Below are 57,671 nucleotides of genomic sequence, written 5' to 3' on the forward strand. Positions count from 1 at the left end.
GGTATTTTGAAGAAAAATTATTCGATAGGCTAGTAATAGCAAGCATTACAGGGTTATGACTAAAAACGGACAATCAATTGATTTTTTATAGGTACCATCAACAATACTTTTTTGAGTAGAAAATTGATAGGTTCCTTCACTTGAAAGAATTCCATTTGTGTAATATAAATATTTACCATCACCTGTGAATTTTAAATCTATATTTTTTCCTGTTGTGGCTGGCGTATCGTTTATGTGAAATGCAAATCCTCCAGAAGTAGAAACCCAACTCCAAGTGCCAATTAAATTTTTTTCGGCTGCAATGTTAGTATTTTCTTCCGAGCAAGAAGCCATTATTGTTGTTAAAAATAGTAATCCAAGTCCTTTAAGTAAACTTATTGCTTTCATATGAGTTTTATTTATCTAAGCATAAAGCTGCTGAAATTTTTTAATTAATCAGCAATTACCTCTCCCTTTATTTTTAAAGGAATTCTTCCACCTTCATAATTCACAGCATTCGATTCGACCGTAATGGTTTTTCGAATTGGACCAAGAATCATGCTGTATTTCACCTCAATTTTTCCTGTTTTTCCAGGCATAATTGGTGCGTTAGGTTTTGTGGGAACTGTACATCCACAAGTCGAAAGTACATTGGTAATTATCAATGGTGCATCACCAGTGTTGGTAAATTCAAAAGAACGAACACCGTTATCATTCTTTTTAGTGGTAGTTCCATAATCGATAGTGTTGTCTTCTGCTTTGAACTCAATTTTAGGGCCATTTTGAGCAAAACCAAAACTACACATTAATACGATTGCAATTAAAGTAGTTATATTTTTCATTTTCTTTTTGTTTGAATTCTGTTTAGTAAAATTACTTTTTTTAATTAAGCGGACAATTATTTATTTCGCTTTTTATACTGTACTTAATTATTTACTTTTGTGCTCTATTTAAATTACAAAAATCAGACCAGAGCTAAATTTTGGTTGTAACAATTGCTTTTTATGACAATTCCTGCACAATTCGACTCCAAAACCATTGAGAATAAGTGGTATGACTACTGGATGAAAAATAATTATTTTCACTCAGAACCAGACCATAGAACTCCATATACCATTGTAATTCCTCCTCCAAATGTAACTGGGGTTTTGCATATGGGGCATATGTTGAATAATACTATTCAAGATGTTTTGATTCGTAGAGCACGTCTAAAAGGATTCAACGCTTGTTGGGTTCCAGGAACAGATCACGCTTCGATAGCTACAGAAGCTAAAGTGGTTGCCAAATTAAAATCCGAAGGAATCAATAAATCGGATTTGAGTCGTGAAGAATTTTTGAAACACGCTTACGATTGGACGGATAAATACGGAGGAACAATTTTAGAGCAATTGAAACAATTGGGTTGTTCTTGTGATTGGGACAGAACAAAATTCACTATGGATCCTGATATGTCAGCTTCTGTAATTAAATCATTCGTGGATTTATATAACAAAGGTTTGATTTATCGTGGTTACCGAATGGTAAACTGGGATCCGGAAGCCAAAACCACTTTGTCCGACGAAGAAGTTATTTACGAAGAACAACAAGGTAAATTGTATTTCCTTAACTATAAAATCGAAGGTTCGGAAGATTTTTTGACTGTAGCTACTACGCGTCCTGAAACTATTTTTGGTGATACTGCCATTTGCATCAATCCAAATGACGAGCGTTTTGCTCATTTAAAAGGGAAGAAAGCGATTGTGCCTATTTGCGGTCGAGTAATTCCAATTATTGAAGATGAATATGTTGATATCGAATTTGGAACGGGTTGCTTGAAAGTGACTCCCGCTCACGATATGAACGATAAAACTTTGGGTGAAAAACACAACCTAGAAATAGTTGATATTTTCAATGAAGATGCCACACTAAATAGTTTTGGTATGCATTATCAAGGGAAAGACCGTTTTGTAGTTCGTGATGAAATAGCCAAAGAATTAGAAGCCAACGGCGCATTAGCAAAAACCGAAATCCATTTGAATAAAGTGGGAACTTCTGAAAGAACAAAAGCCGTAATCGAACCTCGTTTGTCCGATCAATGGTTCTTGAAAATGGAAGATTTGGTAAAACCAGCTATTCAATCTGTTTTGGTTGATGGTGCTGTAAAATTGCATCCTGCTCGTTTTAACAATACCTATGCTCATTGGTTGAATAACATTCGCGATTGGAATATTTCGCGTCAATTGTGGTGGGGACAACAAATTCCGGCTTATTTCTATGGTGACGGAAAAGAAGATTTCGTGGTAGCTGAATCAATCGAAGAGGCATTAAAACTAGCTCAGACTAAAACTTCTAACTTCTCACTTCTAACCTCTGATCTTAGGCAGGATGTTGACGCACTCGATACTTGGTTTTCGTCTTGGCTGTGGCCAATGTCAGTTTTTGGGGGAATTATGGATCCTGAAAACGAAGATTTTAAATATTATTATCCAACAAATGATTTGGTTACTGGGCCAGATATTTTGTTTTTCTGGGTAGCGCGAATGATTATTGCAGGATACGAATACACAGGCAAAAAACCATTTACGAATGTGTATTTGACTGGTTTGGTGCGTGATAAACAAAGACGTAAAATGTCTAAATCCTTAGGGAATTCACCAGAACCATTAGAGTTAATCGAAAAATTTGGTGCCGATGGAGTTCGTGTGGGATTGCTTTTGAGCGCTTCTGCAGGAAACGATATTATGTTTGACGAAGAATTATGCAACCAAGGAAAAGGCTTTACCAATAAAATCTGGAATGCTTTCAAATTGATAAAAGGTTGGGAAGTTTCGGATTCGATTCCGCAACCAGAATCATCTAAAGTGGCGATTGAATGGTACGAAGCCAAGTTGCAACAAACACTTTTGGAAATTGAAGACAATTTCGAGAAATACAGAATTTCCGATGCCTTGATGGGGATTTACAAACTCGTTTGGGATGATTTCTGTTCTTGGTTCTTAGAAATGATAAAACCAGCGTACCAACAACCCATTGACAGTTTGACTTTGGCGAAAGCCATAGAAATGTTAGAAAACAACATGAAATTGTTGCATCCGTTTATGCCGTTTTTGACAGAGGAAATTTGGCAAATATTGGCTGAAAGAACCCCAGACGAAGCCTTAATCGTTTCGACTTGGCCAGAAATGAAACCGTTCAATGTACAATTAATTACGGATTTCGAAAATACCATTGAAGTGATTTCTGGAATTAGAACAATTCGTAAAGACAAGAATATTCCGTTTAAAGACCCTATTGAATTGAAAGCATTAAACAATGATAATGCTTCAACTTATTTTGATTCAGTGGTGACCAAATTAGGAAACATCACTTCCTTAGAATATGTTTCGGATAAAGTGGATGGTGCTTTGTCTTTCCGTGTAAAATCGAATGAATATTTTATTCCAATTACCGGAAATATAGATGTAGCAGCCGAAATTGAAAAACTAACTGCTGAGTTAATATACACCCAAGGCTTCTTGAAATCGGTTCAAAACAAACTTTCGAACGAGAAATTTGTCAATGGTGCACCTGAGAAAGTTTTGGCAAATGAAAGACAAAAAGAAGCCGATTCTTTGGCTAAAATTGCTACTTTAGAGCAAAGTATGGCTGGATTGAAATAGTTTTTATAATTATAAGACTGTCAATTTTACTTTTGACAGTCTTTATTTAATATTTATTTATTCGGAGCATATACTAAATTGGTTCTTCGAGTATTTTGTGAATGTTTTTTTTTTATATTTTATAAATTATAATTTTATGAAACGAATGATACAATTAAAATTTATTTTTTGCTGATTTTGTTGTCATATTGCAATAATAAAATCCGTTTTCAACTTTAGGCAACCCGATTCATCCGCTTTCTTATTCATACTATTTTTATTAGAACCTAAATATTTACGAATTTCTACCCAAATATTGTATTTCATAGATAATGTATGAATAACCGTAATTAATTTAACATTTTTATGTTTCCAGATTAGTTTTTTATGTTAAATTTGCAGTATGAATTTATATTTTTACTCGTTAATAATTTAAAAATAAATACTTATGAATGAAATTTTACACAATTTAAGATTAAATTTTGGTCGTCAAATTCGGGTTTTGTTAATCCCGGTATTATTCGCGATGTTTACCAACTTTGCGTCGGCGCAAACTACAGCTATTCCTGATGCAAATTTTGAACAAGCATTAATTACTCTGGGTATCGATACAGATGGGGTTGTTAATGCTGCAGTACTTACTGCAGATATTAGCGTTGTTACAAGTTTAGGAATTAGTGGCCAAAATATTTCAAATCTTACAGGTATTGAAGCATTTAGTAGTTTGCAAACTTTAACTTGCCAAAACAACCCTATTACCGGTAGCTTAAATTTAAGTATGTTAACTAATTTAACATCCATTAGTTTCTTGAACAATCAATTAAGTTCAATAAATGTTACAGGTTTAACAAATTTGACTTATTTAGAATTGTGGTTAAATCAATTGACGAGTATAGATTTAAGCACTAATGTTAATCTAACTTATTTAGATTGCGATCAGAATCAATTTACTTCTTTAGATGTAAGTCTATTAACAGGTTTGCAAACTTTTTATTGTAACACTAACCTTTTAACAAGTATAGATGTTAGAGGATTAACTAGTTTAGCTACAAATGGTGTTGGTATTTTTCAGTGTTCAGTAAATCCTAGGCTAAGCTGCATTCTTATCGACACTGTTGCACCAGCAACTCAATGGTTGAAAGACCCTACAGCTACATATTGCACCTTGACCACCTATAGCGGAGGAGCTTGGAGTCCTGCTACACCAACAGCAAATAATTCAGCAGTAATTGAAGCTAATTATAATGTTGCTGCGGATATTACCGCTTGTTCATTAATCATTAAGAATAATGCTACGGTTACCATTCCTTCAGGAAATGATGTAAATTTGAATGGAGCTTTAACTGTTACAGCTGGAAGCACATTCACCTTGAGCAATAATGCTAATCTAGTTCAGACAAATATTAATTCAACCAATTCAGGCGCCATTAATGTAAACCGCAATAGTAATGATTTATTTCGTCTAGATTATACTTTATGGTCATCACCAGTTACAGGCACTCAAACATTAGCTAATTTTTCGCCTTTGACATCTACTAATCGTTTTTATACTTATTCGCCAAGTGCAAATCAATATAATTTAGTATCATCAGCAATTCCATTTGCACCAGGTACTGGATATTTGATTCGTATGCCAAATGAAGATCCTTCAAATCTAGGTTTAGTCTCGCCTTATTATTTAGGAGCTTCTCCCTTGACATATAATGGAGTGTTTACAGGTACTCCAAATAATGGGGGTGTTAGTGTTATAGGCCTTGCATCTGATACTTATAACGCAGTAGGAAATCCTTATCCTTCTACCATAGGAGCTCAATTATTCTTAGATGTAAATGATACAAATGGAATTTTGTATTTCTGGAGAAAAAAGAATGCTGATTTAGGTTCTTCTTATGCTACTTTTTCTAATGGTGGAGGGACAAGCTCAACGCCCACTAGTGCTGCGCCAGACGGTACAATAGGTGTTGGTCAAGGATTTATCGTAAAAACTGGAGTTGCAGCTACACAATTGAATTTTACCAATTTAATGCGAACTACAAATAACAGCGCACAATTCTTCAAAACAAAAAAATTGGTTGAAAAATCTCGAGTATGGTTAAACTTAACCAATACATCTGGAGTATTTAGCCAAGCTTTAGTAAGTTATGTAGATGGAGCTACACTCGGTTTCGATAAGGGGATTGATGGTAAATACATCAATGACAGCCCAATTGCTTTGACCTCTAATATCAATAATGAAGAATATACGATTCAAGGTCGTCCTGCTTTCGATCCTAGCGATGTGGTAGGTTTAAATTTTAAAACCAATGTAGCTGGTGATTATACTATCGCCATTGATCACGTGGACGGTTTATTTGCCACAAGCCAAGATATTTACCTTTTAGATAGCAAAACAGGAACAGAAACCAACTTGAAAGTTGGAGGGTATAATTTTACTGCAGCTGCAGGAGTGGATAACAGTAGATTTTCTTTGAAATACCAAAAAACTTTGAAAGTTGATTCATCAATGCTAAACGATAATAAAATTCAAGTATATAAAAATAAAGGGACTTTATTTGTAAATGCTGGAGAGAAAGCTATCAAAAGTGTCAAAGTATATGATGTTCAAGGAAGACTTATTGCGGAACAAAATAATGTGAAAGCCAATATGGCTTCCATCAGCAATTTGAAAGCCAATAATCAAGTTTTGATTGTTCGAGTTGCCTGCGAGGACAATAGCGAAGTCACTAAAAAAGTAATGAATTAATAACTTTAAAATCCAACATAAATGAAAAATATTTTTTTTAAATTTTGTATAGCCCTTTTTTTCCTTTGTTCTTCAACTATTATGTTTGCTCAGCCTGGTTCTGGTTCAGATAATGGCGGGGTAGATGACAATGGTTCTGGTGACTCTACGCCGTTGCCAATTGATGATTATGTAGGTATTTTGGCTTTGTTAGGTATTTCCTATGTTTTAATTAAAGTAAAAGCCAATCCAAAAGAGGAAAATCCTTCGTTATAGAAATAATAATAAATTACTATTTCTATATTATACCATCAACCCTGTTCGTAGTCGGACAGGTTTTTTTTTTTGATGTTTTTATTGATTGTTAAACCTATTTACACTAGTCATAAAAATCTAAATTTAATGTGAGGTTAATAATAAGTTGGCAAATTAAAGGATGATATTTTTAGTAATCATATAGGAAAAGTGAATTCAAATCAATATAAAGTAGATTTATGTCTATTACTTTTTTTAGTAGTATTTCCTGCTAATTTTGAAAACTTTCTGCAATAACATATTATTAGTAGGTTGACTAATAAATGATGTTGAATTTATAAAACCCGACAGATTTTTAAAATTTGTCGAGTTTGTTTTAAATATGAAATCTCAATCCTGAAAAAAGCAGTATAGGATTTTTTTGTTTTTAAATTAAAATTTTACCCAAACAAAATCAAAAACAATAAAGGAAAAACTACTCCCGCAACGGCTAATTTCCAACCTCGGTTTTTCCAACTGAATTTTCCGGCTTTAATCATTATGGTTCCAGTTAAAGCAATGATGATTAAACTCAAAGCAAAAATATCAGAATAATAAATCCAGAAATTGGAAGTGTTCTTGTGTAATTTCATCGTTTGACTGATGATTGGAGTTTTGATGAATGAGACGATTTCTCCTTTTCCGGTTCTCATATCGATTTCGACATCGTGGCTTTCAAAAGAGATTTTAAATTCATCTTTTTTGACCATGTGACGTCTCATTTTGTCTTCGATCCCTAATTTTTTTCCTAAATCTTCTGCAAACTTTTCGTTGATTTCACTTTCTTTAGGAAGTTTTACTTCGATGGCTTTGGTTTCGGTGGTGTATTTGTCAGGATGCCAAGCTTCTCGGTGGTTCATTAATAATCCTGAAAAGGCGAAAGAAACAATTAGTCCGATGTAAAAATAGCCCAAATCTCGGTGTAAGTTTCTGAAGTTGATTTTTTTCATAGTTGTGCGTAAAGTTGATTTAAAAATATTTGACAGATTTTTTGATGAAAGGTTTAATTCTAGAATTTATATTTTAAGCTTGTCATAATTTGACGTGGCGCTATTGGATTGACACTGTAGTTTTCGTGTACAGTAGTATAATTCAATTCATTTGTAATGTTCGATAACTTGCACAAGATTGAAAATTTCTTCCAATTATAACCAACAGAAGCATCAATGGTTGTGTAGTCTTCAAGAGGAATTTCTCGGTCCCAAATTCCATTTGGTTTGGTAACATCATACTGATTATTCCAACCGCCAAGACGATCTCCAATATAATTTCCGATGGCTCCAAAAGACATTCCTTTTAGCGCACCCGATTGTAAAGTATAGAAAAAGCTTAAATTAGCTGTATTTTCCGGAGTTCTTACCAAGCGATCTCCCTCAATAAAACTGCCGTTTGCTCCAGTTGTTTTTGAATAACGCATATCGTTATAGCTATACCCTGCAATGATATTCAATCCTTCGATTGGTCTTGCGGTAACATCAATTTCAACACCTTTACTTTTGGTTTCTCCGCTCAATGTTTTGATAGTAGTGTCTATATTTAGTGTAGTTCCGTCCGCTTTGAATTCGGCAGTTTGGGCTAAATTGCTGTTGGTAATTTGATAAACGGTAATGTTGGTACTCAATAATCCTTTCCAGAAATCTTTTTTGATTCCTGCTTCATATTGGTCAATAATAGAAGGTTTTATGGGTTGTAAATCTACTGTCGTTCCCGTATTTGGTGTAAACGAGTTCGAGTAACTTGCAAATAATGACATATCTTTTGTAGGTTGATATACCAATCCCACTTTTGGAGAGAAAGCGTTGTCTAAACGTTTTGCACCTTCTGTAATTGTCTTTTTTACTAAATTATTAGTATCAGCTTGTGATTCTTGCCAAGACCAACGGATTCCTACTAATAGTTTTATTTTTTCTGTGAATGAAATTAAATCTTGTGCATAAATTCCAAAACGGTTGGTGTTGGTAGTAACTATTCGTGTATTGGTGACGTTTTTTGGAATATCTTTTCTTTGTGTCGCCGGGTCGTAAGAAAATAGGTTTATGGTGTCATAATAATTAACAACATATTTACCATCATTATTTATAGAAACTGCTTTTTCTGAAAATGTAAAAGTATACCCTGTTGCTAATGAATTTTCCCAATCGGCTCCTGTAAACAATTGGTGTTTGATGCTTCCGGTTTTAAAACATCCTTGTAAACTCAATTGGTTTCCAAATATTTGTTCTAGATTTTTATTTTTTCCTAATGGTCTATTCGTATCTCCAAAGAGGATTTCATTTTTTTCATCATTTGGTTGAATTCGCTCTGTGCCAAAAGATTGTCTGTCATAGGATTGAAATGAGGAGTTGAAGTTTAGCATCCAGTTTTTGTTAAAATCGTGGTTAACTAGGACAGAAGCACTGGTAGATTTCGTTTGTCCATTAGACCAAAGTGCACCAAAATAACTTTTTCTAGAAACTTTTGCGATTTCTTTTCCAATGGCTCCTGTTCCAAAATCAGGTGTCCAATCGGCGCTCAAATAATCGCCTTGAAGTGTTATTTGGGTTGTATTGGTTACATTAAATAGTAGCGAAGGGTTGATATAAATGCGTTCGTTTTTCACCACATCTCTATAACTTTCTGAATTTTCATAAGAACCATTAATTCTATAGGCAATAAATTTATTCAAAGGACCATAAAAATCAATCGAAGGTTTGTAATAGGAGTAACTTCCTGTTTGCATCGAAATTTCTCCTCCACTTTTGAAAGAAGGTGTTTTGGTTACCAAATTTAATATGCCTCCTGGGGCTACATTTCCAAATAATAAAGCAGAACCACCTTTCAGAAACTCTACTTTTTCAAGACCTGAAACTTCTGGAATGGAACCTGCATTATAACGAAAACCATTTTTGAACATATTGTTTGCCGACATATCGTAACCTCTAGAATAAAAAGATTCTTGTGCTCCACCACGAGCTGAACCTACATAAACACCATTAGCATTTTTTAATACTTCACTTAATCGAATGGCTTGTTGTTGTTCGATAATTTCAGCTCCAACTACCTGAATGCTTTGAGGTACATCCATTGGTTTCAATCCTGAGCGTAATGCGGTTATCGGTTTTGTTGGTTTATTGGTTGTGATAACAATTTCCTTTAAAATTACTTTGTTTTTGTTTTTTATGGTATCATAAAAAGTTTCAAATGTATTCAATGTACTTGTTTTTTCTGGTACACTTGCAGTTTCTTGAGCAAAACTGAATTGAGATAAAAATAATAGTAATGCGGGTAATAAAAGGTGCTTCATAAGTGTTTATTTAGACTGAATAAAAATAATTACGCAAATATATAAACCATTTTCGAATACACAAAGTTTATTTAGACTAAATATAAATAATATTTATTAACAATTTATTAAGAGTAGTTTGTCAGTGATTTAAAACAAAAAAATCCTGCATTTTAGGGCAAGATTTTAGTTTTTAAAAGGGGTAATTCGTGGGTTTAGGCTTTAATAACTTTTTTCTTATTTCGTCCCCACCAAATATAAAATCCAGAAATAGGAAGGCTGGCAATCAATAAACTGATTAAGAAAGCGAATATTTTCCCAGTTAATCCAAATACTGCTCCGGTGTGAAGGTCATAATTCATTCGCATTAACTTGTCCGAAATTGCCGCATTTTCATATTTTCCAAAAATGTGATTAACTTCTTTTTCTTCCAAAGTGTATTGGTCAAAATAGCGGTAATCCGTTTTCCAATAGGTTCCTTCTTCTGGATTAGCATTGGCGGCTATTGAAGTACTGTCGTTTTCGGGAGGATGCACTTCGATGGATTTGGCATTTGGATATTGTTTTTGCATTAACGCCCAAACTTTATCTAATGGTTTTTCTAAAGTTAACTTACTTTTGGTCGAAATTGGATCTTCATAAACTAATGATTTTTCGCCACCAAGAACGGTATAATAAGAACAAGCAAACCATTGAAAACCCCAAACTAAACCCGTAATTGCAAAAATAAGAGCAATTAAACACACATAAAAACCAGTGATGTTATGCAAGTCGTAATTTTTTCTTTTCCACTTAGTTCCTTTTTTCCAGTTAAATTTAAAGCGTTGTTTGGTAGCATTTTTATTTCTGGGATACCAAAGAATGAGTCCTGAAATTAAGAGCACAAGAAATATCAAAGTTGCTGATGCGACTACAATTTGCCCAATATCGTGTGGTAACCAGAGATAGTAATGGCCATCGAGAATGAACCTGAAAAAACCTTCGTCCATATTCTCTTTTTCAAGGACTTCACCTGAATATGGATTGAGGTAAACAATATGATAATAAGTAGGTTCGTAATGAAAAAATATGGCTTCAGCCGATTTTTCGGAACCATTGTATTTTATGGCGTGAAGGGCTTTGTCGGGAAATTCCTTTCGAGCAATTTTTTCCAATTGTGAAGGGAGTAGAAATAGTTTGTCTTGTTTTTCAACAAAACGGTATTCTTCGGTGATGTTTTGAATTTCTTCCTGAAAAGCATACAAACAACCCGTAACTGCAATGATAAAAACGATGATACCCGAGGATAATCCTAGCCATAAATGGATTTTTCCTATTGCTTTTTTGAAATTATTTTTCATTGAAAATAGATAAAACTCCCCACCGAAATGAAGAGCTCAGTTTAAAAAATGAATTAAAAACAGCTAAACTAAAATTTGTAACCAACAGACAAACGTAAGTTGGTACCTGGTTCTGATTGCCAATAATACGTTTCATTATAAGTGTAATATCCACCAGAATACAAGTATTTGTCCAATATATTGTTGACTGTAAGATTAAATGTCATTTTGTTTTTGGTATACGTAACTCCACCATCTAATCGGAAATAATCGGGTAATTGCGTTTCATCGTTAGAAGCAAACCAAGGTTTTCTGTCCACTTGATATTGGTATCCGATAGAAAGTCCTACACCATTCAATGCACCATTGTCTATTTTATAATTCAACCAAGCGTTTTGAACGTGTTTTGATGTTCCTGATATCTGACTGCCTACCATTGCAGGATTGTTCTCGTCTTTGGTAACTTTACCTTCTGTAAAAGCATAATTGATTACTACGTCAAGGTTTTTGAAAATTTCACCTCTAATATCTGCTTCAAATCCTTTTACTTTTTGTTGTCCACTTTGTATGTTGAATTGTTGTGCGCCAGTAGAATGTTCAGGGTCAGGAGTAAGGATGTTGTTGTTTGTTATTTGATAAACGGCAAATACCGAATTCCATTTTCCATTCATCCAGTCTCTTTTGAACCCAAATTCAAGATTAGTTCCTGTTTGAGGATCAAAACTTTTTCCTTGCCAATCGGTTCCATAGTTTTCGTTAAATGATTCATCTCTTAAGAAATAAGCCGATGTGTTTTTGTTGATGGAATAACTCAAACCAAGTCGAGGCGTGAATTTACTGTCTTTGAAATCTCCCGAATATACGTTGGCTGTTTTCAAGGTGGTGTATCTCCCCGCCAATGTCAAACGAAGTTTATTATCCATAAATCCAAGTTCATCTTGAACATAAAAAGCATTGTAACCATTCTTGTATTGTAGTCCTCTTACTTTAATATCGATACTTCTATCAAAAACTGGCATAGCCGATGCCGGAACAGTTCCGTACACAGGATTGTAGATGTCAAGGTCGGTTAGTAAAGCACTTTGAGTCCAATCATAATAATTGATTTTGTCGCTTAGATCAATACCAGCGAGTATTTTATGATTGACAGCACCTGTTTTTTCTTGTCCGTTTACAAAGAATTGTCCTGTTTTTGCTACTGCATAATCTTCTGAAAGATAAACGCGTCTTTTCATAATATTTTCGTCAACACCAGTTATGGCATCCGGCCACATCGACATTCCTACTTGGGTGTAGTTGAAGTAAGAAGCTTGTCCGGTAAATTTCCAATTGTCACTTATTTTGTGATCTAAAATGGCAAGAAAACTTTTGTCATTCATATTCGTTGGAGCAAAATTTGGTTCACCAGTAGTAAAGTCTCTTGGTAAATCGGCATATCCCTTTTTAGAAAAAACATAGTTAGAACCAATAATATTTACTTCAGAGAATTGATGTGTATATTCCAGCGTGATGGCGGTTTTGTCATCTACCAAATATTTTAATACAGGTGCAATAGAGTAGCGGTTGTTGTAATCAAAATCACGGTGACTGCCCTTGGCCTGCCCCATTACATTGATACGATATAGTAATTTACCATCTTTGGTTAGTTTTCCGTCAAAATCAAGGGCAGCTCTGTATAAATCAAAACTTCCCAAGGTAATATTGGCTTCTCCTTTGGTACGACCGCTTGGTTTTTTGGTTACTACATTGTAGAGACCACTCGGATTTCCGTTAGAAAGCATAAATCCTGCAGGCCCTTTTACAAATTCAATGCGTTCCACCATACTCATATCCTCGGTCAATGGTCCCCAAGTTGTGCTCACATTCATTCCGTTTCTAAAAGGAGCAACACGGCTACCTCTCATATTGATGTTGGCATAATTATCCCAATGTTCTACTCTCGTAGCTCCACTCACGTTGCGGGTTACGCCTTCCAGCATATCAAAAATTTGCTGGTCTTGAATTAATTTTCCAGTAATGACCTGAATATTTTGTGGTATTTCGATAATTTTTGAATCCAAACGAAGTGATGATGAAATCCTGTTGGTTTTAAAAGCACTTTTGTTGCTTAAAATAACCACTTGGTTCAATTCTGTATTCGATAAACCCAGTTGGAGATCAATTTGAGATGTTTCTCCAGTTTTCACTTCCACTACTTGTTCTAAATCGGTATAACCAACTAAAGTGACGATTAAAGTTTGTGTTCCTGCTGGAATACTTTTGAGCTCAAATACACCATCATTATTTGCGATAGTGTTTCTGTTTACTGTTTTTACAGAAACCGAAACTCCTTCGGCAGGTTTACCGTCGCTGGTTTTTATGGTTCCATTAATATTTCCTGTGGTGACTTGTTGTGCTAATCCCACAAGAGAAAAGAGTAAGATTGTTGATAGTAAAATGTTTTTCATTTGCATTTATTTAGACTGAATTAAAATAACAATGCAAATATAAAAAGCATTTTCAAATACACAATATTTATTTAGACTAAATATAAATAATATTTTATTTGTTTGAATTTCAAATTAATAAGCAATAAAAACCCTGCTCTAATAGGGCAGGGTATCTGATTTTTAAAATAAATTCGAGATTTTCACTTCGTTTTCTTCAAAGTATAAGTGTCAAAACTTGGTTTTCCTTGTTGAATTCCTGAAATTTCAATTATCAAAACATCATTTGAAAAAGGATTATAACTAATTTTTTTTGGATAATTATTTTTAGGGTTTTCAAAAATTAATTGTTTCGCAATAGTATCTTTTTTAATAAAAGTTACTGGTTTATCATTATTTTGACCTTTTATGTTTGATATATAGAAAAGTTCTTCTCCTTTTTGAACTAATTGAATATGCTCATTATGCAAAGTATCTTTTCCTTTGATAAAATAACTTTGTCCATCATAAACGCTGTCGTTTAATTTCGTCCAATTTTCCAAGAGATTTCCATCTGTAGATTTGTTTTCCCATTTTCCTAACAACCAATCAGTTCCTACTATTTTGGAAATTACTTTTGATTTTTGACAAGAAGTGAAAGTCAGTATTGTGATGAGAAGTAGAATAGCTTTTTTCATAAGAGGTGTAAAATTGTAGTTTAAAAACTTTTCAAAATTAGGGAAAAGATAGCAATTAGATCAAGATGGAAAAGGAAAATCCTTTAAAAAAATTAGTAACTATTCAGGATGTCGATAATTTTGAATTGCCTCCAGCTTTAGCTGGAGGAAAAGGAATTAATATGGAATTGGCTTTAGCCAAAGTATGCTGTTTTGGCTAAAGCCAATACAACTAATCCTAATTTCATTCCTCCAGCTAATGCTGGAGGCAATTTATGTTTTGAAAATAAAATATATTTGATTATAAAAATTATAACGACTATTTTTAAAAGCTTTCTTTCAAAATACTATAAACCAGTTCTTTCGTAGGTTTTTGATCTTTTAGTTTTGCTCGAACTACTTCAAAGGATACTTTGAAATCACAGCCCAATTTGTAGTCACTACAACCAAAAGCTATATTTCCCTTGAGCACAGTTCCTCTTTTGCATTTTGGACAAGACATTGTATTCGAGGTTGCTTTCACTACGGTTTTCTTTTCTTCTAATTTGAGATCAAAGTTTTCGTCAAAGCGCAACAAACCTTCCGCGATTCCAGCTTCGGTCTTGAAATCTTTTAAATTCACTGTCGACCCTTTTTGGAGTAATCGCAAGTATTGATTTTCGGATATTTTTTTATCTCCAAAAGTATAAGGCAACTTAAAATCGCAGCCCGCTTTATAATCACTACAACCATATGCCGATTTTCCTTTGATTAGCGTGGCTTTTTTGCATTTGGGACAGAGTTCGGCCAAAATTCCTGCTGCTTTCTTTTTTTCGACAACTGCTTCTAGTTTTTGAACACTTCCTGCGTGCGAAATGTTGGCACGTCGGGTTTCGCTCCGAACTTCATAGACCAAAGTTTCGACCATTTGCTTCATATTTTTGATAAAAGCGCCAGCCGTAAACGTCCCTTTTTCGATATCTTTCAATTGCTTTTCCCAAGAACCCGTCAATTCTGCCGATTTAACCAAATCATTTTGAATCGTGTCAATCAATTGAATTCCTGTTGGTGTTGGCAAAACCTGTTTCTTGTTTCGAACAATGTATTGACGTCTGAAAAGTGTTTCAATAATATTGGCTCGAGTCGATGGACGACCGATTCCGTTTTCTTTCATCAATTCTCGTAAATCCTCGTCATCCACTTGTTTGCCTGCCGTTTCCATAGCACGCAACAAAGTAGCTTCGGTAAACTGATTGGGTGGTTTGGTTTCCTTTTCCAAGAACGAAGGTTGGTGTGGTCCTTTTTCGCCTACGATAAAACTGGGTAAAATATCGGCTTCTTTTTCTTTAGTATTAGAGTCTTCAAAAACAACACGGAATCCTTTTTTTAAGATTACTTTTCCGGTGGTTTTGAATAGTACTTCGGCAGCTTTTCCCATTACTGTCGTGTTGGCTACTAAACAATCATCATAAAAAACGGCAATAAAACGCCTAGTAATGATATCATAAACCTGTTGCTGATTGTACTGTAGGTTGGCTTGAATCCCCGTTGGAATAATTGCGTGGTGATCGGTTACTTTTTTATCATTAAAAACCTTAGTCGATTTTTTAATCTTTTTTTCCAAAAGAGGTTGCGTCAATGCAGCATAATTGGTCAACTTTTGCAAAATCCCAGCCACTTTAGGATAAATATCGTTGGGTAAAAATGTGGTATCGACTCTAGGATAGGTGACTACTTTTTGTTCGTACAAGGTTTGAACGATTTTAAGCGTTTCATCTGCCGTGAAACCAAACTTGGTATTGCAATAGACTTGCAAACCTGTTAAATCAAAGAGTTTTGGTGCAAATTCATTGCCGTTCTTTTTTTCGACGGAAACAATTTCGAATTCACTTTCTTTTACTTTATTGGCCAAAAGTTCACCATCTTCCTTTTTCAAAAAGCGTCCTTCCTCATAGTTAAAAAGCGTTTCTCTGTACAAGGTTTGCAACTCCCAATAAGGTTGCGGTTTGAAATTTTCGATTTCTTTGAAACGATCCACGACCATTGCCAATGTTGGCGTTTGCACTCTTCCGATAGACAATACTTGTTTGTAACCGCCGTGTTTTACGGTGTACAAACGCGTGGCATTCATACCCAATAACCAGTCGCCAATAGCTCTAGAAAAACCGGCGTAATATAAATTATCGTAGTTGGCAGATGGTTTTAAGTTCTCGAAACCCTCCTTGATCGCTTCGGTGGTTAAGGATGATATCCACAAGCGTTTGACTTCGCCTTTGTACTGGGCTTCATTCATCACCCAGCGCTGAATGAGTTCTCCTTCTTGTCCCGCATCCCCGCAGTTGATGACCAAATCGGCTTTGTCGAACAGGCTTTTTATGATTTTGAATTGCTTCTGAATTCCTGTATTTTCTACTACCTTGGTTTCGAATTTTTCGGGAAGCATTGGCAGGTTGTTCAAATCCCAACTTTTCCAATGGGGTTTGTAATCGTTGGGTTCTTTCAAGGTGCATAAATGCCCAAAGGTGTAAGTTACCTGATAGCCATTGCCTTCATAATAGCCATCGTGTTTGGTATTGGCACCCAAAACGGATGCAATTTCGCGTGCTACACTTGGTTTCTCGGCAATACAGACCTTCATTTTTTAGTTCTCATTTTGAAGCCGCAAAGTAGGAATTTAGAAATTGGTATCGAAATGAAATTTGATGGAGTTATGAACGGCTTGTCAAATCGAAGTTTTTTTAGGAGCAAAACTATTGGCGATTTAAGAATTAATCCTCCTGCTGTCCGCTGTATCTCTTCGCTACTCTACGAGGATGCCGCTTCCATCAGGGCTAAGAATGACTATTCGTTTTTCAAAAGAATCAATGCAAAAAATAGTGCAAGATTGCCATTTCTTTTTCTCTTAAATGTATTTATGTGAGCCGTCGCAAGTAGGCATTTTTTTTGATAATCCACAAACACAATCCTGGAAACCTTTACCCTCCAGAATGCGCGGAATGTATTTTTCAATTCTAGTTTCCCGAGTTTTGGATTGTTTGGAACCCGAAAAATACAAATTATACCCTCGTTGTCGTCCCGGTGTTAGGGCTTCAAAAGCGGTTTTTAAAACAGGATTTTTGTATAAAGCTATTTGTAGCTCATCAACCAATTCAAGTTCGGAATTGCTTTTTAAATTCACTTTCAAACCTGCTTTTTCTACTTCAATAGCTTCATAAATATAGTTTTTTATGATGGCTTGTAAATCCTGAATTTGGTTGAGATTAGTGAATTTAAAGAAACGTACCGACTGACTGTTTTCTCCAGGCGATGATAAAAAATCATTAGCATCTTGAAGCAAAGCCCCTTTGAGAAAACTAAGTGTACAAAACTCTTTGAAACTACCTATAAGGACTACGTTTTTTCCTTGAAAACTGTAACAAGGCGTGCGCCACTTGAATTCTTCTGTAAGTCCGCATTCTAACAGCAGCGTTCTAAATAGGATTAGTTCGGCCTGCCACTTTTTTGCATTACAGATATAGTCATCAACTTTGGTGTTCATTTTTAGTTGTTTAAATTAGGTCTGGCCAGTTGTTGGGTAATTCTCCGCTGAAACCCATTTCAGGAAGAGTATTGATAAGTTCCATATCTTCTGTAGACAATTCAAAATCGAAAAGATTGATGTTTTCTTCAATTCTTTTGGGAGTTGTAGATTTTGGGATCACAATTACATCGTGTTGAATAATCCATCTTAGACAAACTTGTGAAACAGATTTGTTGTGTCTCTTCGCAATTGCCTCTAATACTTCATTTCCAAATATTTTACCTCTTGCTAATGGTGACCAAGACTCAACTGCAATGTTTTGTTTTTTACAATATGCTACCAGTTCCTGTTGCCAATAACCGGGATGAAATTCTATTTGATTGATTGCCGGAATTATAGTAGCTGTTTCAAACAAAGCTTCCAAATGTTCCTGAAAAAAATTACTCACCCCAATAGATTTAATTTTGCCTTCTGCTTGTAATTCTTCCATAGCTCGCCAAGAATCGGCATTGGCTTTTTGCCAATTATCATAATTTTTTGCATTGGCTGGCCAATGTATTAAGTATAAATCAATGTAGTCTACATCAAGTTTTTTTAGGGATTTTTCAAATTCTTTTTTAGTTGATTCATATCCTAAATTCTCCCGCCACAATTTTGTAGTGATGTAAATTTCTTCTCTCGAAACTCCACTGGCTTTGATTCCTTTTCCAACAGCTTTTTCGTTCCCATAAATTGCTGCAGTATCTAGGAGTGAATAGCCATTGGCTATAGCACTTCTGACAGATTCAATTCCCTCTTGCTCGGTGCATTTGTATGTTCCAAAACCGACTAACGGTATTTTTGTGCCATCATTTAAACTTAATTTTTTCATTGTTTTTTAGTCAATTTCCTAATATTGGATTTATTTTCAAATGGTGCTACATTCTCACACCATTGTATTTTTTGTCTCTTTTGAATGCGAATGTTTTGACTAAGCGAAAATACAATAAAAAATAGTATTCCTGTTGAATTTTCAAATGAGTAGAGAGGACTAATTCATTTGCTCTTTGAAGTCTCCCGACCCCATATTTATTGCTATATGCAATTATAACTTTAGCAATTTTTCTTTCTCTACGTTTTTTAATTATTGAAATAGTAACGAATTATGGATACTTTGTTTGATAAAAATGTTTTCAAAGAGTATGTACTTAAATTGTTTTATATTTGAGGATTAACAATTCTGGATTTAGTAAAAAAGGTGTCAGCTCAATTCAGAAAATTCAAACTCAGCAAACCAAGAAATAGCTTTAATTAACAAACACTCATAAAAAAACATGAAAGTATTAAAAAAACAAATTCTGAATTATTTTGCACTAAGTCTTACAATTGCTGTATTTCTAGTATCTTGTTCAAAGGAACAAAACAAATACGATGCGTTAAGAGGTTTAAAAACTGTTGCTGATTTTCCGGTAGGAACAGCAATTCAGATAGAAAAGCTGCTTAATGATCCAAAATTGAAACAACTTGAAGTAGAAAATTTCAATAGTATTACTTCTGATAGAGATATGAAAATGAATAGAATCACCCCATCTGAGGGAGTTTACAACTGGAAAACAATTGATACTATTTTGTATTTTGCACAACAAAACAACCAACGATTGTTTGGACATAATTTAATCTGGCATAGCTCTACTCCAGAATGGGTTGAAACTAAAGGCGCAAAAGACACTGTTTGGCTAGCAAAATTCATGAAAGAATACATTCAAACCTATGTGGGCAGATACAAAGGAAAAGTAGCCGCTTGGGATGTTGTAAATGAAGGTTTTGATACTAAAGGCGGCGAATACAGAAAAACATTTTGGTACAATAACTTGGGCAAAAGTTATATAGAAAAGGCTTTTATCTATGCTCATGAAATCGATCCTAAGGCGATTTTGTTTTACAATGATTTTAACATCGAAAGAGACTCACTGAAATTGAATGCTGTGCTGGCGATGGTAAAAGAATTTCAACAAAAAGGGGTGCCCATTTCAGGCATCGGGTTTCAAATGCATATTCGTATGGATACTCCCGACGCAATTATTGCAAAATCACTAGAGAAAGCGGCGGCAACGGGTTTACAAATACATTTGTCAGAAGTGGATATTATCTTCAACAAACACGACGATTCTAAAAACGGAGGCGTTCAAATCTACAAGGAAATTACCGAAGAGATGAAAAAAGCGCAAGCCGAAAAATATAAAAATTTAGTGATGATGTATCGCAAAATTGTACCCAAAGCGCAACAATTTGGTATTACACTTTGGAACTTTAACGACAGAGATACTTGGATCAATGGCTTTTTTAATCTAACAGATTGGCCAACAATTTTTGATGATAAACTAAGCCCAAAACCAGCTTATTTTGGTTTCAAAGATGCTTTAGAGCAAGAATTGAAATAGTCTAAAAATAATAAGTATAATTACTTTGACCCTAAATTTTTTGATTTAGGGTTTTTTATGTGTTTTATTTCTTGTGTATGGTGCAAAAGAACGAGTTAATTAAGCCGCGTTGCAAACGCTAGATTTTGTTTTTAAGAGTGAGTAGGCACTCGTTGCAAACGAGCGCCAGTGAGATTACAGCTGCTGTGCGAAGTCTTCCGACTTCGTACCCATTGCTATATGCCGTTCTTACTTTAGAAATCTTTTTTCCTGTGTTTGTTGATTGTTGGAATAGCTACGAAGTCGGGAGACTTCGCAGAGCAATCACGATTATATTTTGTAGTTACGATAAAATCATACTTCGCAGAGCTGGACAAAAAAATGAAGTCTTTACGCTGCTGTGGGAAGTCTCCCGACTTCGTACCCATTGCTATTTGCCATTACAACTTTAGTAACTTTTATTTTCCTGTGTTTGTAGATTATTGGAATAGCCACGAAGTCGGGAGACTTCGCAGAGCAATTCCAGTTTTTAAGAACGTTGTTTTTCAAGATAAACTTCGCAGAGCTGGTGAAGCAGTTTATGTATTAGTCTTGAAGGAGTTGTTTTGCCGCTCTCGCTCCGCAAAGTCTCCGACTTTGAGGATGTGTGTACCAGTCTGTGACTGGTGTAAAAGATTTAAAACAGGTCAGTTGAAAACCGAAATCACTACCTCAAAGTCTGGAGACTTTGCGGAGCTGGGGAGCTAGGACTGCTTCATTTCTAGTGAAAACTACACGAAGTGACGGAAAAAAGTCTTGGCATAATTGCATTGCTTCGGTTGTCGGGAAGTAGCAAAATGAGAGCCTTGCAAACTGCAATACTTTTTTGTATTTTTGCACTCCAATAAAAGGATTAAGAATATGTTAGATAGACTTCAAATAGTAAAACAGCGTTTCGACGAGATTTCGGACTTGATTATTCAGCCCGATGTGATCACCGATCAGAAACGTTATGTGCAGTTGAATCAAGAATATAAAGGTTTGAAAGCTTTGGCCGAAAAGCGGGATGAATACATTCTTATAATGGCGAATATTGATGAAGCCAACGAAATTATTGCCGACGGAAGTGATGCGGATATGACCGAAATGGCCAAGATGCAACTCGACGAAGCCAAGGAAAGATTGCCGGAATTGGAGGAAGAAATTAAATTTTTGTTGATTCCGAAAGACGAGGAAGATGCTAAGAATGTAATGGTCGAGATTCGCGCCGGAACGGGTGGGGACGAAGCCAGTATTTTTGCAGGTGATTTGTTTAGAATGTACACCAAATATTGCGAAAACCGTGGTTGGAGAACTTCGGTTGTGGATATGAACGAAGGCACTTCGGGTGGTTTCAAAGAGGTGATTTTTGAAGTTACAGGCGAAGATGTTTACGGAACTTTGAAGTTTGAAGCGGGTGTTCACCGTGTGCAACGCGTGCCTCAAACGGAAACTCAAGGTCGTGTTCACACCTCGGCAGCCACAGTTATGGTGCTTCCGGAAGCGGAAGAATTTGACGTGCAAATTGATATGAACGAGGTTCGTGTGGATTTTTTCTGTTCTTCGGGACCTGGAGGACAATCGGTAAATACAACCAAATCGGCAGTTCGTTTGACGCACATTCCAACAGGATTGGTGGCGCAATGTCAGGATCAGAAATCGCAACATAAGAATAAAGACAAAGCTTTGGGCGTATTGCGTTCTCGTTTGTACGAACAAGAATTGGCCAAAAAACAAGCCGAAGATGCTACGAAACGTACTTCGCAAGTAAGTTCGGGTGACCGTTCGGCAAAAATTAGAACCTACAATTATGCTCAAGGTCGTGTCACAGATCACCGTGTAGGTTTGACTTTGTACGATTTAGGAAATATAATGAATGGCGACATTCAGAAAATTGTCGACGAGTTATCGTTGGTTAACAATATGGAGAAGTTGAAAGAAGCTAGCGAGGTTTTCTAAGGAGACAAATAGATAATAGACTAAGAGATAATAGATGCCATACTGAAATGTTTGGCATTTTTTTTACGAACTATATGGGTAATTCAAAGCTTAATTTATTACAAAAAAAGCAATATAAAAGGGCATATTATGAATTATAAGCAGTCCTAACTCCCCTCTTGAGAGGGGTTGGGTGTGTTTTTTTAAAGATTTTTTTTTAGGATATAAAAAATAGTGTTAATCGTATCTTGTAGAAAGACTTCGTGTCTTTGCGTTTAAAAAACTTTACCCTAACTTTGCCAGACAACAAACTATAAACCACAAACAACAAACTATAAACCACAAACAACAAACTGTTTTGACTACACAGCAACTTATAGACCAAATCCAAATCAAGAAATCCTTCCTTTGCGTAGGATTGGATGTTGATTTGAATAAAATTCCACAACATTTATTGGAACTCGAAGACCCGATTTTCGAATTCAACAAAGCGATTATTGATGCTACGCACGATTTAACTGTTGCTTACAAACCCAACACAGCATTCTATGAAGCATACGGAATAAAAGGTTGGCAGTCATTGCAAAAAACCATCAATTACATCAACGAAAATCATCCTGAAATCTTCACGATTGCCGATGCGAAACGAGGCGATATTGGCAACACTTCGTCGATGTATGCCAAAGCTTTCTTCGAAGACCTGAATTTTGACAGTGTTACCGTGGCGCCTTATATGGGAAAAGATTCGGTGGAGCCTTTCTTGGCTTTCGAAAACAAACACACGATTCTATTGGCTTTGACTTCTAATGAAGGCGCTTTTGATTTTCAAACCTTGAATGTTCCCGAAGTCTCGGGAGGAAAGGAATTGTACAAACAGGTTTTAGAAACCTCAAAAAACTGGAAAAATTCTGAAAATTTGATGTATGTAGTTGGTGCAACCAAAGCGGAATATTTTACCGAGATTCGGAAAATTGTTCCCGATAGTTTCTTGTTGGTACCTGGAGTTGGCGCACAAGGCGGTAGTCTTCAAGAAGTGTGCAAATACGGAATGAATGCGAATGTTGGATTGCTAATTAATTCTTCGAGAGCGATTATTTATGCTTCGAATGGAACTGATTTTGCCGAAAAGGCTAGGGAAGAAGCCTTGAAAATGCAAGAAGAAATGGAAGGAATATTGATTAATCATTAAGATTGCCTTTTTTAAACACATAGAAACATAGTTTTTGTTGATTATTATGAGGCGTTTCACTTCATTAAAGTAAATCATAGCTATGTTAAAGCCAAGACCCGAGCGATAGCGAAAAGGCGAAGCAATTGGTCTATATAATTCTTTTTTTCTATGATTCTATGCGTTTCATTATTTTTAAAATTGTTTCTCAATATCTTATAAAAAAAGCAAAATGATAATTTTAATTCTTGAAATTTGGGGTAGAAATTTATCTACATTGCAACGAATTAAATTTATTAAAAAAATCCGTCCCGATAGCTATCGGTATTATCCGCGTTTTCGCTTTTGCGAATCCGTTTAATCTGCGTTCCATTTAAAAAAATGATAAACTACATCACATATAAAAATGAAAATAGCGATCAGTGGGTGACTTTTGTCCACGGAGCTGGCGGTAGTTCTTCTATTTGGTTCAAGCAAATTCGGGATTTTAAAAAACAGTATAATGTGTTGTTGTTGGACTTGCGCGGTCACGGCAATTCGAATTCCCAAATTAAAAAAGCCTTCAAACAAAAATATACTTTCGAATCTATTGCCAATGATGTTTTGGAAGTAATCGATCATTTGAAGATTGAAAAATCCCATTTCGTTGGTATTTCATTAGGAACAATTTTAATCCGACAATTGGCCGAAATGCATCCGGAACGAGTTCAAAGTATGATTCTGGGTGGTGCTATTCTGAAAATGAATTTTCGCTCTCAAATCTTAATGAAATTGGGAAACACGTTTAAATATGTGTTGCCTTATTTGGTATTGTACAAGTTTTTTGCTTTTGTGATTATGCCAAAAAAAAGTCACAAACAATCGCGATTGCTTTTCATCAATGAAGCCAAAAAATTGTACCAAAAAGAATTTATAAAATGGTTCAAACTCACTGCCGAAATAAATCCAGTACTCAAATGGTTCCGCCAAGTAGAATTGGATATCCCAACGTTTTATGTAATGGGCGAAGAAGATTATATGTTTTTACCTTCGGTAAGATTGGTGGTCGAAAAACATTATAAATCATCCAAATTATTTGTGGTAGAAAAATGTGGTCACGTGGTCAATGTAGAGCAACCCTTGGTTTTTAATACAGAAGTCTTGTCCTTTATTGGTTCTATAAAATAAAAAAAATGTCCCGCAATTTGCGAGACATTCTTTTAACTAACCAAAAACCAAAATAATAAATAACCAGTTTATTACTCTGCAAAGATCAAACACTTTTTGATTTTATGCTGTTAACGATATGTTATTACTTTGTTGGATATAAGTTAAGATTTCTCTTTCTGAAAATAATTCGTTTCAAATTACAGTAATAATTTATTTGTAAAACATTGAAAAACAGATAATAAACATTATTTTACAGCCAATTTATTTTGTTAAAAGACGGGCAGATGCGTTAGTGTTTTTAGTACTAAGAAATTATTTTAGCCATTTTATTTAGATTTAATTAGTGACCAAAAAAAAAGTCCCACAAAATAATTTGCGAGACATTTTTTAACTAACCAAAACCAAAATAATAAATAACCAGTTTATTATTCTACAAAGGTCAGACAATTTTAGACTTGTGGCTGTTAATGATTTGTTATTACTTTGTTGTAATTACGTTAATTTAAGAAAACACAACCGTTTTGTTGTCATACACCATCGTTTTGCGTTCTGCGTGGAGTTTTATGGCTCTTGCCAAAACGATGCGTTCTAAATCCCGCCCTTTCATGATAAAATCATCGATTGAATTTATGTGCGAAACCCGGGTGATATCTTGCTCAATAATAGGGCCTTCGTCAAGTTGCTCTGTCACATAATGACTTGTGGCACCAATAATTTTCACCCCTCTTTTGAAAGCAGAATGATAGGGTTTAGCTCCCGGAAAAGCTGGTAAAAACGAATGATGGATGTTGATGATTTTGTTTTCGTATAGAGAGATTAGATTTGGTGTGATAATTTGCATGTACCGCGCCAAAACAATAAAATCTATTTCGTGTTTTTGTAGTAATTCCATCTGTTGTTTTTCGCCTTCTTCCTTTATGTCTTTAGTAAATGGAATATAGTAAAACGGAATATCAAAACGGTTGGCAACAGCTTTTAAATCTTGGTGATTGCTGACAATTAAGGGGATTTCTATATTAAATTCTCCAGCACTATAACGACCCAAAATATCAAATAGACAATGATCGTATTTCGAGACAAACAGCGCCATTTTGAGTTTTTTTTCTTTAGGTTGAATCTCCCAAGCCATTTTAAAATCTACCGCTATAGATTGCTCAAACACATTTTTTATAGCCGCTAGATTACTGTTTGGATTGGTCAGCTCACATTCTAAACGCATAAAAAAAACATTCTGTTCGAAATCGACATGTTGATCAATATAGATGATGTTTCCTTCCACTCTAACGATAAAATCAGTTACTGCGGCGATAATTCCTTTTTGGTCTTCGCAATGAATGAGAATGATGATTTTTTGCATAATAATTTAATCTCTTTAGGTTTAATTCCTCGAAGTTATGCTTCGATTTTTTTTGTCACAGATTGCTTCGCCTTTTCGCTATTGCTCGAGTCACAGATTAAAAAAGATTTTTTAAAATCTGTGAATCTGTGGCTATTATTTTGCTAATACCTCTGGTGCTCTGCCCTGAGTTAGTTCATTTGTTTTTTGTCTTGCATTGCAAAAACCTTTTGTAGTAAAACGGAAGTTCTTGCATTCAAATTGGTTCTAATATTTTTTTCTTCGACCGCAATCATTTTAAACACACCGTCCATCGCCTGATTAGTGACATAATCAGTCAAATCTGGATTTACTTTTTTTACAAATGGAATCATATTGTATTTATTGATGATATTGGTCCAAACCTTATCAGCACCGACTTTAGTGAACGAACTTTTAATTACAGGATTGAATTTTCCGTATAAAGCGGTAGAAGTGCTGTTTTGTAAATATATGGTCGCTGAATTTTCATTTCCCATCAAAATAGTTTTGGCGTCATAAAAAGACATATTCACTACAGCGTTGACAAATATTGGTGTCGCTTCCTTTACGGCATCTTCGGCTGCACGGTTGAGCGCTTTTATTCCTTCATCGGCCAAGGAACCCAGCCCCATTTTCCTCAAACTGGAATCTACTTTTTTCAATTCGTCTGGCAGTAGTATTTTAACAGCTTCATTTTTGTAAAATCCGTCCGTAGCAGTTAATTTTGTTACTTGTTTTGAGATGCCGTTGTTCAAAGCTTCTTTCAATCCACCCGAAATATCTATACCATACCCTTGCGTTTGCGGAAGTTGGTTCATAACTTGTTGCATTTCGGCACAACTAGAAAGGGAAAACACCAATAATAACAGAATTATATTTTTCATTTTAAATGTTTTATGTGTTAGCCCAGTGAATTCGATAGCACACTCGGGTCAAAAATACTACTTTCAATAACAATACCATAATTTTATTGAGGAACATAAAATGCTAAATGAATACTATTAAAATTGTTTTCTTTTTTCTAATAAATAAATCGGATGCCTGTTGATTCTTAAAAATAATTGTAAATTGCAGTATTAAAATTATCATATTCACAAAAAATGGAAATCGCTAAACCCTATATTCCTGTTCATAAAGTTCGAATAGTCACAGCCGCATCACTTTTTGATGGTCACGACGCTGCTATCAACATAATGCGAAGAATTATTCAATCCACAGGTGTTGAGGTCATTCATTTAGGCCATGACCGTAGTGTTGAAGAAGTCGTGAATACGGCTATTCAGGAAGATGCCAACGCTATTGCCATGACTTCGTACCAAGGCGGTCACAATGAATATTTTAAATATATGCGTGATTTGCTTTGCGAAAAAGGCGCTTCACATATTAAAATTTTTGGCGGTGGAGGTGGTGTCATTCTTCCCTCAGAAATTGCCGATTTGCAAGCATACGGAATTACCAGAATTTATTCGCCAGACGATGGTCGAGCGATGGGTTTGCAAGGCATGATTAACGATTTGGTACAACAATCCGATTTTGCTATTGGAGATGTATTGAGTGACGAAATCAATCATTTGGTAGAGAAAAATCCAAAGGCAATTGCCCGCATTATATCTTCGGCTGAGAATTTTCCTGAAATTGCCGCATCTACATTAGATAAAATACATAAAATAAATACCGATTGCAAAACGCCTGTTCTCGGAATTACAGGAACTGGTGGCGCAGGAAAATCCTCTTTGGTTGATGAATTGGTACGACGTTTTCTTATTGATTTTCCAACCAAAACTATTGGAATAATTTCGGTGGATCCCTCTAAAAGGAAAACGGGTGGCGCATTGCTAGGGGATAGAATTCGGATGAATGCTATCAATAATCCCAGAGTTTATATGCGTTCTTTGGCCACACGGCAGTCTAATTTGGCTTTGTCTAAATACGTTTCCGAAGCGATTCAAGTAATCAAAGCGGCGAAATACGACCTGATTATTCTTGAAACTTCTGGAATAGGTCAATCGGATACTGAAATTACGGAGCATTCCGATGTTTCTCTTTATGTAATGACCCCCGAATTTGGCGCAGCAACCCAATTGGAAAAAATTGATATGCTTGATTTTGCTGATTTGGTAGCGATCAATAAATTCGATAAACGCGGTTCACTCGATGCTTTGCGTGATGTAAAAAAACAATACCAGCGCAACCACAATCTTTGGGATACGGATTTAGATAAATTACCCATTTTCGGAACAATCGCATCGCAGTTCAACGATCCGGGAATGAATACGTTGTACAAAGCGGTTATGGATAAAATTCACGAAAAAACCAATTCTGATTTGAAGTCGACTTTTGAAATTTCGCATGAAATGAGCGAAAAAATATTCGTGATTCCGCCGCACCGAACGCGTTATTTATCTGAAATCGCTGAGAATAATCGAAAATATGATGCCACGGCATTGACTCAAGTAGAAGTTGCCCAAAAATTATATGGTATTTTTAAAACGATTGAATCAGTTTCTAATAATGAGGTTTCTGTAGCAAAAGCAGGAATTGACGATTCTTTTGTCATTCTGACGAAGGAAGAATCTCATCCTTTTTTAAAACTGCTTTTAGCCGAATTTGATCGTGTAAAAATGGATTTGGATCCCTACAATTGGGAAATAATCTTGACTTGGAACGAGAAAGTACAGCAATACAAAGAGCCCTTTTACACTTTTAAAGTCCGAAATAAAGAAATTAAAATAGAAACTCATACCGAATCGCTTTCGCATTCTCAGATTCCAAAAATTGCTATGCCAAGATATCAAGCTTGGGGCGATATTTTACGTTGGAATTTACAGGAAAACGTTCCAGGCGAATTTCCTTTCACGGCCGGATTGTATCCTTTTAAAAGAGAGGGAGAAGATCCGTCGCGAATGTTTGCAGGAGAAGGAGGACCGGAACGAACCAACAAACGTTTTCATTATGTAAGTGCTGGTTTACCTGCAAAACGACTTTCAACCGCTTTTGACAGCGTGACTTTATACGGAAATGATCCACATATTCGCCCTGATATTTACGGAAAAATTGGAAATGCCGGAGTTTCTATTTGTTGTTTGGATGATGCCAAAAAATTATATTCCGGTTTCGATTTGGTCGATGCGATGACTTCGGTGAGTATGACCATTAATGGGCCAGCTCCTATGATGTTGGGCTTTTTTATGAATGCTGCTATTGATCAACGCTGCGAAATTTACATCAAAGCCAATCATCTGGAAAAAGAAATTGAAGAAAAAATAAAAGCTATTTATACCAAAAAAGGAACGGAACGACCAAAATATCAAGGTAATTTGCCAAATGGAAATAATGGATTAGGATTGCTGCTTTTGGGTGTGACCGGAGACGAAGTTTTACCTTTGGAAATTTATAATGAGTTAAAAGCCAAAACACTTTCTAAAGTTCGCGGAACGGTTCAAGCGGATATTCTCAAAGAAGACCAAGCTCAAAATACTTGTATTTTTTCGACCGAATTTGCACTAAGATTGATGGGAGATGTTCAGGAGTATTTCATTATGAAAAAGGTGCAAAACTTTTATTCGGTTTCTATTTCGGGGTATCATATTGCCGAAGCTGGAGCCAATCCGATTTCGCAGTTGGCTTTCACTCTTTCGAATGGTTTTACTTATGTAGAATATTATTTGAGTCGTGGAATGAAAATCAATGATTTCGGTCCAAACTTATCGTTCTTTTTCTCGAACGGAATTGATCCGGAATATGCGGTAATCGGTCGAGTGGCTCGAAAAATTTGGGCGAAAGCAATGAAAAATAAATATGGTGCCGATGAACGAGCGCAAATGTTGAAATACCACATTCAAACTTCGGGTCGTTCGCTTCACGCACAAGAAATTGATTTTAATGATATTCGAACGACTTTGCAGGCTTTGTATGCCATTTATGACAATTGTAATTCCTTGCATACCAATGCTTATGACGAAGCGATTACCACACCAACCGAAGAAAGTGTGCGTCGAGCGATGGCCATTCAGTTGATTATTAATAAAGAATTGGGATTGACCAAAAACGAAAACCCAATTCAGGGCTCTTTCATTATCGAAGAATTAACCGACTTAGTAGAAGAAGCGGTTTTACTAGAATTCGACCGAATTACAGAACGTGGTGGCGTTTTAGGCGCTATGGAAACGATGTACCAAAGAAGTAAAATTCAAGAAGAAAGTTTGTATTATGAAACCTTGAAACACACTGGTGAATTCCCAATTATTGGTGTGAATACGTTCTTGAGTTCTAAAGGTTCTCCAACTATTATTCCTGCCGAAGTGATTCGTGCCACTGAAGAAGAAAAAAAATACCAAATTGCAATGTTGGCTCATCTGCATCAATCCAATCCCGAGAAAGTAAAAGAGCATTTGAATACCTTGCAGGAAGCTGCCATCAAAAATGAAAACTTATTCGAGCATTTAATGGAAGCCACCAAGGTTTGTTCTTTGGGGCAAATTACGGTTGCTTTGTTTGAAGTTGGCGGACAGTATCGAAGAAATATGTAAGAAAATATTAGTTTTACTATTGCCGTTTTTGTTTGAGTGGGGCTTCGTCTGCGTTGCGAATGAAGTGTTTAATTAAAATATTGAATAACAAAGCCATATAAAACAAACCCCCAGCGCCTCTCAATAGGGGAGTTAGAAGTACTTATATTAAACTACGTCATTTCATATTGCTTTTTTTAGAATACAAATTGGACTTCAAAAGGTCTATTCTCCTTGATTTTGTTAAATCTAGATTTTGTCCAATTTCAAATAGCCAATGTGTAAAGTATCTTCTTCAAAAAAGGGAGTTACTTTCGTGATTTTCAAAGAATATTTTTCTTTATAACTGGCGTCCAAAATATCGGCAACATTATAAATATCATCTACATCAATTCCGTATTTGTCATCTATGTGTGAGGTGGCACCCTTGAAACCGCAGTGTTTGTAGAACGTTGTTGTTTTAGCATTTTTGGAAGCAGCACTTAAATTTTCGGCAATGGTGAGCATTTTATAATGGTATTCTTCAAATTCGTTTTCTTTGTACCCACCAAGATTGATGAAAAATAAATTGTCTGAAACAGAATTTTCAATTGCTTTTTTTGCTACAATTTCAATCGAAAAATTATCAACCATAGTCACTTCTCGCCAAGCATCAATGTGAATTCGACCTTTGGCTTCAGACCAAAAAGCATTCATTTGAGGAATCAAATCTTTTAAGTTTTGTCCAATTCCAAAAAAAATATCGTGTTGTTCTGTATATCTGCCTTCGGGCGTGCAGCCCAATAGTATCATATATAATTTAGGATTGTCTTTCATAAGTTGCTGTTTGTTTTTTGTTAGACAAAAAATTTTAAAAATATTTTGCAATGCTCACAGCGCATTTTCACTAGGTTTATTTTGTATTAACAAATATAAATCAATTTATTATTACTAATTTCAGTAAAAAAATTTATTTTGGTTTGATTTTTGGAATAGCCAATTCGAACCCATTAATAAATAAGAAATCATGAAAAAAATAATTACACTTTTTGCCGTTATTGGAATTTTTAGTTTCCAAAGTTGTACAACTACAACAGATTCAAATTATGTGGATAATGATACAATAGCAGAAGCTTTTGAAATTAAAGCAAAAAATTTTTATAACGATCCAAATGATAGTCCAGATGAAGGTTATTTTATTTATGGTAAGTTTACCCCAGCAATTTATTCCTCGGATGTTGTTTTGATTTACCGATTGTCAGGAACTATCGATTCGAATACTCCAATTTGGCAACTAATCCCTAGAACACTATTTCTTGCACAAGGAGAGCTTGATTATGATTTTGATTTTAGTAAAGAGGATTATACTATATATGCGGGCGGGACTTATAATTTAGCGTTAACTCCACAGTATATAAATAATCAAACTTTTAGAATTGTAATTGTTCCTGCTAACCTAGTTCAGGGAGTAGATAAAAATAGTTATCCAGCAGTTATGAATGCTTTAAATATCAAAGAAAATCAAATTCAAAAGATTAATTTTTAATCCAATTAGGCATAAATAGAAAAAAGGAAATCGAGAGATTTCCTTTTTTCTATGAGTTATTTAGAAGAAGTTTTTTCACTCATTTTCAATGAAACAACAATTCCTATGAGGAGTGAAAGTGCAATGAAAACTAAGGAAACCCATTCCGGCAATTCATAAAAATCATGAAGCAACATTTTTAGACCAACAAAGGTCAAAATTGCAATCAAACTGTATTCTAAATAGCTGAATTTTTCGAGCATATTGGCCAAGAAGAAATACATAGAACGCAAACCTAGAATGGCAAAAATATTGGAACTAAATACTAAAAATGGATCTGAAGTAATCGCTAGAATTGCTGGCACACTATCAAGTGCAAAAATTACATCCATAACCTCAATAACAATTAGCGCTACAAATAATGGTGTTGCAAAAGTTTTACCCGCTATTTTTATAAAAAAATGTTCCTTTTCGAAAGTTTTGGTAATTGGAATTATTTTTCCGAGTAACTTATAAATTATTGAATCTTTAGGTTGAAAATCATCTTCTTCTTTTGTATACAACATTTTTGCTGCAGTAAAAATCAAGAATGCGCCAAATATGTAAGTAGTCCAACTGAATTTATTGATTAGTAAAACTCCAAAATAAATCATTAAACCTCTAAAGATAATAGCCCCTAATATTCCCCAAAATAATACTCTATGTTGGTTTTTTTGAGGTATTTTAAAGGAAGAAAAAATAATAGCAATCACAAATATATTATCGACACTAAGCGATAATTCTATTAAATAACCAGTGAGGTATTTTATTGCAGCGGTTGTTGGTTTTAATTGGTCCGGGTTTGCAATGTAGCTATTGGTGTACAGCCAATAAATCACTCCTGAAAACAGAAAAGATATAGTTACAAATATTGCAGTCCATTTGCCGGCTTCTTTAGAACTAATGACATGGGGTGTTTTATTGAAAACACCTAAATCTAGAGCAAGGAAAAGCAAGATAGCAGCGATGAATAATATCCAAACAGTCATATTTTAAGTAATTTGTATTGTTGATTATGCAAAGATACCTTTTGGCATTGATATAAAGAGGAAAATTATTATTTTACACCATAAAAAAAGTGCCTTCATATCTGAAAGCACTTTTGAGTTATATTGGATTGAGATTTACAAAACTGATTTCACAGTTTTGATAATTCTTGCAGCAATTTTGTATGGATCACCATTAGATGCTGGTCTTCTATCTTCTAGCCATCCTTTGTATCCTTTTTGAACAGCGATCAATGGAATACGGATTGAACATCCTCTATCAGAAACTCCCCATGAGAAATCGTGGATAGAAGCCGTTTCGTGTTTACCAGTCAAACGTTGGTCGTTGTAAGCTCCATAAACAGCAATGTGTTCAGCAGTTACAGGACGGAAAGCTTCACAAATTTTAGCATAAACTTCTTTGTCTCCACAAGTTCTTAGAATTTCATTAGAGAAGTTTGCGTGCATTCCTGAACCATTCCAGTCAGTATCTCCAAGTGGTTTTGGGTGGTATTCAATATAATAACCGTATTTTTCAGTCAAACGATCTAATATGTATCTAGCAACCCAAATTTCGTCTCCTGCTTTTTTAGCTCCTTTTGCAAACAATTGGAATTCCCATTGTCCACAAGCCACTTCTTGATTTATTCCTTCGAAGTTGATACCAGCAGCAATACAAATGTCCGCATGCTCTTCAACTAATTTTCTTCCGTGAGTGTTTTTTCCTCCTACTGAACAGTAGTACATTCCTTGTGGAGCAGGGTAACCTCCTACAGGGAAACCAAGAGGCAATAAAGTTTTAGTGTCCATAATGAAATATTCTTGTTCGAAACCGAACCAGAAATCTCCATCATCATCAATGGTAGCTCTTCCGTTTGATTCGTGTGGAGTTCCATCAGCATTCATAACTTCTGTCATTACTAAATATCCGTTGATACGAGTTGGATCTGGGTAAATTGCAACAGGAACTAACATACAGTCAGATGAACCACCTTCTGCTTGTCTAGTTGATGATCCGTCAAAAGACCAGTTTCCTATTTCTTCTAATGTTCCTTGAAAATTTTCATGCTCTTCTACTTTGGTTTTACTTCTAAGATTTTGAGTTGGTTCGTAACCGTCTAACCAAAGGTATTCTAGTTTAATTTTTGCCATAACAATATAAATTAATTAAGTGTTGTTTAATTATTATGCAAATATAAATTAAAAGTATTATTAGTATAAAACAATGGGGTGCAAATTAATTTGCATACTGTTATTTTTATGAATACCCTATTATTATATGGGTAATATTGTAAAATTAAAATTTTTTATATGCTAAAATTAATAATTACCTTTGTTAAAAATTATCAAAATTATGGCAACATTACGTTTTCAAGCTTTAAATGAAGCTTCTAGCAGAAAACCAGTCCATTTTGAGGAGACTGACAGGAAATCAATTATTTTTGGTTCGAATGTTTTTAATGAAAAAGCAATGAAGCAATTTTTGACTTCGGATGCTTTAAAAGCGGTACAAGGTGCGGTACAGAACGGAACTAAAATAGACCGAAAATTTGCCGATTATATTGCTATGGGTATGAAAGAATGGGCTTTATCTAAAGGTGTAACTCATTATACGCACTGGTTTCAACCACTAACCGGGAGCACTGCCGAAAAGCATGATGCTTTCTTCGAAACTTTGTATGATGGGAGCGATCCCGTAGAAAGATTTGGTGGAGGCCAATTGGTTCAACAAGAACCCGATGCTTCTAGTTTTCCGAATGGGGGCATTAGAAACACCTTCGAAGCAAGAGGATATACCGCTTGGGATCCCACTTCGCCAGCGTTTATTTATGGTACAACTTTATGTATTCCCACGGTTTTTATCTCTTATACAGGAGAAGCCTTAGACAATAAAATTCCTTTATTGAGAGCTTTGTCCGCCATTGATGAAGCCGCTACAGATATTTGTAAATATTTTGACAAAAATGTCAAAAAAGTGACAGCAACACTTGGGTGGGAGCAAGAATATTTCTTGGTCGACAGTGCATTAGCTAATTCTCGTCCCGATATTTTAATGACGGGAAGAACTTTGTTAGGTCACACCTCTGCCAAAGGGCAGCAATTAGACGATCATTATTTTGGGTCGATTCCAACTCGTGCTTTGACTTATATGCGAGATTTAGAGCAAGAATGTATGTTGCTCGGAATTCCAGTGAAAACGCGTCATAACGAAGTGGCTCCCAATCAATTTGAGTTGGCTCCTATTTTTGAAGAAACGAACCTTGCTGTCGATCACAATTGTTTGTTGATGGATGTAATGCAAAAAGTGGGTGAACGTCATCATTTGAAAGTTTTATTACACGAAAAACCATTCAAAGGGGTTAACGGTTCAGGGAAACACAACAACTGGTCATTAGCTACAGATACCGGCGTTAACTTATTGGGTCCTAGTAAAACACCGATGAGCAATTTGCAGTTTTTAGCTTTCTTTATCAATACCATCAAAGCGGTAAATGATTATGAAACGTTGTTGCGAGCTGCCATTGCAACCGCCAGTAACGATCATAGATTAGGTGCTAATGAAGCGCCACCAGCTATTATTTCAGTCTTTATTGGTGAACAATTGACCAAAGTATTAGCGGAATTAGAAGGTGTAACCGACGGTAAATTATCACCTGAAGAAAAAACCGATTTAAAGCTGAATGTAGTTGGAAAAATCCCAGAAGTAATTTTGGATAATACCGACAGAAATAGAACTTCGCCATTTGCTTTTACCGGAAATAAATTCGAGTTCAGAGCAGTAGGTTCTTCGGCAAACTGTTCAAATGCAATGACGACTTTGAATACTATCGTTGCCAAACAATTGAAGGATTTCAAAATTGAAGTCGATGCCTTGATTGAAAACAAAGGGTTGAAAAAAGACGAAGCCATTTTTAATGTTTTGAGAGAATACATCAAAGTTTCTAAAAAAATCCTTTTCGAAGGAGATGGTTATAGCGATGCATGGGAAAAAGAAGCTGCCAAAAGAGGTTTGAGTAATTTCAAAACCACTCCAGAGGCCTTGAAAGCTAGAGTTTCTAAACAAGCTTTGGATTTATTTTCAGAAATGGGAATCTTGAATCATATAGAAATGGAAGCGCGTTATGAAATTGAATTGGAGGAATACACCAAGAAAATTCAAATCGAAGGCAGAGTTTTAGGAGACCTTTCTATCAATCACGTTATCCCAACAGCGATTCGGTATCAAAATACTTTAATCGAAAATGTAAAAGGTTTGAAAGAAATTTTTGGAGACGAGTTCAAAACACTGGCCAAAGAGCAAATTATTCTTATCCGTGAAGTTTCTGGACACATCGAAGGAATCAATTCTAAAGTAGAAGCGATGACCAACGAAAGAAAGAAAGCCAATCATTTAGAAAGTGCACAAGAAATGGCAGAAGCCTATTGCAATAAAGTGAAACCATATTTCGAAGAAATCAGAAATCATTGTGATAAACTGGAGTTGTTGGTAGATGACGAAACTTGGACATTGACCAAATACAGAGAATTGTTGCTTACCAAATAAGAATGCAATTCTGTTATATAATAATGCCTCTTCTGTTTTGAAGAGGCATTTTTTGTTAATTAATAAAATTTTAAAAAATCTGTGAATCTGTGGCTGACTTTTAAAAGTGAAAGTTCAGTTAAAAAACCAATAGGCAAAACCCAAAAAAAAGATTTATCTTTGCGCCACAACTACACACCTATACAATGAGTTCAGATTCTAGCAAACGTTATGCACAAAGAGGAGTTTCAGCATCTAAAGAAGATGTGCACAACGCCATAAAAAACATCGATAAAGGATTATTTCCACAGGCTTTTTGCAAAATTGTCCCAGATTATTTGACCAATGATGAAGATTATTGTCTTATAATGCACGCAGATGGCGCAGGAACCAAATCGTCATTGGCATATATGTATTGGAAAGAAACGGGTGATATTTCTGTTTGGAAAGGTATCGCGCAAGACGCTTTGATAATGAATATCGACGACTTATTGTGCGTAGGAGCCACCGACAATATTTTGCTTTCTTCCACTATTGGAAGAAACAAAAACCTAATTACTGCCGAAGTAATTTCGGCCATCATCAACGGAACCGAAGAATTAATCAAAGAACTAGATTCTTTTGGTGTGACCATTCATTCAACTGGTGGAGAAACGGCCGATGTAGGCGATATTGTTCGAACTATCATCGTAGATTCAACCGTTACTGCTAGAATGAAACGTTCTAAAGTAATTGATAATGCCAACATAAAAGCGGGTGACGTTATTGTAGGATTGGAATCTTTCGGTCAAGCCACTTACGAAAAAAGTTACAATGGCGGAATGGGAAGCAACGGATTGACATCAGCGCGTCACGATGTTTTTGGAAAATATTTGGCTACCAAATATCCAGAAAGTTACGATGCTGCAGTTCCTGAAGAATTGATTTATTCAGGTCAGATGAAATTGACTGATGCAGTCGAAAATTCACCAATAGATGCGGGACAATTAGTGCTTTCGCCAACTAGAACCTATGCCCCAATTATCAAGAAAATTTTGGATAAATATTCGTCCAATGAAATTCACGGAATGGTGCATTGTAGCGGAGGAGCACAAACCAAGATTTTACATTTCGTTCAAAAACTACATATCATAAAAGACAATTTATTCCCGGTTCCACCCTTGTTCAAACTCATTCAAGAGCAATCCAAAACCGATTGGAAAGAAATGTACCAAGTATTCAACTGCGGACATCGTATGGAAATTTACGTTCCCGAAGCCGTAGCTCAGGATATTATTGCGATTTCAAAATCGTTCAATGTCAATGCTCAAATTGTGGGTAGAGTAGAAGCTGCCGATACAAAGAAACTGACAATTACCAGCGAATACGGTACTTTCGAATATTAGAAGGGTTTGAAATTGTTTAAGGCTGTTTAAAATTGTTTAAAACTGTTTGTTTTTTGATCGTTAAACAATTTTAAACCTTTAAACAATTTTAAACTTTTAAATCCTTAAACTTTTCCTCAATGTACGAACTACTTTTTTGGCAATATCAAGACGGAATTTATCTCAACCATCATTTGGTTTACGAAGCCTTGGTCGAACAACAAGAAGTCGAAGGTCTTGAAACGCTTCCTGTTCAAGTAATCCTGAATCGTATTCATTCGGTCTTTTCAAGCTGGGAAAAAGTAGATGAAAGTAGTTGGAAAAACACCAACGGAAATGGTGCTTTTCACGTTAAAACAACGCCACAAAGTATCCAAATTGATTGCTACGGAACTGAAGGGAAGACCATGAATTTGCTCGCCGATACTTTGGAAGAATTCAAATGTCCGTTGTACGACCCTCAAATTCCAGTGCGTTACGACGAGTTTAACGAATAGATTTCCGTCATTACAATCCAAAAAAAAATCCCGTGTAAATCCGTTTCATCCGTTTCATCTGTGTCATCAGTGGCTAATTCAATATATATCCTATGCCAACAACTCATAACTTTCCGCAAAATATAATCCTCGAAGACGACTTTGTTTTGCTTCGTCCGTTACAGGAATCTGATGTAGAAAACTTATTGGAAATCTCTATCAACGAACCTGAAACTTGGGAATATTCTTTGGTTCGTGCCAACGGAAAGGAAAACTTAGAAAATTACATTCAAATTGCTCTAAAAGCAAAAGAAAACAAAACCGAAATCACTTTTATCGTTTACGACAGAAAATCAGGAAAATATGCTGGAAGCACTCGGTTTTATGATATTCAATTGCCATTCAAAACTCTGCAATTGGGTTATACTTGGTATGGCAAAGATTTTAGAGGAACGGGATTAAACAAACATTGTAAATTTTTGCTCTTACAATTTGCCTTCGAAACCCTTGGAATGGAGCGTGTGGAATTTCGTGCCGACAACAACAATCAACGCAGCATTTCCGCAATGAAAAGCATCGGTTGCAAAATCGAAGGCGTTCTTAGAAATCATATGCCAACCTTGGGAAGTGAACTGCGACGAGACAGTATTATTTTGAGTATTCTTCGCAACGAATGGTTCGATGAAGTGAAAGACCATTTAAAAGCGAAATTGTGACGGCATAAATTCCAATTTATTCCACAATTTCCCAAAGTAGAGAGGCTATTTTACTCTTTTTTAACTCCATTTACAATCCGCATTACACTATGGGAACATTCGTTATCAGCAAACGATTTGATGATCGTTATAAATTTGTATTCACGTCCCGAAAAGGGAAAACTATTTTCACGAGTCCTTCGATGGAACTCAAGATGGAATGTGAAGAAAGTATTGAAGCCATAAAGACTAATATCGAAAAATACACTTACGTGAAAGCCAGAGCGGCCAATGGAAAATATTTTTTCAAGATGATGCTTGACGAAGCCGTAGTTGCCACGAGCCGAAAATACACCACACCATTATTGCTTGAAAAAGGTATAGACGAAATCATTCGAACTGCCGTTAAATCAGATGTTTTGGATTTCACGATGAATGAGTTTGTGTTTCCAGATTAGGATAATACTTTTGAAATTTTTAGATGTGTTCTGCGATTATAATTGCTATTGCAACCTTGAAATCGCTTGCAAATAAAACTATTTAATGAATTAGGTACAAAATAATTAAAGTTTAGTAAAGGGCGCGCGTTGAGACTTGCTGGTTCGCTTCAATCAACCCAAATTAAGCTGAATTTGCTTCATTAAAACAACGTTTGTTTATTCTACTAAAGAAAAAAATCAGTAGTTTTTTAATTATTTTTACAAAATGAGATTTACAGACGAATATATCTTTAGACAGCCCGAAAACTACCAATCGATACTACAGCAATTGATTCCTGTTTTCAAAAGAGAAATCCCTGAACTAGAGTTGTTGTTCAAATGGGGAATGCCTTATTTTTATTATAAAAAGAGGATGTTTTGCTATTTAATTTCTAATCTAAAAAAAGGGTTCGTTGATGCGGGTTTTGCCAGAGGTTTTCAATTAAAACGAAACCAAGAATACTTAGTTGGCGAAAAACGAAATACAGTAAAATCGCTGCGTTATACTAGTTTAGAAAGTATCAACAACGAGATTTTAGTCGATGTAATCCAAGAAGCTTTAAGCTTGTATAAATAAAAAAAATCTCCTTTTGGGAGATTTTTTTATAAAATTATGTGTAGAAATTAGATTTTGAAAATTCCCCCAAAAGCAATAATTGTTTCTCCAAAGAAAAACTCTTGTGAGGCACTGTCTGAAGTGCTTGCCGTGGTGCGAATGTCGGGCATATTAATGTAGCCCCCTTTTAAGGCTCCTTCGATAGTGAAATACTTGAAAATGGTCAAGTTAATTCCTGCCCTAACCGATGTTCCATATCCTGATACGTGAAACTCATCGTATCTTTCTTTGCCCATAAGGGTCGTATTGGTTTTTGGATACAAAACTCCAACGCCAAAACCTCCGTTGATGTTTACTTGAAATTTATCGGTGTTTTTTATGCCAAACCATTTCGAAATATCATCTTGTCGGGCAATTTCAGTATAAACATAATTTAAACCATCGGTGTGTTCAAACATTATAAATTCTTCGGTTAGCACCGTTGGAGTATTGGCATAACCTCCGTTAAAAGGTGGGTTTCCGTCAATAATTCCGGTGATATTTGCCGTTTGGTTTTGGGTCATTACATATTTCATATGATCAACTCCAATAGACAGGCTGTATTTGTCGGTGAAAAAATAACCCAGTTTGAAATTGGTTTGAGGTATCGTCGCTCTGCCAGGTGTTATGTAATCTATGTGCCAACCTTTTGGTTTGTCGTGCGCATCGGCATTTTGAACAACGAAATTGTAATTATCACCCATAAAACGAATGTCGGATTGTGAGTATTTGTCTCTATTTCCGCCCCAAGAAATGGTGAATTTTCCTTTGTTGTGAGCTGTATATCTTTCTTTTATAATAGTGTCATTTTGAGCAAAAGTGCTGAGAGAAATGAAAAGAATTAATAGGGCGGAGTTGAACAAATTTGTTTTCAAAATAGGGTTATTAAAATTGATTTATGGTTTTTCTGATGGCGACTAGCTTGGTCATTAAGGCTTCAAAATAGTCTAAATGTAGCATATTGGCACCGTCACTTTTAGCATTTGCAGGGTCAAAATGAGTTTCTATGAAAATTCCATCTACACCTACAGCGATTCCGGCTTTGGCAATGGTTTCAATCATATCGGGTCTTCCGCCAGTTATGCCAATGGTTTGGTTGGGTTGTTGTAAGGAATGAGTAACGTCAAGAACTGTTGTTGCGTAGCTTTGCATTGTTGGAATTCCACGAAAATCAACAATCATATCTTGGTAGCCAAACATCGTTCCGCGATCCGTTACCATTACGTTTTGATTGTTGCAATCCAATACTTTTTGAACGGCATGTTTCATGCTTTCGGGACTCATAAATTGTCCTTTTTTCAGGTTGACTACTTTTCCAGTATTGGCGGCAGCAACGACTAAATCGGTTTGACGAACTAAGAAAGCGGGAATTTGCAACACATCAACATATTCGGCAGCCATTACTGCATCTTCGTTGGTGTGAATATCGGTAACGGTGGGAACTCCAAAAGTTTCGGAAACTTTTCGAAGAATTTGCAATGCTTTTTCATCGCCAATTCCTGAGAAACTGTCAATTCTGGAGCGATTGGCTTTTTTGAAGGAACCTTTAAAGACGAAAGGAATCTCCAATTTATTGGTAATACCAACTAATTTTTCGGCAATTCGCATTGCCATTTCTTCGCCTTCGATAGCGCAAGGTCCTGCCAATAAAAAGAAGTTGCCGCTATCAGTATGTTTTATTTGTGGAATGTTGTGTATGTTCATAGTGAATTTTTTCTGAGGACAAAGATAGTTAGGATTTACGGTTTTGAATTATTTATTTTTTAATCTTAATCCAAAAGGCACCATCAAAACTCCTTTTTCGTAAATATTTAAATATAAAATTACAAGCGATTTTTGCCCTTCCCATTTTAGTTCATAGACATCCAATAACCCTGCTCCCATTGCACTTCTTTTTGTGGGAAATGGACAGCAACTTTCTAGTTTGGTATAGGTTATTTTTTCGCCTTTTGGTCCGGCCAAAGCATTCAAAAAGCGTTGCTGATTGATGGTTTCGTTTCGAGTACTTTCAAAAAATATATTGATGGGATAATCCTTGTCATACCCATATTTTCTGTCCTTACTAAATTCTGAAATATAAAAGGTGTTATTTTCAACAAGCTGAAGATTTGGAGCATCATTATCAATATTTTTTATGGTAGATTTTGTGCTAGTACATGATGTAATGCTAATTATTAAGGCGATAAGAAGAGCAGTTTTTTTCATAATTACAATATTCGAATTTTAAGGATTAAACTACGAAATAACGTAATCTAATTTAGTAGCAAATTTAACAGGTATTGCTTCCATAAACAACAATTATACCTTAATTATTCCCCTTATAAAATTAGAATTATTATTTTAGCACAATAAAAATAATATTATGGATATTTTATTTCAAACATGGCCTTGGTATGTTTCAGGATTTTTGATAGGAATTGTGATGCTTAGCCTCATTTATTTTGGAAAGTCTTTCGGAATGTCTTCTAATTTGAGCACTTTGTGTTCGATGACGGGATTGGGTAAAAAAGTTAGTTTTTTCAATTTTGATTGGAAAGCGCAGCGTTGGAATTTATTGGTGGTTTTAGGGGCGATGTTGGGCGGATTTGTGGCGGTTCATTTTATGAGCGATGCTTCTAATGTGGATATTAATCCCAAAACAATTGCACAATTGACACAACTAGGCATAGATGCGCCCAACGGAAAATTATTACCCAATACACTGTTTGCAAACGATATTTTTCAGTCTCCCAAAAAGATTTTGATTTTGATCTTCGGTGGTGTTTTGATTGGTTTTGGAACGCGTTATGCCAGCGGATGTACTTCGGGACACGCTATTTATGGTTTGAGTAGTTTGCAAATTCCTTCTTTAAAAGCGGTAATTGGATTTTTTATTGGAGGATTGATTATGGCGCATTTTATTTTACCTTTAATTTTTTAGTTATGAAAGCATTAAAATACATCGTTGTTGGTTTTGTTTTTGGGATTGTTTTAACCAAATCCGAAGCGGTTTCTTGGTATCGAATTTATGAAATGTTTCTATTTCAATCATTTCACATGTACGGAATCATTATGGTTGCTGTTGTGACTGGAGTTATTGGAATTCAAATTATAAAAAGAAGAAACATCAAAGACATCAAAGGTTTGCCCATAGAAATTATTACTAAAGAAGCTGGTTCCACTCGGTTTTGGGTTGGCGGAATATTTTTTGGATTGGGTTGGGCTTTAGTAGGTTCTTGCCCTGGGCCGATATTTATATTACTTGGAGCTGGATTTTTACCCATTATTTTGGTGCTTTTTGGAGCACTTTTCGGAACTTTTTTATACGGATTGATGAAGAATAAATTGCCGCATTAAATCCTCACCCCAACCCTCTCCAATGGAGAGGGAGCCGAAATTGGATTATAATTTTAAATTAAAAAAAGCAGGATTTTCTAAAAGTAAATTCTGCTTTTTTTATACAATAACTTGAAATTTCACACTATCTCAGCACTCAAGCCAGCATCTAATAATTGACTGCATTGTGGTTTCAGTTTTTCTAAAATATCTGTTTTTACAGTACATTTCCCTCTGTAATGCACAATTATTGAGCATTGTTCGGCTTGTTCGGGAGTGTGATTGCAAACTCTGATTAGGGTTTCGATAACATGTTCAAAAGTGTTTACATCGTCATTATACACTATAATTTCGTTGTTTATTGTTCTTGACTCTTTGAGGCTAACTCGTTCTCTAACTTTTACTTTGGTACTCATTTTTAAATAATTTGTAGGTTATAAATAAAAATAGTGTTGTTTTACTTGATTTTTTCAAACACACAAAATGTAAAATTTTGCTTGGTTTCAAAGGGGGTTATATGATCTTCAGTGATACATTTTAGTTTTTTAAAATTGTCTGAAAATTGATTTTCTATTTCTTTTTCAGAGTATTGTTTGATGTCTAGTCCACTACATTTTTTTGGGCCGTTTTCTGAAAAGGTACCAATTATTATAAAATTAGTTACCCATTTTTTAGTAATTTCAGCATATTTTTTTATTTGCCCCGATGTTGTCAAAAAATGAAATGTGGCTCGGTCATGCCAAATGTCATACTTAGTTTCTGGCTTGAATTCAGTAATATCCGAAACAATCCAATTTACTTTTTCAGTATTTATACCCAATCTTTTTTTTGCTCTATCTAATGCATTGGCCGAAATATCCAAAATCGTAATATTCTCATATCCATCTTTTAGTAAAAAATCGACAAGTTTGCTGTCGCCACCACCAATGTCTATGATTTTTGCTGTTTTGTCTAAATGGGTTTTCCTTATAAAATCAAGTGAAGTTTTTGGGTTTTCTTGCGTCCAACTTACTTCACAGGGCTGTTTGGTTTCATAAACTGTTTCCCAATGATTTTTTCTGTCGATTTCCATTTGTCAATTTTTCGAATACTAATTTACATATTTTAAGGATACCCAATTGTTTCTTTTGAATTTTTTTACATAGGTTAATCCTTTTTCTGTGCAAGAAGCATCAATAAACGGAATGTCTTCGGTATAAAAACCGCTCAATAATAAGGTTCCCTTTGGATTCAAGCAATCTATATAAGATTGCATATCGTTCAACAAAATATTTCGGTTAATATTGGCAATTATTAAATCGTATTTTTTTTCTTTCAATACCGCAGCATCTCCTTCATAAACTGTGATATGATGACAATTATTTCGTTCGGCATTTTCGATAGAATTCAAATAGCACCAGTTGTCAATGTCTACAGCATCAATAGGTTGAGCGCCTTTCATTTCGGCTAAAATCGCTAGAATTGCGGTTCCGCAACCCATATCAAGAGTTTTCATTCCATTAACATCGATTTCTAATAAATGCTGAATCATCATATGTGTCGTTTCGTGGTGACCGGTTCCGAAACTCATTTTGGGTTCGATGATAATGTCAAATTCGGCATCTGTTTTTGGGTGAAAAGGAGCGCGAACATGGCATTTTCCATCCACATCGATGGGTTCGAAATTCTTTTCCCATTCTTCGTTCCAGTTGACTTGGTCGATTTCTTCCACTTTGTAGGAAATGGTAAATTCAGGCGATTTAAGAATGAACAAATCGTCAAGGATATTCTCATTCCAAAGGTCTTTTTGAATATAGGCTACAATACCTAAATCACTATCGATAAAGCTTTCGAAAGGAAGTTCACCCAGTTCGGCAACAAGAATTTCGGAACCTAACTCTTTTGGTTCAACCGTAAAATGGTAGCCTAAATATATATTTGACATAAAATTATTTTTTGCAAAGGTAGTATTTCTCTTTTTATCGAATAGTCTAAAACGAAAAAATAGGATTGAATTGCATCAAACCCTATTTTAGGAATTTATGGATATAACATCCTAAAGTATAATTTCAATTTATAGTTTAGCCACTTCGTTATCAATCGATATTTTACAAATGATATGAAAATCGATTTTTATCCATTCGCTAACTTTTATCATTCCTAGCATTTTGGTTTCAGGAGTAAGACCAAAATCACGAATGCTTAATTTTTTGCAGCCATTTACGGTATATACATCTCCAGTACTATTAAATGTGATAGGGATGATGTATTGTTTTGTTTTGCCTGTAATTGTAATGTTTACCAATGCTTCACCAGTATAAATTTTTCCTTTTTCGGAGATGGGTTGTACATCTAAATAATTGAGTTGAACTTGTAGAATAGGGTAGCTGTCCGATTTTAATAACTTTAAAAAATCTTTTAAAGCCATTGCATTATTAGAATCAAAGTTTTTGACAACAACAGAAAGTTGGTTTTGACTTATTAATGTTTTGTTTTGATTTTGTGTAGTTACAACCGACAACTTGCTTCTACAGAGCTTATCTCCATTTTGGTAGATCTTGAAAGGTGTAATATTTGTTGATCCATTGATCGTTAAGGAACTGTTTTTTTGAATTTCGGCAGAAACTAATGTTTGTGCTGTCATTGATAAAGAAATTATGAAACTGAATGCCAGAAAATAAAGTAGCTTTTTCATAATATAAAAATAATAATTTTAAGAAAAATAAAACTGGCAAGAGCGAATCTTGCCAGTTTCTAACAAAAATCAACTAGAAACTAATAGTTGCTTCAAATACTAAACCTTTGAAATTACCACCATAAAAGTTGTTTGCATTTCCAGTAGGTACGTTTCCTGCAAATTGTGCGTAATCTTTATAGTTTTGACTAACATAATCTAATTTTGCTAAAATATTTTTAGTCATAAACCAACCAATGCTTGATTCAACTCTATTTACTGTAACTTCTTTAGCATCTGCATTAGATAGTTTTCCAGATACAGTATTGTATTTTGCCGCTATATAGAATTGTTCTGATTTTCCAAATCTGTAAACAACATCTCCAGCAAATTGGTTAGCAGTACGCTTGTCGTCAACACCAGCTTTATCTCCTCCTGAAGCTAATTCGATAGTTCCAAAGAATTCAAGACTTTTGTATTTTACAAATGGGTTAAACATAAGTGAAGTAGCCCAGTTTTTGAAACCAGGGTTGAAGGTTCCTTCTGGTGTAGCAGTTGCATTGTAATTAGCAGCAACAGCAACACCGTTATTGGTGTACCCATTATTGTTCAATACACCCCAAAAACCAAATCCTGATCTAGAAGAAGAATATAAGTTTGAGTTACCTAAGTTTGCACTATGGTAGTAAGAACCTGTAAGTCTTACTCTCAAATCTTGGGCGATTTGTTTGTCATAACCTAATTTAGCCAAGATTGTTGGACTAACTACTGTATTAGCATTAGGACCAGCGGTATAAACAACTTCTTTGATACCTTGATTTAAATTTCCATTTGTAACACCCAACATACTTACTAATCCGCTTCTGTTGTAATACACTTCCATACCCATTTCAGTAGTGAATGCATTCATAATATTGTTGCCAACAAATGCATTTCTAATCGTGCTACCGTTGTCAGAACTTCTGAAGTGAGCATCACCAAAATTGTTTTCCATTTGTCCAATTTTGATTGTAGCGTATTTCATAATGCCTGCAAGGAAGTCTTTTTTGATGAAGTCTAACTTGTCAATTTGTAAATATCCACCTCTTGCATAAGTTTCATTGTGGTGTCTTGAAGCTAAATAAATATCTAGATTTACTCTTACACCGTCAAACAATTGTGCTCCAAGGGTCATATCAGCTGCAGGAAGGTTAAAATTATTTTCTTGATTCATTAATCGATATCCAGCAATTTTTGAAGGTAGAGCAAAAGTTGCAGGTTGGTCATTAAACGAGTCTACGGCTTGATAATCCATATTAAATGCACCTCCTAAATCAATACTAAGACCTTTAAATTCAACGCTGTCTTTTTTTACGTCAAATTGATTTATTCCAGTCTTGTCTCTTTTAATTTGATTTTGGATTTTACCAAAAGTAACCTGTTGTGCCATTATATTGCCAGAGAGGCAAATGGCGGCTATCATTAAAGATGTTTTAAAAATTGTTTTCATAATTAGAATTTTAAATTGGTTATTGATTATATTTAGTTTATTGATTTACGAATTGATATTATCCTTTAAAAGTTACGTCAAATTTAACCGTAATTGCATCGCCAGTTTTCATGGTACCTAGCATAGCTGTTGGTGGTTTCATTTTATAATCAGTCATTTTTAACGGAACACTACCTTTAAGTTGGTAATCGCCTGATTTTGTGATTTTACCAATGGCTTTGATGCTGATTTTTCTTGTTGCTCCTGCAAAAGATAGATTTCCTGTCAATGTGATTTCGGTATCGTTGTCACTTAGTTTTGCTTGAGAAACATCTGTCAATTGAAAAACGATGTAAGGGTTCTTTTTGTAATCGAAGGCATCGTAAGTTTTGCCATCCATAATCCCGTTTCCACTTTTCAACGATTTAACTTCTATTTTTATAGTTATGGCGTTAATTTGTTTTGAACCGTTTATTCCTAATTCTCCGGTTACTTTAGTTGGTTTCATATCCCAATCATGCACATTTGATGTTCCATGTACATTAATGAATGCGGCTGATGGAATGATATTATAATTTTGAGCAGTTACTTTACCGCTAACACAAAACATGATACTTATAAAAAGAATCATAAAGTATTTTGAAAATTGAGTTTTTGACATTGTAATTGGATTTTAATTATTTTTTAATGGATTAACATTTTTTTTTAGTTAATTCTGATTCATTTTTCTTGTACAAAGATATATTGGCAAATTAAATATAAACCTGATAATTATCATATTACTAGTTTTTTTTAAAAATTAAATATCTTTTTTTGATAAATAATTATATTATTAAGAGATAAAGTGATTTATTCGCAAACATCGTTTGTTTTTTATTATTAAAATAGGAGTTTTTTGTCTTGTTTTAAAAATTGAAATTTAAGGAGTTAATTAAATATTGTTGAAAAACATAAGTTATTTAGTATGATTTTTAACAATGCTTTATTTTCAATAAAAACTTAATTTTAACTTAATATTTATAATTGAACTACAACGTTTTCTATTGGCAGTTGAGTCATTTTTTAAATATATTTTCTAAATATTTATTAATTCGATTAGATAATTCTATTTTTGCACCACAACACCCTTTATTATGTACAAACAAATTATACGTCCTATCTTTTTCTGTTTTGACCCTGAAAAAGTCCATTATTTTACCTTTTCACTCATTCGAAATCTATCCAAAATACCCGGAATTCCATCCCTTTTTAGAGCATTATATGTTGTCGATGACAAACGATTGGAAACAGAAGTCTTTGGATTGAAGTTCAAGAATCCTATTGGATTGGCGGCTGGAATGGACAAAGACGCTTCATTGTATAATGAATTGTCTAACTTAGGTTTTGGATTTATCGAAATTGGAACTATTACTCCAAAAGGGCAAGAGGGTAATCCTAAAAAGCGCATTTTTCGTTTGCTAGAAGATACTGCTCTTATTAATAGAATGGGGTTTAATAACGGTGGTGTTCAAGAAGCTGTCGAACGATTGAAGAAAAACAAAGGCGTTCTCATTGGCGGAAATATTGGAAAAAATAAAGTCACTCCAAACGAAAATGCTGTCGATGATTACTTGATTTGCTTCGATGCCTTATACGATTATGTGAATTATTTTGTGGTTAATGTGAGTTCACCTAATACACCCAATCTTCGCGAGTTACAGGAAAAAGAACCTTTGAAACAACTATTGCAAACGTTGCAAAATCAAAATTTGACCAAGCCAAAGCAAAAACCAATTCTTTTGAAAATCGCTCCAGATTTGACCGATACTCAATTGTTGGATATTATTGAAATTGTCAAAGAAACTAAAATTGCGGGCGTTATTGCTACCAATACCACTTTATCTCGTGAAGGTTTGCAATCGGAAAATAAAGTTGAAATGGGTGGAATGTCTGGAAAACCATTGAAAAATCGTTCGACTGAAGTAATCCGTTTTCTTTCCGAAAAAAGTAATAAAGCCTTTCCAATTATTGGAGTTGGTGGAATCCATTCAGCGGATGATGCGATTGAAAAATTGGAAGCAGGAGCGAGTTTAATCCAATTGTATACAGGATTTATCTACGAAGGACCAGGTTTGATAAAGGCAATCAATAAGAAGATTTTAGCCAAAATGTACTAATCCGAATTGCACCAAAAGTCCTATCAATAAAGCGAGTCCGAAACTTAGAAGCGTTCCGATAAGTACATACTCAGTCAGTTTTCTGTCTTTGGCTTCTTTCAAATCGCCAAAGCGAAAGATGGATTTTGCAGCCAATAAAAATCCAATGGCTTCGAAATGTCCTGTGAGAATAAAGCAAAAAACAAACAAGCGTTCGAATATTCCGATATAATTTCCAGCATTTTCCAGCGAATCATCGTTTTTATAGTTGCTTTCAGGTGTCCAAATAGAAATAGTATTTTTGATGATTATCGAAGTGGGTTTTGTAAGGAATAAAATTCCAGTAATCAGTATCCAAAACTGATTGTCGAAGACGGAAAAATCAACGGTTAAATTTTTATAAAGGCTTACAATTAGTACAATAGTTATCAAATGCAGCATTTGATCAATAACAAACCAATTTCGTTTTGTATTCTTTTTTTGAAATTGCAATTTCAAAAAATCTATAAATCCGTGTGCTAAAGCTAATGCTAGTGCAAACCAGCCAAAAGCCAATTCGCCAACGAACAACCAAGCTAAAATTCCGTGTAAAAAGGTATGAATGTAAAGGTATATGCTTCTGTGTTTTTTACTTTCTTTATCCAAAACCCAAGAGGTAGGTTGCAATAAAAAATCGCCTAACAAATGCGCCAAAAGCAGTTTTACAAAAATAATCATACGCTGATGGTTTTGATTTTATTTCTGAAATATTTTTCTATTTCCATTACTAAATCAAATTGGGCACGTTTTCTTCTTCGGCTAACTGCTGCTTGATTGATGCCTAATTTTACACCAATTTCTTCCTGTGAAAGAGATGGGTTTTCAATGGCTGCCAAAACAAATTCAGCCGATTGTGCCAACCAATTATTCATAAAAGTCAGTCCCAATCGCAACATCAAATTGATTTCGGCATCAAATCCTTCATTGCCCGAATTAATGGCTAAATTGATTTTTTGTTTCTTTAAAGTTTCAAAAACTTCGCCAGAACGTGAAAAAGCGGTTCCGTTGCTTTCCGAAATTTTCTTGGACTTATAAGTCATTTCTCCAAAACCAATACTCATTCTGACATCTAACTTTATAGATTTAAAATAAGATTTAATTTGCAGTGCTATTATCAAAGCTTCTTCTGGATTTTTGATTTCCAATTGGAATTCATCGCCTCTGTAAATCTCCCATTCTACTGGGTTTTTGCCAAAAGTATTCAATAATTTCTTTAAACCATCTATCCAAATTTTGGATGATAATTTCCTAGAATTGACGATATCTCCTGTAATTATGCCTATCATATTTCAAAAGTAATTAAAAAATGGATTCGAAAAACAATTTATTTAAATATTACCAAAAAACGTAATAATAGAAAATATTACCAAAAAGCGTAATAATATAAAATATTACTAAAAAGCGTAATATTCAATTTTTTGTAAATGAAAGAAAAATGAATAAGCTAAAATATCGTTCATTAAAACACTTTAAATTTTTAAACATTTTTAAACATTTTTAAACATTTTTAAACTTTTAAACTTTTAAACTTTCTTATCTTTGAATTTCTATGGAAGCAATAAAAATTATCGAATGTCCACGAGATGCGATGCAAGGAATAAAAGCATTTATTCCAACTGATAGGAAAGTGGCATACATTCAATCTTTGTTGCGTGTGGGTTTTGATACTATCGATTTTGGTAGTTTTGTTTCGCCCAAAGCTATTCCGCAAATGCAAGATACTGCCGAAGTTTTGGCACAATTAGATTTATCACAAACACAAAGTAAATTATTGGCTATAATTGCCAATACGCAAGGCGCAATCGCTGCTTCGCAACACCAACCCATTCACTATTTAGGTTTTCCCTTTTCAATTTCGGAGAATTTTCAAATGCGGAATACGCATAAAACTATAGCCGAATCCTTGGTCACTTTGCAAGAAATTTTGGAAATTGCCGATATACAGAATAAAGAGGTTGTAGTTTACCTTTCGATGGGGTTTGGAAATCCATATGGTGATCCTTGGAATGTGGAAATAGTAGGTGAATGGACAGAGAATCTTTCGAATATGGGAGTTAAAATCTTGTCACTTTCAGACACAGTTGGCAGTTCAACGCCAGATATAATTCAATATTTATTTTCGAATTTGATTCCAAAATTCCAAAATATAGAATTTGGTGCTCATTTGCATACCACGCCCGACAAATGGTTTGAGAAAATCGATGCGGCTTACAATGCAGGTTGTCGCCGTTTTGATGGTGCAATTCAAGGTTTTGGAGGTTGTCCGATGGCGAAAGATATGCTTACAGGTAATATGCCTACCGAGAAATTGCTGTCTTATTTTAATTCCAAAAAAGAAAAAACTAATTTGAGAGCTATGAGTTTTGAAAGCGCTTATAACGAAGCTTCAAAGTTGTTTGGTGCTTTTCATTAAATACTAAAAATGAAATAGTTTCGTTAAAATATAACCCCAATAGATTGATTGTATGAATAAATTTTTCAGAATATATGTCCTAACCCTTTTATTTTTATCGTGTTCCAGCGATTTAGATTTCGACCAAGCCAATGACCTAAAGTTGGAACCTATTTTTGTAGCAAATCTGGCTGCTTTTGATATTCAGGCCAATCAATTTGTAATTGGTGGAGTCGAGCAACCTTTGGTTGGTGATGTTGTGAATTTCAAAGTTTTTAACGATGTTGATTTTACGAATAATCTTAGCCGAACCGATTTGTATTTTGAATTTAACAACACCATAAACAGAGGGTTTTCTATAAATTTGCATTTGCTTGATGCGAATAATGTTAAACTTCATACGATTCCATTTACTGTGCCTGCTTACACACCTGGACAGTCTCCTGTGACCAAAACCGAAATATTTGAAAATGCTAAACTCGACATACTGAAAAAAACTGAAAAAATAGCTTTTGTTATTGCGATAATGCCAGGAATTCCATTGACTAGTAATAGTTTGGGAAGTCTAAAAATGCGTTCCAGTGCCACCATTTATTTTGCGGTACAATGAGAAAGTTCCGCTTAATTTTGATTTTTTTGGTATCCATCAGTTGTTTTTCACAGAACAAGCAAATCTTATACAACTTCAATTCGGTGCCACAATCTATGTTGACCAATCCGGGATCTGATGTAAATTACAATTGGTTTGTTGGCTTTCCTTTGTTGTCTGGAATTTCTACAAATGTTGGCTCTAGTGGCTTTTCGGTTTATGATTTATTTGCCAATAATGGAGTAGATTTTAATGTCAAATTACGGAATGTTGTCTTCTCAACTTCCAGAAACGACAAAGTCTCATTGAATGAACAATTAGAAATTTTTAGCGGTGGATTTAAATTAGGTGATTGGCAAAGCAACTCTTATATTTCCTTCGGGATGTACCAAGAATTAGATGTTTTGACTTATATGCCTAAAGATTATGCGATATTAGCTTTGGATGGAAATGAAGATTATCTGGGTAAAGTTTTTGATATGAGCGATTTGAATGCCAGAGGCGAATTACTTTCGGTTTTTCATCTTGGGTATCATAAGAAAGTAAGCGAAAAATTAATTCTTGGCGCTCGCGGAAAGATTTATTCCAGTATTTTTAATGTGTCTTCGACTAAAAATTCGGGCTATTTTTATACTATTCAAGGGACAAATACTATTTATGACCAAGTGATTTCAGCTAATGCATTGGTCAACACGTCTGGATTCACAAATTACATCGATAATTACTCAGGCAATGCCAAAAGTGATATTATGAAAAAGACTTTATTCGGAGGAAATCTGGGTTTGGGATTGGATTTAGGACTGACTTATTATCCAAAAGAAAAGCTTCAATTCACAGCAAGTTTAATAGATATTGGCTTTATAAGTCATACCAAAGAAATCGAAAGTTATCGATTAAAAGGATATTATAACTATGTTGGATTAACCCCAGATTTTGTACTTGGTAACTCGAATGATATCTTAGATGAATTTAGCGAAGCCATTCCTTTAGACAGTTTGCATACAAAATATACCACTTGGCGGCCTTTGAAATTCAATTCTTCGATTCAATATTCTTTTGGCGATGGAAGAGGCTCGGATTGTAATTGTACGGGTAATAATGAAAATAAATATCCAAATTCTGTAGGTGCACAATTGTTTGCAATGTCAACACCAAGAACTCCTCTTATGGCGCTAACAGCTTTTTATAGAAGACAAATTTTCGATTCTTTAGAAATGAAAGCCACTTATACGGTAGATTCTTTTTCTGCTAAAAACATTGGATTAGGATTGTCAACCACCCTTGGAAAAGTCAATTTTTATCTCCTTGCCGACAACCTTTTGGAATATAGAGACATTAGCAAAGCCAATAGTTTGTCCTTTCAATTGGGTTTAAATATTATTTTTCCAAATAAAAACACGCCTAATTAAATCGTGTTTATTTTTGTATTCTTTGCTTGAATACTTTATAAATTTCGATCCAAAATACCGAAACAAATCCCACTAAAATACTCATTCCGATTTGTAAAGCCGTTACTGTATCAAACATAAAGAAATGAGAAAAAATAGGTATAAAGAGGAGTAAACTGGTTATGAATATCGTGATTCCAATGATGATCAAAACCAAGTTGTTCTTGTATCTAATGGTGGTAAATATCGAATAATAGAACGAACGATTGGCCAATGTCAAGAAAATATTCGAAGCAATTAAAGTTAGAAATACGACCGTTCTAGTTACACTTTCTGTACAGTTTTCTCTAACACAATATTGGTATATAAATAAAAGTCCAAGCGTGATAACAAGTCCTTGAACAATACTAATGGTTATTTCTTTTAGATTAAAAAATGTATTCGTAAGTGGACGTGGTTTTTGCAGCATCAAATTAGATTCCATAGGTTCATTTTCATAAATTATGGAGCAAGTAGGACCCATAATTATTTCCAGAAAAATAATGTGTACAGGAGAGAAAATATTGGGATAAATCCATCCTAAGACCAATGGTATAAACACAATCAGCACGATAGGAATGTGGATGGAAATGATGTATTGTATGGCTTTTTTGAGATTGATGTAGATTTTTCTTCCCATGGCGATGGCGTCAGTCATTTTGGCTAAATCATCATCAATCAGGATGAGGTTGGCAGCTTGTTTGGCAATTTCGGTTCCTTTTTGCCCCATAGCAATTCCGATGTGTGCCGATTTTAAAGCAGGACCATCGTTTACACCGTCGCCCGTCATCGCCACAATTTGGTTATTGGCTTTCAAAGCCTCAATAATTTTGATTTTGGCCTCGGGAAACATTCGGGTAAAAATGGTTGTTTCCATCACTTTTTTCTTCAAGCTAGCGTCATCCATTTTTATCAATTCATCACCATTTAGTGAGTTTTCAGGAGTGTTAAAGCCAATTTGTCTAGCAATTGTTGAAGTGGTTGTAGCATTATCACCCGTAACTATTTTTACTTGAATTCCAGCATTATAAAAAGTATCGAATACTTTTTTTATGTTTTCTTTTGGAGGATCATAAAAGGCAACTATTCCTAAAAATTTAAAAGCAAATTCCTGCTGTGTTTTTGGAAATGTTTTTCCAGCAAATTCAGAAACACCAACGCCCAAAACTCGAAATCCTTCTTTTGACATTGATTCAATTGCGTTATTTATTTTTTGGATCTCTCCTTTCGAAAGTATAGAACACGCTATTATGGCCTCTGGAGCGCCTTTGGCAGCAATAATTCTAGTTCCTTTTTGGTTTTCAAAAATGTGAGTCATCATTGGTGGTTTTCCGTCCAATGGATATTCGTGAATTAATTTAAAATTAGGTCGTTCATCAGTAATTTTTAATTTCGAATACGCTTCGTGAAGTGCAATTTCCATGCCGTCAAACGGAATGGGTTCGCTTGCCCACATCGAAAGACTTAATAATTCCTGTTCCTTTTTATTTAATTTTTTACTGATTTTATTTTTGCCATCGTCTGTGTTATCGCCACTGATTTTATCATCTGAAAAGGTGTACCATTTTGCCAAACTCATTTTGTTTAAGGTAATAGTCCCTGTTTTATCCGTACAAATTACAGTAGCACTTCCCAGGGTTTCGACGGTTTTGGTTTGCTTTACAATAATGCCCATTTTCATCAATCGCCAAGCGCCCAAAGCCATAAATGTGGTAAAAGCCACTGGAATTTCCTCGGGAATTATACTCATTGCCAAGGTCAGTGCTTTGAGTAAACTGTCTAATAAAAGTCTGGAATTGTAATAATTCACTGCCCAGACAATTATAAAAATAATCAAACCAATGAGGGATAATTTTTTTACAAAATTCCCAATCTGCAATTGTAAAGGTGTTTTTTCTTCGGCAATAGATTCGATGCTTTTTCCAATTTTTCCCAGTTGCGTTTGGTTGCCAATGGCCGTAACTTCAGAAATTGCCAAACCACTTGCGGCTATCGTTCCCTGAAAAACGCGATTGTTTTCGGATTTTTCATTTTTAAAAACAGAAAGCGATTCTCCGGTTAAAATAGATTCATTTACCGAAAAATCATTGGATTGAATAATCACACCATCAGCAGGAATGAAAGTCCCTTCTTCGGATTGTATATAATCGCCCAGAACAATTTCTTCACTTGGAATTTCGATGATTTCACCGTTTCGGATGACTTTACTTTTGGGTTGCGATAATTTTTTTAGTTCCTCAATAGCATTTCTGCTTTTAGATTCTTGATACAATGAAATGGTAGCAACTAAAATAATTGCTGCCAACATAAAGATACCATTGCCGTATTCTCCTGTAATGAAATAAATGCTGGTTGCCATTAAAAGTAGCAAAAACATAGGTTCTTTAGTCATCTCAATTAAAGAACCTAGAAAATGGTTCTTATCTTGATGCTCTAAGGAATTGAGGCCGTTTTTTTTCCTTGATTGAATCACTTCTTCGTTAGAAAGTCCTTGTAATATCGGGGTTGATTTTTCCATTGGAAAATTTTAACAGTTTTTTTTTTAAACAATTATACAGAGTTTAGAAAATAGAAATTGTTTAAACTGCAATTTAATCATTTATAGCCCAAGTATGATGTTGTTTTGCTTAAGATTGTCTATATTTGCACGCAATTTAACTACAACTTCAAATTGCAATGATAACACACAACTCCAAAATTATCGGCGAAGGTCTAACTTACGATGACGTATTATTAGTTCCAAACTTTTCCAATGTACTTCCTCGTGAAGTGAGTATCAAATCAAAATTTTCTAGAAATATATCGCTCAATGTTCCCATTGTATCCGCTGCTATGGATACTGTTACCGAAAGTGCAATGGCAATTGCGATGGCACAAGAAGGTGGAATTGGCGTTTTGCATAAAAATATGACTATCGAGCAACAAGCTGCCAAGGTTCGAAAAGTAAAACGTGCCGAGTCAGGAATGATTATCGATCCAGTAACTTTACCCTTAAATTCTATCGTTGCCGATGCCAAAAAAGCAATGAAAGAATATGGCATTGGCGGTATTCCAATTGTGGACGAAAACAGAGTTCTTAAAGGAATTGTTACCAATCGTGATTTGCGTTTTGAGAACAATAATTCCAGACCTATTATCGAAGTAATGACTAGCGAAAACTTAGTTACTGTTGCCGAAGGAACTTCACTAGCTCAAGCCGAGGTTGTTCTCCAAGGATATAAAATTGAAAAACTTCCGGTTGTGAATGCCGAAAATAAATTAGTTGGATTAATTACTTTTAGAGATATTACTAAATTAACTCAAAAACCTAACGCTAATAAAGACGTATTTGGTCGTTTGTGCGTTGCGGCTGCCATTGGGGTTACAGCTGATGCACTCGAAAGAGCAACTGCTTTGATACAAGCAGGGGTCGATGCCATAATTATTGATACGGCTCACGGACATACTCAAGGCGTTGTGAATGTTTTGAAGGATATAAAAGCTAAATTTCCAAAAGTGGATGTTATCGTTGGAAATATAGCTACACCAGAAGCAGCCATATTTCTAGTTGAAAATGGTGCCGATGGAGTAAAAGTTGGTATTGGACCTGGTTCCATTTGTACTACTCGTATCATCGCAGGTGTTGGATTTCCTCAGTTTTCTGCTGTTCTAGAAGTGGCAGCAGCTTTGAAAGGAACAGGA

The 57,671-nt window shown here is 34.9% G+C and carries 50 protein-coding genes (1 of these 50 running past the window's edge); 23 read left to right on the top strand and 27 right to left on the bottom strand.

The annotated features are described in order from the left end of the window. Positions 1–45: 45 nt before the first annotated feature. Together FNW17_RS10005 and FNW17_RS10010 are read right to left on the bottom strand one after the other, a co-directional pair. Positions 46–387 (bottom strand): hypothetical protein, encoded by a 342-nt coding sequence (locus tag FNW17_RS10005; protein WP_144071553.1) that lies wholly within the window; start codon positions 385–387, stop codon positions 46–48. Positions 388–431: 44 nt separating this feature from the next. Next, on the bottom strand, positions 432–821 hold the full coding sequence (locus FNW17_RS10010; RefSeq protein WP_144071554.1) for a DUF1573 domain-containing protein: 390 nt from the start codon (positions 819–821) through the stop codon (positions 432–434). A gap of 162 nt (positions 822–983) precedes the next feature. Here FNW17_RS10010 and FNW17_RS10015 point away from each other — a divergent pair, with 162 nt between their 5' ends. The 3 genes from FNW17_RS10015 to FNW17_RS16340 all read left to right on the top strand — a co-directional run bounded on the left by FNW17_RS10015 (position 984) and on the right by FNW17_RS16340 (position 6,594). After that, positions 984–3,617: a valine--tRNA ligase gene (locus tag FNW17_RS10015; protein WP_144071555.1), complete on the top strand. Its 2,634-nt coding sequence runs from the start codon at positions 984–986 to the stop codon at positions 3,615–3,617. A gap of 427 nt (positions 3,618–4,044) precedes the next feature. Continuing rightward, positions 4,045–6,339 (top strand): T9SS sorting signal type C domain-containing protein, encoded by a 2,295-nt coding sequence (locus FNW17_RS10020; protein WP_144071556.1) that lies wholly within the window; start codon positions 4,045–4,047, stop codon positions 6,337–6,339. An 81-nt stretch (positions 6,340–6,420) separates the two neighbouring features. Further along, positions 6,421–6,594 (top strand): hypothetical protein, encoded by a 174-nt coding sequence (locus FNW17_RS16340; RefSeq protein ID WP_185965294.1) that lies wholly within the window; start codon positions 6,421–6,423, stop codon positions 6,592–6,594. Between the two features lie 419 nt (positions 6,595–7,013). Here the strand turns inward: FNW17_RS16340 and FNW17_RS10025 are convergent, their stop codons facing one another. From FNW17_RS10025 to FNW17_RS10045, 5 genes are all read right to left on the bottom strand, one after another. Next, the gene (locus tag FNW17_RS10025) at positions 7,014–7,562 is read right to left on the bottom strand and encodes a PepSY-associated TM helix domain-containing protein (protein WP_144071557.1); all 549 of its coding nucleotides are present in this window, start codon (positions 7,560–7,562) and stop codon (positions 7,014–7,016) included. A 59-nt stretch (positions 7,563–7,621) separates the two neighbouring features. Continuing rightward, positions 7,622–9,895, bottom strand: coding sequence for a TonB-dependent siderophore receptor (locus tag FNW17_RS10030; RefSeq protein WP_144071558.1), 2,274 nt, complete (start codon positions 9,893–9,895; stop codon positions 7,622–7,624). A 194-nt stretch (positions 9,896–10,089) separates the two neighbouring features. Further along, positions 10,090–11,214 (bottom strand): PepSY-associated TM helix domain-containing protein, encoded by a 1,125-nt coding sequence (locus FNW17_RS10035; protein WP_144071559.1) that lies wholly within the window; start codon positions 11,212–11,214, stop codon positions 10,090–10,092. Between the two features lie 68 nt (positions 11,215–11,282). Beyond that, positions 11,283–13,640, bottom strand: a complete 2,358-nt coding sequence (locus FNW17_RS10040; protein WP_144071560.1) for a TonB-dependent receptor — start codon at positions 13,638–13,640, stop codon at positions 11,283–11,285. Positions 13,641–13,822: 182 nt separating this feature from the next. Then, positions 13,823–14,296, bottom strand: a complete 474-nt coding sequence (locus FNW17_RS10045) for a DUF6265 family protein (protein WP_143391660.1) — start codon at positions 14,294–14,296, stop codon at positions 13,823–13,825. A 65-nt stretch (positions 14,297–14,361) separates the two neighbouring features. Here FNW17_RS10045 and FNW17_RS16660 point away from each other — a divergent pair, with 65 nt between their 5' ends. Beyond that, positions 14,362–14,496 carry a hypothetical protein gene (locus FNW17_RS16660; protein ID WP_262710850.1) on the top strand — a complete coding sequence of 45 codons (135 nt, stop codon included), beginning with the start codon at positions 14,362–14,364 and terminating at the stop codon, positions 14,494–14,496. Between the two features lie 104 nt (positions 14,497–14,600). On the opposite strand, the gene FNW17_RS10050 is transcribed toward FNW17_RS16660, so the two are convergent. The 3 genes from FNW17_RS10050 to FNW17_RS10060 all read right to left on the bottom strand — a co-directional run bounded on the left by FNW17_RS10050 (position 14,601) and on the right by FNW17_RS10060 (position 18,645). After that, positions 14,601–16,892, bottom strand: a complete 2,292-nt coding sequence (locus tag FNW17_RS10050; RefSeq protein WP_144071561.1) for a DNA topoisomerase 3 — start codon at positions 16,890–16,892, stop codon at positions 14,601–14,603. 264 nt (positions 16,893–17,156) lie between these two features. Then, positions 17,157–17,792, bottom strand: coding sequence for a YdeI/OmpD-associated family protein (locus FNW17_RS10055; RefSeq protein ID WP_144071562.1), 636 nt, complete (start codon positions 17,790–17,792; stop codon positions 17,157–17,159). Between the two features lie 10 nt (positions 17,793–17,802). After that, positions 17,803–18,645 (bottom strand): aldo/keto reductase, encoded by an 843-nt coding sequence (locus tag FNW17_RS10060; protein WP_144071563.1) that lies wholly within the window; start codon positions 18,643–18,645, stop codon positions 17,803–17,805. Positions 18,646–19,087: 442 nt separating this feature from the next. Between FNW17_RS10060 and FNW17_RS10065 the strand changes: the two genes are divergently transcribed. From FNW17_RS10065 to FNW17_RS10080, 4 genes are all read left to right on the top strand, one after another. Continuing rightward, on the top strand, positions 19,088–20,194 hold the full coding sequence (locus FNW17_RS10065; protein WP_144071564.1) for an endo-1,4-beta-xylanase: 1,107 nt from the start codon (positions 19,088–19,090) through the stop codon (positions 20,192–20,194). Positions 20,195–21,073: 879 nt separating this feature from the next. Continuing rightward, entirely contained in the window at positions 21,074–22,150 is a 1,077-nt protein-coding gene (gene prfA / locus FNW17_RS10070) for a peptide chain release factor 1 (RefSeq protein ID WP_143391655.1), read from the top strand. Positions 22,151–22,487: 337 nt separating this feature from the next. Beyond that, complete coding sequence (gene pyrF, locus FNW17_RS10075) at positions 22,488–23,318, top strand: orotidine-5'-phosphate decarboxylase (protein ID WP_144071565.1); 831 nt, start codon at positions 22,488–22,490, stop codon at positions 23,316–23,318. Between the two features lie 360 nt (positions 23,319–23,678). Then, a complete protein-coding gene (locus tag FNW17_RS10080; RefSeq protein ID WP_143391653.1) occupies positions 23,679–24,464 on the top strand; it encodes an alpha/beta fold hydrolase in 786 nt (261 codons plus the stop codon). A 484-nt stretch (positions 24,465–24,948) separates the two neighbouring features. On the opposite strand, the gene purU is transcribed toward FNW17_RS10080, so the two are convergent. Both purU and FNW17_RS10090 read right to left on the bottom strand, forming a co-directional pair. Beyond that, a complete protein-coding gene (purU, locus tag FNW17_RS10085; RefSeq protein WP_143391652.1) occupies positions 24,949–25,803 on the bottom strand; it encodes a formyltetrahydrofolate deformylase in 855 nt (284 codons plus the stop codon). Between the two features lie 170 nt (positions 25,804–25,973). After that, positions 25,974–26,687 carry a DUF4197 domain-containing protein gene (locus FNW17_RS10090; RefSeq protein WP_144071566.1) on the bottom strand — a complete coding sequence of 238 codons (714 nt, stop codon included), beginning with the start codon at positions 26,685–26,687 and terminating at the stop codon, positions 25,974–25,976. 216 nt (positions 26,688–26,903) lie between these two features. Between FNW17_RS10090 and FNW17_RS10095 the strand changes: the two genes are divergently transcribed. Beyond that, positions 26,904–30,332, top strand: a complete 3,429-nt coding sequence (locus FNW17_RS10095) for a methylmalonyl-CoA mutase family protein (RefSeq protein WP_144071567.1) — start codon at positions 26,904–26,906, stop codon at positions 30,330–30,332. A 228-nt stretch (positions 30,333–30,560) separates the two neighbouring features. Here the strand turns inward: FNW17_RS10095 and FNW17_RS10100 are convergent, their stop codons facing one another. After that, positions 30,561–31,127: a DUF1543 domain-containing protein gene (locus FNW17_RS10100; protein WP_143391649.1), complete on the bottom strand. Its 567-nt coding sequence runs from the start codon at positions 31,125–31,127 to the stop codon at positions 30,561–30,563. Between the two features lie 190 nt (positions 31,128–31,317). Here FNW17_RS10100 and FNW17_RS10105 point away from each other — a divergent pair, with 190 nt between their 5' ends. Next, positions 31,318–31,836: a hypothetical protein gene (locus FNW17_RS10105; RefSeq protein WP_144071568.1), complete on the top strand. Its 519-nt coding sequence runs from the start codon at positions 31,318–31,320 to the stop codon at positions 31,834–31,836. A gap of 56 nt (positions 31,837–31,892) precedes the next feature. Here the strand turns inward: FNW17_RS10105 and FNW17_RS10110 are convergent, their stop codons facing one another. Together FNW17_RS10110 and FNW17_RS10115 are read right to left on the bottom strand one after the other, a co-directional pair. Further along, positions 31,893–32,843: a TerC family protein gene (locus FNW17_RS10110; protein ID WP_144071569.1), complete on the bottom strand. Its 951-nt coding sequence runs from the start codon at positions 32,841–32,843 to the stop codon at positions 31,893–31,895. Between the two features lie 135 nt (positions 32,844–32,978). Next, positions 32,979–33,992 (bottom strand): glutamine synthetase beta-grasp domain-containing protein, encoded by a 1,014-nt coding sequence (locus FNW17_RS10115; protein WP_143391646.1) that lies wholly within the window; start codon positions 33,990–33,992, stop codon positions 32,979–32,981. Positions 33,993–34,194: 202 nt separating this feature from the next. Here FNW17_RS10115 and FNW17_RS10120 point away from each other — a divergent pair, with 202 nt between their 5' ends. From FNW17_RS10120 to FNW17_RS10145, 6 genes are all read left to right on the top strand, one after another. Beyond that, positions 34,195–36,384, top strand: a complete 2,190-nt coding sequence (locus FNW17_RS10120) for a glutamine synthetase III family protein (RefSeq protein ID WP_143391645.1) — start codon at positions 34,195–34,197, stop codon at positions 36,382–36,384. Positions 36,385–36,569: 185 nt separating this feature from the next. After that, entirely contained in the window at positions 36,570–37,748 is a 1,179-nt protein-coding gene (locus FNW17_RS10125; RefSeq protein WP_144071570.1) for an AIR synthase related protein, read from the top strand. A 119-nt stretch (positions 37,749–37,867) separates the two neighbouring features. Beyond that, entirely contained in the window at positions 37,868–38,224 is a 357-nt protein-coding gene (locus FNW17_RS10130; RefSeq protein ID WP_144071571.1) for a hypothetical protein, read from the top strand. A 92-nt stretch (positions 38,225–38,316) separates the two neighbouring features. Then, on the top strand, positions 38,317–38,919 hold the full coding sequence (locus FNW17_RS10135) for a GNAT family N-acetyltransferase (protein ID WP_144071572.1): 603 nt from the start codon (positions 38,317–38,319) through the stop codon (positions 38,917–38,919). An 89-nt stretch (positions 38,920–39,008) separates the two neighbouring features. Further along, positions 39,009–39,356: a DUF1508 domain-containing protein gene (locus FNW17_RS10140; RefSeq protein ID WP_144071573.1), complete on the top strand. Its 348-nt coding sequence runs from the start codon at positions 39,009–39,011 to the stop codon at positions 39,354–39,356. Between the two features lie 247 nt (positions 39,357–39,603). After that, positions 39,604–39,954, top strand: a complete 351-nt coding sequence (locus FNW17_RS10145) for a DUF1801 domain-containing protein (RefSeq protein ID WP_144071574.1) — start codon at positions 39,604–39,606, stop codon at positions 39,952–39,954. A gap of 47 nt (positions 39,955–40,001) precedes the next feature. Here FNW17_RS10145 and FNW17_RS10150 read toward each other — a convergent pair whose 3' ends face one another. From FNW17_RS10150 to FNW17_RS10160, 3 genes are read right to left on the bottom strand one after another with little or no spacing between them, the layout of a single operon-like run. Next, a complete protein-coding gene (locus FNW17_RS10150) occupies positions 40,002–40,847 on the bottom strand; it encodes a hypothetical protein (RefSeq protein WP_394344370.1) in 846 nt (281 codons plus the stop codon). Positions 40,848–40,857: 10 nt separating this feature from the next. Beyond that, positions 40,858–41,676, bottom strand: a complete 819-nt coding sequence (kdsA, locus tag FNW17_RS10155) for a 3-deoxy-8-phosphooctulonate synthase (protein WP_143390599.1) — start codon at positions 41,674–41,676, stop codon at positions 40,858–40,860. A gap of 48 nt (positions 41,677–41,724) precedes the next feature. Beyond that, on the bottom strand, positions 41,725–42,177 hold the full coding sequence (locus FNW17_RS10160) for a 2-dehydro-3-deoxyphosphooctonate aldolase (protein ID WP_144071575.1): 453 nt from the start codon (positions 42,175–42,177) through the stop codon (positions 41,725–41,727). A gap of 157 nt (positions 42,178–42,334) precedes the next feature. Here FNW17_RS10160 and FNW17_RS10165 point away from each other — a divergent pair, with 157 nt between their 5' ends. Beyond that, entirely contained in the window at positions 42,335–42,892 is a 558-nt protein-coding gene (locus tag FNW17_RS10165; protein ID WP_144071576.1) for a YeeE/YedE family protein, read from the top strand. 2 nt (positions 42,893–42,894) lie between these two features. Beyond that, positions 42,895–43,308 carry a DUF6691 family protein gene (locus FNW17_RS10170; RefSeq protein WP_144071577.1) on the top strand — a complete coding sequence of 138 codons (414 nt, stop codon included), beginning with the start codon at positions 42,895–42,897 and terminating at the stop codon, positions 43,306–43,308. A gap of 119 nt (positions 43,309–43,427) precedes the next feature. On the opposite strand, the gene FNW17_RS10175 is transcribed toward FNW17_RS10170, so the two are convergent. The 6 genes from FNW17_RS10175 to FNW17_RS10200 all read right to left on the bottom strand — a co-directional run bounded on the left by FNW17_RS10175 (position 43,428) and on the right by FNW17_RS10200 (position 48,069). After that, complete coding sequence (locus tag FNW17_RS10175) at positions 43,428–43,703, bottom strand: ATP-dependent Clp protease adaptor ClpS (protein ID WP_126563143.1); 276 nt, start codon at positions 43,701–43,703, stop codon at positions 43,428–43,430. A gap of 41 nt (positions 43,704–43,744) precedes the next feature. Continuing rightward, positions 43,745–44,359: a class I SAM-dependent methyltransferase gene (locus FNW17_RS10180; RefSeq protein ID WP_144071578.1), complete on the bottom strand. Its 615-nt coding sequence runs from the start codon at positions 44,357–44,359 to the stop codon at positions 43,745–43,747. 18 nt (positions 44,360–44,377) lie between these two features. Beyond that, positions 44,378–45,211, bottom strand: a complete 834-nt coding sequence (prmA, locus tag FNW17_RS10185; protein WP_143390595.1) for a 50S ribosomal protein L11 methyltransferase — start codon at positions 45,209–45,211, stop codon at positions 44,378–44,380. A 129-nt stretch (positions 45,212–45,340) separates the two neighbouring features. Next, positions 45,341–45,910 carry a YceI family protein gene (locus tag FNW17_RS10190; RefSeq protein ID WP_185964809.1) on the bottom strand — a complete coding sequence of 190 codons (570 nt, stop codon included), beginning with the start codon at positions 45,908–45,910 and terminating at the stop codon, positions 45,341–45,343. Positions 45,911–46,034: 124 nt separating this feature from the next. Further along, entirely contained in the window at positions 46,035–47,429 is a 1,395-nt protein-coding gene (locus tag FNW17_RS10195) for a hypothetical protein (protein ID WP_235892969.1), read from the bottom strand. A 58-nt stretch (positions 47,430–47,487) separates the two neighbouring features. Further along, on the bottom strand, positions 47,488–48,069 hold the full coding sequence (locus FNW17_RS10200) for a YceI family protein (RefSeq protein ID WP_143390593.1): 582 nt from the start codon (positions 48,067–48,069) through the stop codon (positions 47,488–47,490). A 472-nt stretch (positions 48,070–48,541) separates the two neighbouring features. On the opposite strand from FNW17_RS10200, the gene FNW17_RS10205 reads away from it, so the two are divergent. Continuing rightward, entirely contained in the window at positions 48,542–49,564 is a 1,023-nt protein-coding gene (locus tag FNW17_RS10205) for a quinone-dependent dihydroorotate dehydrogenase (RefSeq protein ID WP_143390592.1), read from the top strand. On the opposite strand, the gene FNW17_RS10210 is transcribed toward FNW17_RS10205, so the two are convergent. Next, entirely contained in the window at positions 49,547–50,260 is a 714-nt protein-coding gene (locus tag FNW17_RS10210) for a DUF3307 domain-containing protein (protein ID WP_143390591.1), read from the bottom strand. The two genes, FNW17_RS10205 and FNW17_RS10210, sit on opposite strands and share 18 nt — an antisense overlap. Beyond that, entirely contained in the window at positions 50,257–50,868 is a 612-nt protein-coding gene (locus tag FNW17_RS10215) for a SatD family protein (RefSeq protein WP_126563202.1), read from the bottom strand. Before FNW17_RS10215 ends, FNW17_RS10210 begins: the two co-directional genes overlap by 4 nt. 263 nt (positions 50,869–51,131) lie before the next feature. On the opposite strand from FNW17_RS10215, the gene FNW17_RS10220 reads away from it, so the two are divergent. Genes FNW17_RS10220 through FNW17_RS10230 form a run of 3 tightly spaced genes read left to right on the top strand, consistent with a single transcriptional unit; the run spans position 51,132 to position 53,972 of the window. Further along, positions 51,132–51,995, top strand: a complete 864-nt coding sequence (locus FNW17_RS10220; protein ID WP_143390590.1) for a hydroxymethylglutaryl-CoA lyase — start codon at positions 51,132–51,134, stop codon at positions 51,993–51,995. 52 nt (positions 51,996–52,047) lie between these two features. Next, positions 52,048–52,584, top strand: a complete 537-nt coding sequence (locus FNW17_RS10225; protein WP_143390589.1) for a hypothetical protein — start codon at positions 52,048–52,050, stop codon at positions 52,582–52,584. Continuing rightward, positions 52,581–53,972 (top strand): DUF5723 family protein, encoded by a 1,392-nt coding sequence (locus FNW17_RS10230; protein ID WP_144071579.1) that lies wholly within the window; start codon positions 52,581–52,583, stop codon positions 53,970–53,972. The genes FNW17_RS10225 and FNW17_RS10230 overlap by 4 nt, the downstream gene beginning before the upstream one ends. A 7-nt stretch (positions 53,973–53,979) precedes the next feature. Here FNW17_RS10230 and FNW17_RS10235 read toward each other — a convergent pair whose 3' ends face one another. Beyond that, the gene (locus tag FNW17_RS10235; RefSeq protein WP_144071580.1) at positions 53,980–56,508 is read right to left on the bottom strand and encodes a cation-translocating P-type ATPase; all 2,529 of its coding nucleotides are present in this window, start codon (positions 56,506–56,508) and stop codon (positions 53,980–53,982) included. 158 nt (positions 56,509–56,666) lie between these two features. Here FNW17_RS10235 and guaB point away from each other — a divergent pair, with 158 nt between their 5' ends. Then, positions 56,667–57,671: the 5' portion of an IMP dehydrogenase gene (gene guaB, locus FNW17_RS10240; protein ID WP_143390586.1), read on the top strand. The gene runs 468 nt beyond the window's last position; 1,005 of the gene's 1,473 nt are visible here — the first part of the coding sequence; the start codon lies at positions 56,667–56,669; its stop codon lies beyond the right edge, outside the window.

This window comes from Flavobacterium franklandianum (genome assembly GCF_007097365.1).
In the GTDB taxonomy this organism is placed as follows: domain Bacteria; phylum Bacteroidota; class Bacteroidia; order Flavobacteriales; family Flavobacteriaceae; genus Flavobacterium; species Flavobacterium franklandianum.

What these genes read in the sequence shown, in the direction of transcription:
- FNW17_RS10005 (WP_144071553.1), bottom strand. Translation starts at nt 387, where the DNA reads ATGAAAGCAATAAGTTTACTTAAAGGACTTGGATTACTATTTTTAACA.
- FNW17_RS10010 (WP_144071554.1), bottom strand. Translation starts at nt 821, where the DNA reads ATGAAAAATATAACTACTTTAATTGCAATCGTATTAATGTGTAGTTTT.
- FNW17_RS10015 (WP_144071555.1), top strand. Translation starts at nt 984, where the DNA reads ATGACAATTCCTGCACAATTCGACTCCAAAACCATTGAGAATAAGTGG.
- FNW17_RS10020 (WP_144071556.1), top strand. Translation starts at nt 4,045, where the DNA reads ATGAATGAAATTTTACACAATTTAAGATTAAATTTTGGTCGTCAAATT.
- FNW17_RS16340 (WP_185965294.1), top strand. Translation starts at nt 6,421, where the DNA reads ATGTTTGCTCAGCCTGGTTCTGGTTCAGATAATGGCGGGGTAGATGAC.
- FNW17_RS10025 (WP_144071557.1), bottom strand. Translation starts at nt 7,562, where the DNA reads ATGAAAAAAATCAACTTCAGAAACTTACACCGAGATTTGGGCTATTTT.
- FNW17_RS10030 (WP_144071558.1), bottom strand. Translation starts at nt 9,895, where the DNA reads ATGAAGCACCTTTTATTACCCGCATTACTATTATTTTTATCTCAATTC.
- FNW17_RS10035 (WP_144071559.1), bottom strand. Translation starts at nt 11,214, where the DNA reads ATGAAAAATAATTTCAAAAAAGCAATAGGAAAAATCCATTTATGGCTA.
- FNW17_RS10040 (WP_144071560.1), bottom strand. Translation starts at nt 13,640, where the DNA reads ATGAAAAACATTTTACTATCAACAATCTTACTCTTTTCTCTTGTGGGA.
- FNW17_RS10045 (WP_143391660.1), bottom strand. Translation starts at nt 14,296, where the DNA reads ATGAAAAAAGCTATTCTACTTCTCATCACAATACTGACTTTCACTTCT.
- FNW17_RS16660 (WP_262710850.1), top strand. Translation starts at nt 14,362, where the DNA reads ATGGAAAAGGAAAATCCTTTAAAAAAATTAGTAACTATTCAGGATGTC.
- FNW17_RS10050 (WP_144071561.1), bottom strand. Translation starts at nt 16,892, where the DNA reads ATGAAGGTCTGTATTGCCGAGAAACCAAGTGTAGCACGCGAAATTGCA.
- FNW17_RS10055 (WP_144071562.1), bottom strand. Translation starts at nt 17,792, where the DNA reads ATGAACACCAAAGTTGATGACTATATCTGTAATGCAAAAAAGTGGCAG.
- FNW17_RS10060 (WP_144071563.1), bottom strand. Translation starts at nt 18,645, where the DNA reads ATGAAAAAATTAAGTTTAAATGATGGCACAAAAATACCGTTAGTCGGT.
- FNW17_RS10065 (WP_144071564.1), top strand. Translation starts at nt 19,088, where the DNA reads ATGAAAGTATTAAAAAAACAAATTCTGAATTATTTTGCACTAAGTCTT.
- prfA (WP_143391655.1), top strand. Translation starts at nt 21,074, where the DNA reads ATGTTAGATAGACTTCAAATAGTAAAACAGCGTTTCGACGAGATTTCG.
- FNW17_RS10080 (WP_143391653.1), top strand. Translation starts at nt 23,679, where the DNA reads ATGATAAACTACATCACATATAAAAATGAAAATAGCGATCAGTGGGTG.
- purU (WP_143391652.1), bottom strand. Translation starts at nt 25,803, where the DNA reads ATGCAAAAAATCATCATTCTCATTCATTGCGAAGACCAAAAAGGAATT.
- FNW17_RS10090 (WP_144071566.1), bottom strand. Translation starts at nt 26,687, where the DNA reads ATGAAAAATATAATTCTGTTATTATTGGTGTTTTCCCTTTCTAGTTGT.
- FNW17_RS10095 (WP_144071567.1), top strand. Translation starts at nt 26,904, where the DNA reads ATGGAAATCGCTAAACCCTATATTCCTGTTCATAAAGTTCGAATAGTC.
- FNW17_RS10100 (WP_143391649.1), bottom strand. Translation starts at nt 31,127, where the DNA reads ATGAAAGACAATCCTAAATTATATATGATACTATTGGGCTGCACGCCC.
- FNW17_RS10105 (WP_144071568.1), top strand. Translation starts at nt 31,318, where the DNA reads ATGAAAAAAATAATTACACTTTTTGCCGTTATTGGAATTTTTAGTTTC.
- FNW17_RS10110 (WP_144071569.1), bottom strand. Translation starts at nt 32,843, where the DNA reads ATGACTGTTTGGATATTATTCATCGCTGCTATCTTGCTTTTCCTTGCT.
- FNW17_RS10115 (WP_143391646.1), bottom strand. Translation starts at nt 33,992, where the DNA reads ATGGCAAAAATTAAACTAGAATACCTTTGGTTAGACGGTTACGAACCA.
- FNW17_RS10120 (WP_143391645.1), top strand. Translation starts at nt 34,195, where the DNA reads ATGGCAACATTACGTTTTCAAGCTTTAAATGAAGCTTCTAGCAGAAAA.
- FNW17_RS10125 (WP_144071570.1), top strand. Translation starts at nt 36,570, where the DNA reads ATGAGTTCAGATTCTAGCAAACGTTATGCACAAAGAGGAGTTTCAGCA.
- FNW17_RS10130 (WP_144071571.1), top strand. Translation starts at nt 37,868, where the DNA reads ATGTACGAACTACTTTTTTGGCAATATCAAGACGGAATTTATCTCAAC.
- FNW17_RS10135 (WP_144071572.1), top strand. Translation starts at nt 38,317, where the DNA reads ATGCCAACAACTCATAACTTTCCGCAAAATATAATCCTCGAAGACGAC.
- FNW17_RS10140 (WP_144071573.1), top strand. Translation starts at nt 39,009, where the DNA reads ATGGGAACATTCGTTATCAGCAAACGATTTGATGATCGTTATAAATTT.
- FNW17_RS10145 (WP_144071574.1), top strand. Translation starts at nt 39,604, where the DNA reads ATGAGATTTACAGACGAATATATCTTTAGACAGCCCGAAAACTACCAA.
- kdsA (WP_143390599.1), bottom strand. Translation starts at nt 41,676, where the DNA reads ATGAACATACACAACATTCCACAAATAAAACATACTGATAGCGGCAAC.
- FNW17_RS10160 (WP_144071575.1), bottom strand. Translation starts at nt 42,177, where the DNA reads ATGAAAAAAACTGCTCTTCTTATCGCCTTAATAATTAGCATTACATCA.
- FNW17_RS10165 (WP_144071576.1), top strand. Translation starts at nt 42,335, where the DNA reads ATGGATATTTTATTTCAAACATGGCCTTGGTATGTTTCAGGATTTTTG.
- FNW17_RS10170 (WP_144071577.1), top strand. Translation starts at nt 42,895, where the DNA reads ATGAAAGCATTAAAATACATCGTTGTTGGTTTTGTTTTTGGGATTGTT.
- FNW17_RS10175 (WP_126563143.1), bottom strand. Translation starts at nt 43,703, where the DNA reads ATGAGTACCAAAGTAAAAGTTAGAGAACGAGTTAGCCTCAAAGAGTCA.
- FNW17_RS10180 (WP_144071578.1), bottom strand. Translation starts at nt 44,359, where the DNA reads ATGGAAATCGACAGAAAAAATCATTGGGAAACAGTTTATGAAACCAAA.
- prmA (WP_143390595.1), bottom strand. Translation starts at nt 45,211, where the DNA reads ATGTCAAATATATATTTAGGCTACCATTTTACGGTTGAACCAAAAGAG.
- FNW17_RS10190 (WP_185964809.1), bottom strand. Translation starts at nt 45,910, where the DNA reads ATGACAGCACAAACATTAGTTTCTGCCGAAATTCAAAAAAACAGTTCC.
- FNW17_RS10195 (WP_235892969.1), bottom strand. Translation starts at nt 47,429, where the DNA reads ATGAAAACAATTTTTAAAACATCTTTAATGATAGCCGCCATTTGCCTC.
- FNW17_RS10200 (WP_143390593.1), bottom strand. Translation starts at nt 48,069, where the DNA reads ATGTCAAAAACTCAATTTTCAAAATACTTTATGATTCTTTTTATAAGT.
- FNW17_RS10205 (WP_143390592.1), top strand. Translation starts at nt 48,542, where the DNA reads ATGTACAAACAAATTATACGTCCTATCTTTTTCTGTTTTGACCCTGAA.
- FNW17_RS10210 (WP_143390591.1), bottom strand. Translation starts at nt 50,260, where the DNA reads ATGATTATTTTTGTAAAACTGCTTTTGGCGCATTTGTTAGGCGATTTT.
- FNW17_RS10215 (WP_126563202.1), bottom strand. Translation starts at nt 50,868, where the DNA reads ATGATAGGCATAATTACAGGAGATATCGTCAATTCTAGGAAATTATCA.
- FNW17_RS10220 (WP_143390590.1), top strand. Translation starts at nt 51,132, where the DNA reads ATGGAAGCAATAAAAATTATCGAATGTCCACGAGATGCGATGCAAGGA.
- FNW17_RS10225 (WP_143390589.1), top strand. Translation starts at nt 52,048, where the DNA reads ATGAATAAATTTTTCAGAATATATGTCCTAACCCTTTTATTTTTATCG.
- FNW17_RS10230 (WP_144071579.1), top strand. Translation starts at nt 52,581, where the DNA reads ATGAGAAAGTTCCGCTTAATTTTGATTTTTTTGGTATCCATCAGTTGT.
- FNW17_RS10235 (WP_144071580.1), bottom strand. Translation starts at nt 56,508, where the DNA reads ATGGAAAAATCAACCCCGATATTACAAGGACTTTCTAACGAAGAAGTG.